The organism is Rathayibacter sp. AY2B5 (assembly GCF_002931645.1).
GTDB lineage: Bacteria > Actinomycetota > Actinomycetes > Actinomycetales > Microbacteriaceae > Rathayibacter.
Genome location: NZ_PSUE01000013.1, coordinates 1 through 56,973, shown reverse-complemented (window position 1 = coordinate 56,973; position 56,973 = coordinate 1). Strand labels below are relative to the sequence as shown.

Here is a 56,973-nt window from a genome sequence, read left to right as displayed (position 1 = left end):
GCCGTCGTGCGCCCGGGCCCCGAGACAAGGAGAACGACTCATGGCAGTCGTCACCATGCGCCAGCTGCTCGACAGCGGCGTCCACTTCGGGCACCAGACCCGTCGCTGGAACCCGAAGATGAAGCGCTTCATCCTGACCGAGCGCTCGGGCAGCTACATCATCGACCTCCAGCAGTCGCTTGCCTACATCGACAAGACCTACGACTTCGTCAAGGAGACGGTCGCCCACGGCGGCACCATCCTCTTCGTCGGCACCAAGAAGCAGGCGCAGAACGCGATCTCGGAGCAGGCGACCCGCGTCGGCCAGCCCTACGTGAACCAGCGCTGGCTCGGCGGCCTCCTGACCAACTTCCAGACGGTCTCGAAGCGCCTCGCCCGCATGAAGGAGCTGGAGGAGCTCGACTTCGACGACACGTCGAAGAGCGGCTTCACCAAGAAGGAGCTCCTCATCAAGAAGCGCGAGCTCGACAAGCTGCACAAGTCGCTCGGCGGCATCCGCAACCTCTCGAAGACGCCGTCGGCCCTCTGGGTCGTCGACACCAAGAAGGAGCACCTCGCGATCGACGAGGCCAAGAAGCTGGGCATCCCGGTCATCGGCATCCTCGACACGAACTGCGACCCGGACGAGGTCCAGTACCCGATCCCGGGCAACGACGACGCGATCCGCTCGGTGAGCCTGCTCACCCGCATCGTCGCCGACGCCGCGGCCGAGGGCCTCATCCAGCGCCACCAGAAGCCCGAGGCCGAGGGCAACGTCTCCGCCGTCGAGCCGCTGGCCGAGTGGGAGCAGGAGCTGCTCTCCACCGGTGCGCCCGCCGCCGACGTGCAGGAGCCGAACGAGCAGGCCGGCGCGGAGACCGAGAAGGTCGCCGACGCCGAGGCCGAGACCGCCGACGAGGCCGTCGTCGAGGCCGAGACCCCCGCCGCGGAGGAGGCCCCCGAGGCCGACGCCGTCGCGACCTCGACTGACGAGACCGCCACCGCCTGACACCCCGTTCCGTGACGGGGGTCGGACGCCGCACCTGCGGTCGTCCGGCCCCCGCTCGGTCGGTGCACGTTCACCACGAGTAAGAACCGCCGTCACCTCGGCGTGCTGGGCTCCTCCCGTGAGCCCGCCGCGAGTGACGGCGCCACAAGGTTTCCGAACCAAGAGGAGTTCCGAGAACATGGCAAATTTCAGCCTCGCTGACGTCAAGACGCTGCGCGAGCAGCTCGGTACCGGCATGGTCGACACGAAGAACGCGCTCGTCGAGGCCGACGGCGACCTGGACAAGGCGGTCGAGATCCTCCGCCTCAAGGGCGCCAAGGGCAACGCGAAGCGCGCCGACCGCTCGACGAGCGAGGGCCTCGTCGCCGCCGCCGAGAAGGACGGCGTCGCCACGATGATCGAGCTCGCGTGCGAGACCGACTTCGTCGCCAAGGGCACGAAGTTCATCGCCCTCGCCGACGCCGTGCTCGCCGCGGTCGTCGCCGCCGGCTCCACCACGGTCGAGGAGGCCCTCGCGGCCCCCGCCGACGGCAAGACCGTCGCCGACCTGATCAACGACGAGGCCGCGATCCTCGGCGAGAAGGTGGAGCTGCGCCGCGTGGCCTCCGTCTCGGGCGAGCACTTCGCGATCTACCTCCACAAGACGAACAAGGACCTGCCCCCGCAGGTCGGCGTGGTCGTCGGCTACGCGGGCGAGGACGCCGAGACCGCGCGCTCCGTCGCCCAGCACATCTCGTTCGCGAACCCGTCCTACCTCTCGCGCGAGGACGTGCCGCAGTCCGAGGTCGACAACGAGCGCCGCATCGTCGAGGAGATCTCGCGCGGCGAGGGCAAGCCCGAGGCCGCCCTGCCGAAGATCATCGAGGGACGCGTGAACGCGTACTTCAAGCAGGTCGCGCTGCTCGACCAGGACTACGCGAAGGACAACAAGCTGTCCGTCAGCAAGGTCCTGAGCGACGCGGGCCTGACCGTGTCGGGCTTCGCCCGTTTCAAGGTCGGCGCCTAACAGCACTGCAGGAGGGAGTCCGGGTCGTTCAGTCGACCCGGGCTCCCTTCGCTCTGCCCGGGGCGGCCCCGGGCGTGGTCGCGGGGCCCGCTCCGCGCGGGATAGGTTTGTACGGGTCTACGGGAGGAAACGTCCATGACGGAGACGGATGCGATGACGACGGGCAAGCGCCGCAGGGTGCTTCTGAAGCTGTCGGGGGAGGCGTTCGGAGCCGGCACGCTCGGCGTGAACCCTGACGTGATCAGCGCCCTGGCGCGCGAGATCGCCGATGCCGCGACCGAGGTGGAGATCTCGGTGGTCGTCGGCGGCGGCAACTTCTTCCGCGGAGCCGAGCTCTCGCAGCGCGGCATGGACCGCGGCCGGGCCGACTACATGGGCATGCTGGGCACGGTGATGAACGCCCTCGCCCTCCAGGACTTCCTCGAGCAGGCGGGCGCCGAGACGCGCGTGCAGTCAGCGATCGCGATGACGCAGGTCGCGGAGCCCTACATCCCCCGCCGGGCGATCCGGCACATGGAGAAGGGCCGCGTCGTCATCTTCGGCGCCGGCGCCGGACTCCCGTACTTCTCGACCGACACGGTCGCCGCGCAGCGCGCGCTCGAGACGCACGCCGACGTGGTCCTCGTCGCCAAGAACGGCGTGGACGGCGTGTACGACGCCGACCCGCGGACGAACCCCGACGCGAAGAAGCTCGACGCGCTGACCTACCAGGAGGCGCTCCAGCGGGGCCTCAAGGTGGTCGACTCCACCGCGTTCAGCCTCTGCATGGACAACGGCATGCCGATGCAGGTCTTCGGCATGGAGCCCTCGGGCAACGTCGCGAAGGCCATCCGCGGCGCCGAGCTCGGCACGCTCGTCTCGAACTAGACTGACCACTTCCCTCTCTTAAGGAGCTCCCTGTGATCTCGGATGTACTGGCCGACGCGAAGACCAAGATGGGCAAGGCCGTCGAGGTCGCCAAGGAGGACTTCTCCACGGTCCGCACCGGACGCGCGAACCCCGGCATGTTCCAGAAGGTGCTGGTGAGCTACTACGGCACCCCGACGCCGCTGTCGCAGCTCGCCTCGATGCAGAACCAGGAGGCCCGCACGCTCGTCCTGACGCCCTACGACAAGGGCTCGCTCCGCGACATCGAGCAGGCCATCCGGGACATGCCGAACCTCGGCGCGAACCCGACCAACGACGGCACGATCATCCGGGTGACCCTGCCGGAGCTCACCGCCGAGCGCCGCAAGGAGTTCGTCAAGATCGTCCGCACCAAGGCCGAGGACGCCAAGATCGCGGTGCGCAACATCCGCCGCAAGGGCAAGGACGACCTCGACGCGCTGAAGGGCGACGTCGGCGACGACGAGCTCTCCCGCGGCGAGAAGGAGCTCGAGGCGCTCACGAAGCAGCACGTCGACGCGATCGACGAGGCGCTCAAGCGCAAGGAATCCGAACTGCTCGAGGTGTAGCGGTGCCCGAGATCCCCGAAGGACCCGAGGGCGGCGAGAAGAGACCGTCTCCGCACGTCCCGGGTGCCCGGGGATCCCGGATGGTCACCCGCGACGCGCTGCGTGCGCGCGCCCAGCAGGGCCGGGCCGACGTCGAGCGCCAGCTCGAGGCGACCCGTGCCCAGCTCGAGGCGACGAACGACCGTCTCACCGCGCGGTCGGGCCGGAACCTCGTGTCGGCGACCGCGATCGGACTCCTCGGCGGCGGCGCGATGGTCGTCAGCCTCCTCCTGGTCAAGGAGCTCTTCATGGTGCTCGCGGGGGTGGTGGTGCTGCTCGCGGCGCTGGAGCTCTCGAACGCCCTGCGCCACGCCGGTCGCGACATCCCGCGCATCCCGACCGGGATCGTGGCGGTCGTCGCCGTGCCGGCCGCCTACTACGGCGGCCTCGGCGCCGCGTGGGCCACGGTCCTCGGCGGATCCGTCCTCGTCGGCCTCTGGCGGCTGGGGGAGCAGCTCTTCCGGCGCACCGCCTCCAGCCGGAGGGACCTCGCCCTCGACATCGGCCTCGGCGCGTTCGTCCAGGGCTATACGACCTTCCTCGGCGCCTTCGCGATCCGTCTCGTCGCCGAGCCCGGCGGCCAGCTCTGGGCGTTCGCGTTCCTGGTGCTCGTGATCGTCGTCGACACCGGCGCCTACGTGAGCGGACTCACCTGGGGCAAGCACCCGATGGCACCGCGGATCAGCCCGAAGAAGACCTGGGAGGGGTTCGCCGGTGCGGCCGTCGCGGGGATCGTCGTCGGCGTCCTGCTCGCCCTGCTGATGCTCGGCCAGCCCTGGTGGGTCGGTGCGGTGTTCGGGGCCGTGGTGCTGCTCACCGCGACGCTCGGCGACCTCGCCGAGTCGCTGATCAAGCGCGACATCGGCATCAAGGACATGAGCTCCTGGCTGCCCGGCCACGGAGGAGTCCTCGACCGGCTGGACTCGATCCTGCCGTCGGCCGCAGCAGCCTACGTGCTGTACTTCCTCTTCGCCCACTGAGCGCACGCCTCACCGGGGCGTGCCGATTCCGCTCCCGGCGCGCGGCTTGGCATGATGTCGGGATGACCGCTCCCTTCCCCCGAGCCCGCGAGTCCCGTCCCGGCTACGACACGGCCGAGGTCGACTCCTTCCTCGCGTCGGCGCGCGAGGCCTACTCGCAGCTCTCCGGGGGACCGGCGGACCTCCGCGCCGCCGACCTGCGCCACACCGCGTTCACCCTGCGCAAGGGCGGCTACTCCGCGCCCCACGTCGATGCGGCGCTCGAGCGCCTCGAGGACGCCTTCGCCCTGCGGGAGCGCCAGTACGCGATCGCGGCCCGGGGCGAGGAGGCGTGGCTCGCGGACGCGCGGTCGACCGCCCAGGAGATCGTGAACCGGCTGGCCCGCGCTCCCCGCGAGCGGTTCACCCGGGCCGGCGCTCTCACGACGGGCTACAACATCCGCCAGGTCGACGCCTTCGCCGACCGGATCTCCGGGTACTTCCGTGACGGATCGGTGCTGACCGTGGACGACGTGCGGACCGTCTCCTTCGCCCCGCAGCGCGGCGGGTACGCCGAGGCGCAGGTCGACCTGCTGCTCGACACGGTCGTCGATGTGATGCTGGCGGTCCGCTGACCGGAGCCGGATCTGCTGGCCGATCAGGTCATCGTCCGTTATGCTTTCGTAATCGTGGCTCAGCATCCTCAGACCTCCGTCGCCCACACGCCCGCGAACCGCACCAGCGGTCGCCCGGCGGTCCCGCACCAGACCCCGGTGCGGCGCTCCTGGGCTCGGATCCCGGTGACGGTGCTGGCCTTCACGGCGTCGATCGCGTTCGCCATGGTGAACGTCGTCGATCCGTCCAGCGGCGCGGTCGCCTCCCCCTACTACCAGGCCCCGGCGCGCTTCAACGGCGACTCCGCGCAGCGGCTCGTCGTCGCGGACGCCGTCGAGCGGACCGTCCAGCGCGACTCGTTCGGCGCCGAGGCGAAGCCGACGCCCACTCCGACCCCGACGCCCACTCCGACCGAGACTCAGACCGCTTCCGCGACCGTCGACGAGGAGGAGTCGGGCTCCGCCGAGGCCGAGACCGCCGCTCCCGTCCAGCGCGCCGCCGCTCCGGATCCCGGATCCGCGAAGGCGATCGCGTACGACATGATCGTGCAGCGCGGCTGGGCCGACAGCGAGTACGACTGCCTCGTCCTCCTCTGGAACCGCGAGTCCGGCTGGAACGTCTACGCCGAGAACAAGTCCAGCGGTGCCTACGGCATCCCGCAGGCACTCCCCGGCAGCAAGATGGCGTCGGCCGGCTCCGACTGGGCGACCAACGCGAGCACCCAGATCACCTGGGGCCTCGGCTACATCTCCGGCCGCTACGGCTCGCCCTGCGGTGCCTGGGCCCACTCCGAATCGGTCGGCTGGTACTGATCGTTCCCCTCCGCTCGGCACCGCGTCCGGCGGGCTGAGGCTCTCGCTACCCTGGTGCCGTGGATTACGCGCTGCTCGGGGTCGTCGGGATCATCACGGTCGTCACCGTCGCGCGGTTCTCGAGCCGCCTCGGGATCGCCGCACCGCTGCTCCTGGTCGTCATCGGTATCGGCGCGTCCTACCTCCCCGGGGTCCCGGACATCGAGGTCGAGCCTGAGCTGATCCTCGCGGGCGTGCTGCCGCCGCTGCTGTACTCGGCCGCGATCCAGGTGCCCCTCACCGACTTCCGGCGGAACCTGCGCTCGATCTTCGGGCTCTCGGTGCTGCTGGTCGTCGTGACCGCCCTCGTGGTCGGCGGCTTCCTCTACCTCGTGTTCCCCGATCTGAGCCTGCCCGCGGCGATCGCTCTGGGCGCCGTCGTGAGCCCGACCGACGCGGTGGCCGCGACCTCGATCGGCAAGAAGCTCGGACTCCCGCCCCGCCTGGTGACGGTGCTCGAGGGCGAGAGCCTCGTGAACGACGCGTCGGCGCTGGTGCTGCTGCGCGCCGCGACGGCTGCGGCGGCCGTGGTCGGCGCCTCCGTCACGACCGACGCGATCGACGTGGGCGAGGTGGGGGTCCTCTTCGTCTACTCCGTCCTGATGGCGATCGTCCTCGGACTGGTGATGGGCGTGCTCACCGTCTTCGTGCGCTCGAAGCTGCGGGACCCGGTGCTCGACACTGCCGTGTCCTTCGCCGTGCCGTTCCTGGCCTACATCCCGGCCGAGGAGCTGGGCGCGTCCGGGGTGCTCGCCGTCGTGGTCACCGGGATCTACACGGGGCACAACAGCGCGCGCTTCCTCTCGCCGCAGTCGCGGATCAGCGAGCGGGTGAACTGGCGGACGGCGCAGTTCCTGCTCGAGAACGGCGTCTTCCTGCTCATGGGCGCCGAGATCAAGGCGATCGTCTCCGGGGTCGTGGACCCGGGCGAGTTCGGAGTGGGCACCGCGGTGCTGCTGGGTCTGGCCACCGTGGTCATCCTGATCGTGCTGCGGGCCCTCTTCGTGTGGCCGCTGCTCCTGTGGCTGCGCAGCTCCGGTCGGCGGGCGGAGCGGATCAACCGGCGGCTGGCGGTGGGCCTCATGCGACTGCGCAACAGCGCCACCAGCGACGAGCGCTTCCGGCGGCGGCAGGTGAGAGCGGAGCGGCTCTACCTCCGGCGCGAGACCGATCTGGCCGCGACCACGAGCGAGGCGTTCGGCTGGCGCGGAGGAGTCGTCCTGTCCTGGTCCGGGATGCGCGGCGTGGTCACGCTCGCCGCGGCCCAGTCGCTGCCGGACGAGACTCCCTACCGCTCCCAGCTGATCCTGATCGCCTTCACCGTCGCCGTCGTGACGCTGCTCCTGCAGGGTGCGACGCTCCCCGCGCTGATCCGGCTCACCGGCATCCAGGGCACCGACGGAGAAGCCAACCGCCGCGAGCTCGCGACGCTGCTCGACGAGGTCGCGGCCACGGGCATCCAGGCCCTCCCCGAGGCGGTGGCGGAGCTGCCCGACGGCGAGGCGGGCGAGCGCGTCCTCGAGCGCGTGCGCCGCGACACTCTGACCCGCTCGCAGGTGGCGTGGGAGCAGGTCGGCCGCGCGGAGGATGCGCCCCTCGGCCCGCACGCGCAGTACCTGCGGCTGCGCCGAGCGGTCCTGCTCGCCGAGCGGGAGGCACTGCTGGACGCCCGGGGGCGCGGGGTCTACTCCTCGCGGACGCTGCGGCGGGCGCAGCTGATGCTCGACGCCGAGGAGACCCGGCTCGAGATGGACGACAGCTCCCACTGACGGGAGGGGCCCGGCGGCGGCCTCCTAGACTGGGGAGATGCCGCGCAGCAACAGACCCCGGGGCGGCCGCCGTGACGACGACGACGAGCAGCGCGACCTCTCGCAGATGCTCGCCGGCTTCCGGCGCACCGAGTCGCACGCCGGCCGGGAGTGGAACGTCCAGCCCGTCTCCGCAGCGCGGGCCGTGAAGAACTACCTCTGCCCGGGCTGCGGGCTCACCATCGACATCGGCCAGCCGCACCTGGTCACCTGGCGGGCCGACGGCGCGCTCGGCGACGCGGCCGACCTGGCCGGCCGCCGCCACTGGCACACGCACTGCTGGAGAATCCGAGGAGCACGATGACCCACGAGATCCGCGGAGGCGTCGTCCTCCCCGCCCGCCGCGAGGACGTCGAGCTGCACACCTCCGACGGCCTGACCCTGGTGGGGGAGCTCGCGCTGCCCCTGGAGCACGAGCCGGTCGCGACCCTGGTCACCCTGCATCCGCTGCCCACCCACGGCGGCTTCATGGACTCGCACATCCTGCGGAAGGCCGCCGCCCGGCTGCCCGCGCTCGCCGACCTGGCGGTCCTCCGCTTCAACACCCGCGGCACCGCGTCGCCGCGCGGCACGAGCGAGGGCGCGTTCGGACACGGCATCGAGGAGCGCGCCGACGTCGCCGCAGCCCTGGCCCTCGTCGCGGACCGCGGACTGCCGCACCCCTGGCTGGTCGGCTGGTCCTTCGGCACCGAGCTCGCGCTGAAGTGGGGGAGGGAGCACCCCGTCGAGGGAGCGATCCTGCTCTCGCCGCCGCTGCACCGCACGAGCGCGGAGGAGGTCGCCGCCTGGGGCGAGGACGGCCGCCCGCTCGTGGCGCTCGTCCCGGAGTTCGACGACTACCTGCGGCCGGAGGCGGCCGCCGAGCGCTTCGCGAGCGTGCCGCAGCTGGACCTCGTCGCCGTGGAGGGCGGGAAGCACCTCTGGGTCGGCGAGGCGCAGACCCGCCGGGTCCTCGACGAGATCGTGCGCGTGGTCGCGCCCGCCTCGTCCCCGCTGCCGACGGAGTGGGCGGGCGAGCTCGGCTGAGCCCGCCCGCGCGGCGGCCGCCTAGCGGCCGGACGAGCCGCCGTCGGAGCCGCTGCCGTCAGGGCCGCTGCCGTCGGAGCCGTCGCCGTCGCTGTCGTCCGCGAGTCCGTCGATGTGGCCGATGAGCCCGCGCAGTCCCGACACGTAGCCGGCGATCGCGTCGCGCTCGGTGCGGATCTCGTCGAGGCGCCGCTCGGCGGTGTCCATCAGCTCGCGGCTGCGGCGCTCCGCGTCCGCGACGAGCTTCTGCGCCTGGTCGCGCGCGTCGTCGAGGAGGGCGTCGGAGTCGTCCTGGGCCTTCCGGCGCAGTCGCGTCGTGTCGTCGAGGGCGTCGCTGCGGAGGGCGTCCGCCTCGAGGCGCTTGTCGTTCGCGCGTCGGATGGCGTCGGCGAGCTGCAGGTTCGACTCGTCGAGGTAGCGCTGGGTCTGCGCGACGGCCTCCTGGTGGCGGAGCAGGTCGTCGCGGTCGGCCTCCTCGCGGCGCGCGGCGAGCTCGACCACCAGGTCGATCCGGGCCTGCTCGACCTCGCGCGAGAGCGCAGCGGCCTCGTCGGCGGACGCGGCGCGCAGGCCCGCCAGCTCGGCGTCGAGCACGGCGACGGCCTCGGCGCGCTCCTGGGTGAGCCGGGTGCGCTGGTCGGCGATCTCGCGCGCGCCCTCGGCGCGGACTGCGGCGACCTCGGCGTCGAGCGCGGCGCGGGTCGAGAGCACCTCGGCCTCGACCGCCGCGCGCGCCTGGGCGACCTCGGCCTCGACGGCCGCCCGGAGCCGGTCCACCTCGGAGGCGACCTCGGCCCGCAGGAGCTCGTTGGCCTGGGCGAGGCGGGCGGCCTCGGCGCGGGCGACCTCGATCTCGCGGGCGGCGACGGCGCGCATCTCCGCGGCCTCGCGCTCGGCCTCGGAGCGGATCGCGGCGGCCTCGCGCTTCGCGGTGGCGCGGGTCTCGGCGGCCTCGGTCGCCACGGTGCCGCGGATCGCGGCGGCCTCGCGGACGGCGTCCTGGGTCATCACGTCGCGGTCGTCGGCGGCCTTGCCGAGCGTCGCCGCGGCCTGCGCCTCGGACTCGTCGCGGGTCCGGTCCGCACGGCGGCGCGCCTCGGTCACCAGGCGCTCGGCCTCGTCGCGCGCCTCCTGGAGGATGCGGTCGCCGTCGTCGCGGGTGGAGCGGCGGAGGGCGGAGGCGTCGTTCTCGGCCTGGGCGATGATCCGCTCGGACTGCTCCTCGGCCACGCGCAGGGTGTGCTCGAGCTTGGCGCCCAGGCCGGCGTAGGTGGGAGTGCCGACCTGCTGCAGCTCCTTCTCGAGGCCCTCGATCCGGGAGGACAGGCGCTTCACCTCGCGGCCGCTCTCGGCCGCCTGGGTGTTCGAGTGGATGAGCTCGCGGCGCAGGCCCTGGACGGCCTTGTCGACCTCGTCCCGGTCGTAGCCACGGAACACCTGGGTGAATTCGGCCTCGTCGTTCGCCACGTCGTCTCCTTCAGAGCAGGACCGCGGTGGGGCTCGCGGCACTGGGAAAGTGTATTCAGCAGGGAGGCCGCGGCCGGGGCGACACCCGCACCGCGCGCCGCTCGGGCCGCACTCTCGGCTTCTCCCGGGCATCGGAGCGAGGGCATCGGCTATCGTGGACTGTCTTTGTCTGTTGCCGTCGCGCCCCGGTCCGGCTGCGTACCCCGAGCCGGCCCCGGCCGTCACCCCGATCCGGCAACGCAGGAGGAGTTCTTTCGTGCGGTTCGTCTTCGCCATCATCGCCACCGTCATCGCTGCCGCGATGATCGTGCTCGGCATCGGTCAGCGGACGGTCTGGGCTCCTCCGGAGTCCCTCACGGCCGAGACCGCGCTCGACTCCTCCGCTCCCTACGCGGTGATCGACGGCAGCACCCTGGGCGCCAACCCGGGACGCCAGACGATCACGGTCGAGGGCAGCGGCGACCTCGTCGTCGCCTACGCCCGGACCTCCGACGTGCTGGGCTGGGTGGGCGGCTCGAGCTACGACGCCATCGGCTACGAGCGCGCCGACGACACCCTCACCTCCGCGGAGGAGACGGGCGAGCGCGTCCAGCTCTCCTCCGACGTCGAGACCGCCGACGCGGCGGTCGTCGATCCGCGCGGCTCCGACCTCTGGCTCGAGGAGTTCGAGGGGAGCGGCAGCGTGACCCTGGCGCTCGACGTGCCGGAGGACGTCTCCATCCTCATCGCGAGCGACGGCACCGCGCCGGCAGCCGACTCCGTGCGCGTCAGCTGGCCCGTGGACACCGCGACGCCCCTCGCCGGCCCGCTGCTGCTGGGAGGAGCCGTGTTCCTCCTCCTCGGGCTCGTCCTCTACATCTGGGCCTTCGTCCACCTGCGCCGCCAGCACGGCCCGCGCCGGAAGGGACCGCAGGGCCGGATCCCCCGCGGTGCCCGCCGTCCCCGGCCGCGTGCCGGGATCCAGGCCTCCACGGCGTCGCCGGCGCCCTCGCGCCGCCGCGCGGCCCTGGTGCTGCCCGTCGTCCTCGGGACGACGGTCCTCCTCTCCGGCTGCAGCTCCGACTACTGGCCGGATCTCGCCGCGGGCGCGAGCGAGGCGCCGACCGCGTCCGCCACGGCGACCGCGGGGGCAGAGCCGGTCTCGGCCGAGCCGACCCCCGTGGTCACCACGCAGCAGGCGGAGGCCGTCGTCGCCGAGGTCGCCGATGTCGCGTCGCGCGCCGACGCCGCCCGGGACGCCGGGATCCTCGCCGAGCGCTTCCAGGGCGAGGCGCTCACCGAGCGCACCACCAACTACGACGTCGTCGCCAAGGGCGGGACGATCGACCCGCCGCAGACGATCCCGGCCTCCCCGGTGAGCCTGGTGCTCCCGCAGGACACGGAGTCGTGGCCGCGCCTGGTGACCGCCGTCGTGCAGAACTCGACGGACACCACCCAGGCCCCGATCGCGCTGATGATGAGCCAGGCGAGCCCGCGCGTCGACTACAAGGTCGACTACGCCATCTCGCTCGAGGCCAACGCGCGCATCCCCGACGTCGCGCCCGTCACCGTCGGCACGTCGATCGTGGCGCCCGACTCGCGCCTGATGAAGCTCGCCCCGCAGTCGGTCGGCTCCGCGTACGCGGACGTGCTCGCCAACGGCGACTCGAGCCAGTACGCCGAGCTCTTCGCGGCCGACGGCGACACCCTCCGGGGGCAGGTCGGCGTCGACAAGAAGAACGCCGACCGCGAGGCGCTGCCGGACACCGCCTCGATCGAGTTCTCGAACGCCGCCGGCACGTCGCCGACGATCGCGCTCGCGACGAACGACTCGGGGGCCCTCGTCGCGGCGAGCATCGCCGAGACGTCGACCGTCCGCCCCACTGCCGAGGGCTCGACCGTCTCGACCTCCGGCGCCTCGCAGACCCTGCTGGGCACGGACAAGTCGACGACCGGCATCGAGACCACCTACGGATACCAACTGCTGTTCTACGTACCGCCCGTCGGATCGGAGGAGAAGATCGTGATGCTCGGATGGAGCCAGGGACTCGTCTCGGTGGTGCAGCTGCCGTGAGCACCGTCCCGCCCCTGCCTGGAAACCTCCGCGGCGCCGTCGACCTCTCGTCGCTGGTGAACCGCCGCACCCCGCCCGCCGCCTCCGCCGGCGCCCCGGCCGCGCCCGCCGCTCCCGGAGGCGCGCCCGGCGCGAATCCTCTGCTGCTGACCGCCGGCGACGCCGAGTTCGACCAGGTGGTCCAGCTCTCCTCTCGCGTGCCGGTGATCGTCGACCTGCGCGGCTCCTGGTCGGACCAGAGCCAGAGCATGACCGCGCTGCTCGAGAAGGTCGTCGTTTCGTACGCCGGCGCGTTCGTGCTCGTCGGGGTCGACGTGGAGTCGAGCCCGCAGCTGGCGCAGGCGTTCCAGGTGCAGTCCGTGCCGACGGTCGCCGCGATCATCGGCGGCCGCCCGGTGCCCCTGTTCAGCGGCCTCGTCGCCGAGGAGCAGCTGCGCGACCTGCTCGAGCAGGTCCTCCAGCTCGCCGCTCAGAACGGTGTGACGGGCACGGTGCCGGTGGAGGGAGCCGCTCCCGCCGAGGGCGCGGAGCCCGAGACGGAGCCGCTGCCGCCGCACCACCAGGAGGCCTACGACGCGATCGACCGGGGCGACTACGCCGCGGCGATCACCGAGTACGAGACCGCCATCGCGCAGAACCCGCGCGACGACCTCGCGGTCGCCGGTCTCGCTCAGGTGCGGCTACTGGCCCGCCTCCAGGGCCGCACGCTCGACGACATCCGCTCGACCGCCGCGGCGGAGCCGTCGAACCTCGACGCGCAGCTCGCCGTCGCCGACCTCGACGTCTCGGGTGGCCACGTCGAGGACGCCTTCGACCGGCTGCTCTCGATGTTCCCGCGCCTCGACGCCGACGGGAAGGCCGCCGTCCGCGCGCGCCTCCTGGAGCTCTTCGAGATCGTCGGTCAGACCGACCCGCGCGTCAACAAGGCTCGGGCCCGGCTCACCGGCCTGCTCTACTGACGCCGGCCGGAACGCCGAGAGGCCGCCCGCTCGCGACGATCGTCGCGGCGGGCGGCCTCTTCCGTGCGGGGACCGATCAGTCGGCGGGTCGCAGGTAGAGCACGGCCAGCGGGGGCAGGACCAGCTCGGCGGAAGCCGGGCGGCCGGCCCACGGCTCCTCGCGAGCCTCGACCGCTCCGAAGTTCCCGACTCCGCTGCCGCCGTAGATCTCGGCGTCCGTGTTGACGAGCTCCTCCCAGCGGCCGGCCGTGGGCAGGCTCACGCGGTAGCCGTGCACGGGCGAGCCCGAGAAGTTGGCGATGACGGCGATCGGGCGACCCTCGCTGTCCTTGCGCAGGAACGAGACGACGTTGGCCGCCGCCGCGCCGCCGTCGATCCACTCGAAGCCCGACTGCTCGTGGTCGAGCTCCCAGAGCGACGGCGAGTCGCGGTACACGCGGTTCAGCTGACCGACGAGGCTCCAGAGACCGCGGTGGCTCGGCTGATCGAGGATCCACCAGTCCAGGCCCCGCTCCTCGCTCCACTCGGAGTACTGGCCGAACTCCTGGCCCATGAAGAGCAGCTGCTTACCGGGGTGGGCCCACATGAAGGCGAGGTAGGCGCGCACGTTCGCGAGCTGCTGCCAGTGGTCGCCCGGCATCTTCTGGATCAGCGAGCCCTTGCCGTGCACGACCTCGTCGTGGCTGATCGGCAGGACGAACTTCTCGCTGAAGGCGTAGACGAACGAGAAGGTGATCTCGCCCAGGTGGTACTGGCGCCAGAGCGGGTCGTTCGCCATGTAGTCGAGCGAGTCGTGCATCCAGCCCATGTTCCACTTGAGCCCGAAGCCGAGGCCGCCGGAGCTGGTGGGCTGGGTGACGCCGGGCCAGCTCGTCGACTCCTCGGCGATCATCATGATGCCGGGGTGCAGCTTGTAGGCCGTGGCGTTGACCTCCTGGAGGAAGCTGATCGCCTCGAGGTGCTCGCGTCCGCCGTACTGGTTCGGCAGCCACTCGCCCTCCTTGCGGGAGTAGTCGAGGTAGAGCATCGAGGCGACGGCGTCCACTCGCAGGGCGTCGACGTGGAACTCCTCGAGCCAGAACAGGGCGTTCGCGACGAGGAAGTTGCGCACCTGGGCGTGCCCGAAGTCGAAGACGTAGGTGCCCCAGTCCATCTGCTCGCCGCGGCGCCAGTCCGGGTGCTCGTAGAGCGGCTCGCCGTCGAAGCGGGCGAGGGCGAAGTCGTCCTTGGGGAAGTGCCCGGGCACCCAGTCGACGATGACGCCGATGCCGGCCTGGTGCAGACGGTCGATCAGGTACTTGAGGTCGTCGGCCGTGCCGAAGCGGCTCGAGGCGGCGTAGTAGCCGGTGACCTGGTAGCCCCAGGAGCCGCCGAACGGGTGCTCGGCGAGCGGCATGAACTCCACGTGAGTGAAGCCGAGCTCGGTGACGTACTCGATCAGCGGGTCCGCGAGGTCGCGGTAGCCCAGTCCCGGACGCCAGGAGCCGAGGTGCATCTCGTAGACGCTGAGCGGCTGCGTGTGCGGATCGACCGAGGCTCGCTTCTCCATCCAGCCGGAGTCGCCCCACTGGTGGTGCGAGACGGGGACCTTGGACGCCGTCGCGGGCGGCACCTCCGCGGCGCGGGCCATCGGGTCGGCCTTGCGGACCCAGTGGCCGTCACGCGAGAGCAGGTCGAACTTGTAGGAGGCTCCGGGCTCGACGCCCGGGACGAAGATCTCCCAGACCCCGGTCGTCCCGAGGTTGCGGAGGGAGTGGCCCTCGCCGTTCCAGTCGTTGAAGTCGCCGACGACCCGAGCGGCCTGGGCGTGCGGAGCCCAGACGGCGAAGCTCGTGCCCCAGACCCCCTCGTGCTCGCGGTGACGGGCGCCGAGCGCCTCCCAGAGGCGCTCGTGGCGGCCCTCGCCGATGAGGTAGAGGTCGAAGTCACCGACCGTCTTCGAGAAGCGGTAGGGGTCCTCCGCGGTCCACTCGCCGCCGCCGCCGTAGCGGGCCTCGACGGTGTACGCCTGCGGACCGAGGACGTGGAAGCCCTGCCAGATCCCGTCGCTGAGGTGGCTGAGCTCGACGCGGGCGCCGGTGGCGAGCACCACGGCGACCTTCTCGGCGAGCGGGCGGCGCACGCGGACGACCGTCACCGGGTCGGAGACGCCGGGGGCCGCGACGAGGTGCTGGCCCAGGACGTCGTGGGGGAGCGCGTTGCTGCCGGTGGCGAGCTGCTGCAGCACCCACTCGGGGATGTCGGGCAGCGCGATCGCAGCGGTGCCGTCGACGGGGCCCGAAGCGGATGCGGGGTCCGCGGTCGTCTCGACGGGAGCGGCGCTGTCCGCTGCGACGGAATCAGCGGCGTCCGTGTCGTCGGGCAGGTCGCCCTCGGCCCCGCTGCCGACCGGAGCGGACTCCGCGTCGTCGGCGTCGCGCTCGACGGTCACGGCGTCGTCGCCCGCGACCGGCTGAGGCGCCTCCGGGACCGTCTCGACCGCGTAGCTGCGCGCGTTCTCGCCGTCCGCTCCGGGGTGCTGTCGTGCGTCGGACGCCGCGTCGGCGACGTGCGCGCCGTGGCCGGAGGTGGGCGCCGAGCTGGTGCCCGTCGTGGGGACCGTCTCGGCGTGCGCGCCGAGGCCCGCCTCCTCGGCCGGGCTCGTGCCCTCGGGGGTGGTTCCGCTCATCGCTCGTCCGCCTTCACGCTCAGGATGTGCACGGGCTCGACGAACGAGTCGAGCCGCACGTAGTCGTCGCTGCCCCAGGTCCAGACGGCGCCGGTGATCAGGTCCTCGACCTCGAAGGTCGCGCTCCAGTCGAGCCCGATCGCGGGCAGGTCGAGGTGGACCGTGGTCTCGCGGGCCGAGTGCGGGTCGGTGTTGACGACGACGATGATCGTGTCGTCGGTCCCGGTGCCCGTGAACGCGGCCTGCAGGTGCTTGGAGTAGACGAGGATCGCGTCGTCGTCGCTGCCGTGCACGTGCAGGTTCCGCAGCTGCCCGAGCGCGGGGTGCGAGCGCCGGATCTCGTTGAGGCGCGTGATGTACGGCGCCAGCGAGCGGCCCGACTCCTCGGCGCCGGCCCAGTCGCGCGTCTTGTACTCGTACTTCTCGTTGTCGATGTTCTCCTCGGCGCCGGGGCGAGCGACGTTCTCGACCAGTTCGTAGCCGGCGTAGACCCCCCACAGCGGCGACGCGGTCGCGGCCAGGGCCGCCCGCACCTTGTACGCCGAGCGGCCGCCGTACTGGAGGTACTCGGTGAGGATGTCCGGAGTGTTCACGAAGAGGTTCGGCCGCATGTAGTCGGCCGTCTCGTGGGAGATGCTCGTGAAGAACTCGCCGAGCTCCTCCTTGGTGTTGCGCCAGGTGAAGTACGAGTACGACTGCTGGAAGCCGACCTTGCCGAGCGCGCGCATGATCGCGGGGCGGGTGAACGCCTCCGCGAGGAAGACGACCTCGGGGTGCTCGGCGTTGACCTCGTGGATGATCCACTCCCAGAAGTCGAGCGGCTTCGTGTGGGGGTTGTCGACGCGGAAGATCCGCACGCCCAGGTCGATCCAGTGCCGCAGGACCCGCAGCGACTCCTGACGGATGCCCTCGGGGTCGTTGTCGAAGTTGATCGGGTAGATGTCCTGGTACTTCTTCGGCGGGTTCTCGGCGTAGGCGATCGAGCCGTCGGGGAGCGTCGTGAACCACTCGGGGTGGCTGGTGACCCAGGGATGGTCGGGCGAGGCCTGCAGGGCGAAGTCGAGGGCGAGCTCGAGGCCCGCGGCCTCGACCGCGGCGTGGAAGGCGCGGAAGTCGTCCTCGGTGCCGAGGTCCGGGTGGATCGCGTCGTGGCCGCCCTCGGCCGAGCCGATCGCCCACGGCGAGCCGGGGTCGTTCTCGCCGGCGTCGAGCGTGTTGTTCGGGCCCTTGCGGAAGGAGCGGCCGATGGGGTGGATCGGCGGCAGGTAGAGCACGTCGAAGCCCATCGCGGCCACAGCGGGGAGGCGGTCGATCGCGGTGCGGAAGGATCCGCTGGTCACGGTCCCGTCCTCGTGGCGCACGGCGCCCTCGGATCGGGGGAAGAACTCGTACCAGGCGCCGACGCCGGCGCGGGTGCGCTCGACGTGGACGGTGCGCGGCTCCGAGACGCTGGTGAGGCTCATCACCGGGCGGGCGTCGAGCGCGCCGTGGACGGCGGGATCGGTCGCCGCGGCGAGGCGCTCCTCGGCGCTCAGCGTGGTGTCGCCGACGCGGGCGGCGGTGTCGGAGAGCAGGCCGCGCTCGCCCTCGGGCCGCAAGGAGTCGTCGGCGCCGCTGCGCAGCAGGCCCTCGCCGATGGCGAAGGTGACGTCGATGTCCAGGCCGGCCGGGATCTTGACCTCGGCCGTGTGGAGCCAGGTCGCCCAGTCGTCGGCGTAGGCGCGGATGCGGTAGCTCCAATCGCCCTCCTCGTCGAGGGCCACGAGGCGCCCGTAGCGGTCGGTGCCGGTCGCGAGGAGCGACATGCGGTGCTCCGACTCGGCCCCGGACGGCGAGCGCAGCAGGAGGTCGACGCCGATGAGGTCGTGCCCCTCGCGGAAGGCCGTGGCGGCGAAGGGGACGACCTCGCCGACGAACGCCTTCGCGGGCCAGCGGTCGTCCTCGAGCCGCGGCTGCGGGTCGATGATCGGCAGTCGCTCGGCCCGGACGCGGTAGCCGCTCCCGGTCGTCGCGGTCGCCGTCGACGCGTCGGGTGCGTCCGCGGTCACCGGGGCGGCCGGAGCACTGTCGGCCGCGGGGGGAGCAGGAGTCGCCTCGGGAGCGGCGGCGGGCGCCGGAGCGGCCGTCTCGGGAGGCGCCGACGCCTCCTGGGGTGCGCGTCCGCGACCCGCTCGCCGTGCGTCCTTGCCGTTCTGAGCCTTGCCGAAAGGTATCTGAGCCACGTCACGACAGTAGCGACCGGCGGCGGCTCGCACACGACGGTTGCGCCCGCGCTCGGGCCTGTGCAAACGGACCCGGGGAGCGCGTGCCGGAGGGTCGCGGCGGGTCCGCGTCCCGCCGATCCGCGGTGGTCGGGGTCCGCTAGGGTGACCGAGCGCGACCGCCCCGGTGCTCCGCGACCGGGCGCTCCGGGGTCCGCAGAGAGTCGAGGGGTGCCGTGAAGGCGATCCGCCGCTTCATCGTCCGCTCCGTCCTCCCGCCCGAGCTCTCGGCTCTGGGCGATCTGGCGGGCAATCTGCGCTGGGCCTGGCACGAGCCCGCCCGGCGCTTGTTCGAGCGGGTCGATGCGGAGCTGTGGCGGAGCGGGGGAGCGGACCCCACCGCCCTGCTCGGAGCGGTGAGCCCCGAGCGCCTCGCCGAGCTGGCGGGGGACCAGGGCTTCGTCGACGAGGCGTGGCGCCTCCGCGACGAGCTGGAGCGCTACCGCACCGAGCCGCGGTGGTACCAGTCGCTGCCGGAGTCCGCCCCGCGCTCGATCGCCTACTTCTCGCCGGAGTTCGGGATCGCGGCGGCGCTGCCCCAGTACTCCGGCGGACTCGGCATCCTCGCCGGCGACCACCTGAAGGCCTCCTCGGACCTGGGCGTGCCGCTCACCGGCGTGGGCCTCTTCTACCGGTCGGGCTACTTCTCGCAGAAGCTCTCCGCCGACGGCTGGCAGCTCGAGTCCTACCCCTCGCTCGATCCCGACGGGCTGCCGCTGCGCGTCGTCCGTCTCGCCGACGGCTCGCCCGCCCGCATCGTGCTGGCGCTCCCCGAGGGACGCGCGCTCTACGCCCGGGTCTGGCGCGCGGAGGTCGGCCGGGTGACCCTCCTCCTGCTCGACACCGACATCCCCGAGAACGAGGACTCGCTCCGTTCCGTCACCGACCGCCTCTACGGCGGCGGGGGCGAGCACCGCCTGCTGCAGGAGCTGCTGCTGGGCATCGGCGGGGTCCGCGCGCTCGAGCTCTGGGCCGAGGTCTCGGGCGGCGTCCTCCCGGAGGTGTTCCACACCAACGAGGGGCACGCCGGCTTCCAGGGGCTCGAGCGCATCTCCGGCCTGATCGGCGCGGGCCTGGACTTCGACCAGGCTCTCCAGGTGGTGCGGGCGAGCACGGTCTTCACCACGCACACTCCGGTGCCGGCGGGCATCGACCGCTTCGACCGCGGGATGATCGAGGAGTACTTCTCCACGGAGCTGCTCCCGGGCGTGCAGGTCGAGGACGTGCTCGCGCTGGGCGCCGAGCCGGGGGACTCCGGGACGGCGTTCAACATGGCGTACATGGGCCTGCGGCTCGCGCAGCGCTCCAACGGCGTCTCGACGTTGCACGGCGAGGTCAGCCGCTCGATGTTCTCGAGCCTCTGGCCCGGCTTCGAGACGGCGGAGGTGCCGATCGGCTCGGTGACGAACGGCGTCCACGCGGCCACCTGGACCGATCCGATCCTCCGGCGGCTCGCGGAGGAGCGGCTCGGCACCGACGACACGACGCGGGCCGACTGGGCCTCGGGCGCGCTCGGCGACACCGAGCTGTGGGCCGCGCGCCGGGCGATGCGGGAGCAGCTGGTGCGGGACGCCCGCCGCCGGGCCGCCCGCTCCTGGCGCGAGCAGAACCCGGGCGGCCTCCCGCCGGCCTGGCTGGACGAGCTGCTGGACCCGGACGTGCTCACCATCGGCTTCGCGCGGCGGGTGCCGACCTACAAGCGGCTGACCCTGATGCTCCACGACCCCGAGCGTCTGCGCGCGCTGCTCACCCACCCGCAGCACCCGATCCAGATCGTCATCGCGGGCAAGTCGCACCCGGCCGACGAGGAGGGGAAGCGCCTGATCCAGCGGCTCGTCCGCTTCGCGCAGGAGCCGGACGTGCGCCGCAGGATCGTCTTCCTGCCGGACTACGACATCGCGATGGCGCAGCTGCTCTACCCGGGCACCGACGTCTGGCTCAACAATCCGCTGCGCCCGCTCGAGGCGTGCGGCACCTCCGGGATGAAGGCGGCGCTCAACGGCTCGCTCAACCTCTCGATCCTCGACGGCTGGTGGAACGAGTACTTCGACGGCGAGAACGGCTGGGCGATCCCCTCCTCCGACCGCGCGCTCGACCCGGAGGCCCGCGACACGCTCGAGGCCGAGGCGCTCTACGAGCTGCTCGAGACCGAGGTCGTGCCGCGCTACTACGAGCGCGATCACGACGGAGTGCCCCGTCGGTGGGTGCGGTCGATCCGGCACACCCTCGCGACCCTCTCGCCCGAGGTCTCCGCCGAGCGGATGGTGCGCCAGTACGTCGAGGCGCTCTACTCGCCGGCCGCCGAGGCAGGGCGCGCGGTCGCCGCCGACCACTTCGAGCCGGCCAAGGAGCTGGCGAGCTGGAAGCGGCGGGTCCGCGCCGGCTGGCCCGGGGTCGCGGTCGCGTCCGTCGAGTCCGGCGGGATCGACGCGGTGCCCCAGCGCGGGGACCGGCTCGCCGTGCGGGCGGGCGTGCGCCTGGGGGAGCTCTCGCCGGCGGACGTCTCGGTCGAGGTCGTCTACGGGACGACGTCCGCTGACGGCTCGCTCACCGAGGTCCGCCACCACGAGCTCGAGGTGGTCGAGGAGTCGGGTGCCGTGGTGCCCGCCGACGCGGTCGGGCGCGTGCCCTACGCCGGAGTGGTCACCCTCGACCGCAGCGGCTCCTTCGGCTACACCGTCCGCGTCGTGCCGCGGCATCCCCTCCTGGCCCGCTCCGCCGAGCTGGGCCTGGCCGCCGCCGCCGGCTGACCCCGCCCGGTCCCTCTCCGCGGGATGCCGCTCCGGTGCGCCTTCCTCGGCGCCTCGCGGACCGGAGTGGGATCTCGCGGGAGGAGGACGGCGCACGGAGCGAAACGGCGCCCGGAGGAGGACGGCGGGGGAGCAGGGGTCAGCGCGCGATGTCGGCGAGGAGGGCGGCCGTCGCGGCGACGAGGTCGGCGGGGGCGAGCTCGATGTCGAAGCCCCGGCGCCCGCCCGAGACGAGCACCGTGTCGTGGAGCTCGACGGTCTCGTCGATCACGGTGCGGTGCCGCGTCCTCTGCCCGAGCGGCGAGATGCCGCCGAGCACGTAGCCGGTCCGGCGCTGGGCCAGCACGGGGTCGGCCATCGCCGCCCGCCTGCCTCCGACCGCGGCCGCGAGCTCCTTCAGCCCGAGCGAGCCGGTGACGGGCACGACGCCCACCACGAGCTCGCCGTCGACGTCGACCATCAGGGTCTTGAACACGCGCTCCGGCTCGACGCCGAGCGCCTCGGCCGCCTCGAGCCCGTAGCGCGTCGTGGCCGGGTCGTGCCGGTACTGGCGGGGAGTGAAGGGGACGCCCGCCGCCGTCAGCGCGACGGTCGCCGGGGTCCCCGGCCCGCTCCTCGCCATCAGGCGTCCTGCTCGGCCGCCGGCCCGTGCGCGGCGAAGAGCTGCATCGAGGTGCCGGCCACGCGGATGACCTGCCCCGGCTCGAACGACTCGCCGTGCTCCAGCGGCTCCGGCTCCTCGCTGTTCCACAGGCGCGTGTAGCCGGTGACCCCCTCGCCGTCGGCGAGCACCACCGTGGTGTCCTGCTCGACGCCGTGCACCACCAGCAGGACACGGTCCGGCTCGCCCTCGACCGGCGTCGAGGCCGCGAGGTACTGCAGCGTCCGGTTGGCGGCGGAGGTCCAGTCGTGCTCGCTCATCCCGCGCCCGTGGGCGTCGAACCACGTCATGGTCGTGGCGCCCGGCTCGCTCGCGTCGCCGCTGCCGTAGCGGGAGGGACGCAGCGCCGGGTGCTCGCGCCGCAGGCGCAGCAGGGTGCGCGTGTGTGCGCGGAGCGCGAGCTGCCAGTCGGCCAGGCCCTCCCAGCGCACCCAGGTCAGGTCCGAGTCCTGGCAGTAGGCGTTGTTGTTGCCGCGCTGGCTGCGCCCGGTCTCGTCGCCCGCCGTGATCATCGGCACGCCGGCCGACAGCAGCAGGGTGCCGAGGAGGTTCCGTATCGCCTTGCGCCGCGCCAGCGTGATCCGCTCGTCGGTGGTGGGGCCCTCGAAGCCGTGGTTGAAGGAGCGGTTGGTGTCGGCTCCGTCGCGGTTCGACTCGCCGTTGCCGATGTTGTGCTTGACGTTGTACGAGACGAGGTCCGCCAGCGTGAAGCCGTCGTGCGCGGTGACGAAGTTGACCGACGCGAGGGGGCCCCGCTCCGCCGAGAAGGTGTTGGAGGAGCCCGAGAGCCGGGTCGCGAAGCCGCCGATGCCGACGGGGGCCGTGCCGGCGCGGCGGGCGTAGTCGATGTCCGAGAGCCAGAAGTTGCGGGCGCGGTCGCGGTAGCGGTCGTTCCACTCCGACCACCCGGCCGGGAAGTTCCCGGTCTGCCAGCCGCCCATTCCCACGTCCCAGGGCTCGGCGATCATCTTCACGCCGGCCAGCGCCGGATCCTCGACCGCGGCCCGCAGCAGCGGGTGGTCGCTCCGGAAGTGCGCGATCTCGTCCCGGCCGAGGGTCGCGGCCAGGTCGAGCCGGAAGCCGTCGATCCCGACCTCGCCCGACCAGTAGCGCATCGAGTCCAACGCGAGGCGCTGCGCCGCGGGCCGGCCGAAGTCGATCGTGTTCCCGCAGCCGGTGACGTCCACGTAGTGGCCCTCGGGCGTCTGGCGGTACCAGCCGGCGTCGTCGATCCCGCGCAGGCTCGACATCGGCCCGCCCGGCCCCTCCTCGGCGGTGTGGTTGTAGACCACGTCCAGGATCACCTCGAGGCCGGCCTCGTGCAGGAGCTTCACCATCCCCTTGAACTCGCGGAGCACCGCGGTCGGTCCGCCGCGCTGCGCGGTGGAGGAGGCGTACGAGGCGTGCGGGGCGAAGAAGTTCAGCGTGTTGTAGCCCCAGTAGTTGGTCAGCCCTTGCCGCAGCAGGCGCTGCTCCGACACGAACGCGTGCACGGGCAGCAGCTCGACCGCCGTCACGCCCAGATCGAGCAGCGCCGAGACCGTCGACTCGTGCGCCAGGCCGGCGTAGGTGCCGCGCAGCTCCACGGGCAGCGCCGGGTTCAGCCGGGTCAGCCCCTTCACATGCGCCTCGTAGATCACGGTGCGGTCCATCGGGGTGCCGGGCCGGGAGGAGGAGCCCCAGTCGAACGCGTCGTCCACGACGACCGAGCGCCACTCGTTCTCCGCCACCCGGTGCAGGCCGCGGGAGTACGGCTCCAGCAGGGCCCGGCGGGGGTCGAAGCGGTGCCGGGGGCCCGTCGGCCCGTCGACGCGCAGGGCGTAGCGGCGGCCGGGGGCCAGCAGATCGGAGCGCGCGGACCAGACCGCGGCGTCGTCGCGCGCCAGCGGGACCGTGCGGGTCACCCAGGTCGGATCCTTCTCGTCGTACAGCAGCAGATCGACGGCGCTCGCGCTCTCGGACCAGACCCGCAGCTCACCGCCCTGATCGTCCACGGTCACGCCGAGCCGGGCCAGGGGATCGTGAGAGGTCATGCGACTTACAGTAGTGACGGGCACCGGCTCCCTCCGTGCCCCCGACGCGGGACGAAGGGCTGCTGTGATCTACCTCGACCACGCCGCGACCACCCCGCTGCGGGCCTCGGCGCTCGCCGCGTTCGCGGAGGCGTCCGCCCACGCCGGCAACCCCTCCTCCGTCCACGGCTCCGGCCAGGAGGCGCGCCGCCGGCTGGAGGACGCCCGGTCGGCGCTCGCGGGGGTGCTCGGCTGCGAGCCGATCGAGGTGATCCTCACCGCCGGCGGCACCGAGGCGGTCAACCTCGGGATCAAGGGCCTCTACTGGCAGCGCCGGAGCGAGGATCCGGCCCGCGTCCGGGTCCTGGTCGCCGAGGGGGAGCACCACGCGACGCTCGACTCGGCCGCCTGGCTCGCCGAGCACGAGGGCGCCGTCCTCGAGTGGCTGCCTCTCGACGACGAGGGCACCCTGCGGCCGGAGGCGCTCGCCGCGGCGCTGGAGGAGGACCCCGGATCGGTCGCCCTGGTCACGGTGCTCTGGGTCAACAACGAGATCGGGACGATCAACCCGATCGCCGAGCTGGCGGCCGCGTGCGCCCGCGCCGGCGTCCCCCTCCACGTCGACGCGGTCGCCGCCCTCGGACACGTGCCGCTGCGGATCGCCGAGGTCCGCCGCGCCTCCGGCTCCGGGCGCGGCGCGGGACTGGCCGCCGTCAGCGTCTCGGGTCACAAGGTCGGCGGGCCGATCGCGACCGGTGCGCTCGTCCTCGCCCGCGACGCCCGCGTGGTCCCGGTGCTGCACGGAGGCGGACAGCAGCGGGGCGTCCGCTCCGGCACCCAGGACGTGCCCGGCGCCGCGGCCTTCGCCGCCGCCGCGGTCGAGGCGGACGCCGAGCTGTCGGCGGAGGCGCGGCGCCTGGCAGCCCTGCGGGACCGGCTCGTCGCGGGCGTCCTCGCCGCCGTGCCGGGGGCGACCCTGACCGGGCCCGCCCTCGACTCCGGACGCCGGGTCGCCAACAACGCGCACCTCGCCTTCCCCGGTGCGCAGGGCGACTCCCTCCTCTTCCTCCTCGACACCTCGGGCGTCTCCGTCTCGACCGGGTCCGCCTGCACGGCGGGGATCCCGGAGCCCTCGCACGTGGTCCTCGCGCTCGGCCGGAGCGAGGACGAGGCCCGCGGGGTGCTCCGGATGACGCTCGGCCACACCTCGACCGACGCGGACATCGACGCCCTCCTGGCCGCGCTGCCCAGCGCCTACGCCCGCGCCGCCCGAGCCGGACTGTCGAACCGCGCGGTGCTGCCCGCCTGAACCCCTGCCGGCCGCGCCCGCGGGAAACGTAGACTCGCACGGTGAAGGTTCTGGCGGCGATAAGTGGTGGAGTGGACTCGGCCGTGGCCGCGGCCCGCGCGGTGGAGGCGGGGCACGACGTGGTGGGCGTGCACCTCGCCCTGAGCAGGATGCCCGGCACGCTGCGCACGGGCAGCCGGGGGTGCTGCACGATCGAGGACTCGATGGACGCGCAGCGCGCCGCGAACGTCCTCGGCATCCCGTACTACGTGTGGGACTTCTCCGAGCGGTTCAAGCTGGACGTCGTCGACGACTTCGTCGCCGAGTACTCGGCGGGCCGCACCCCGAACCCCTGCATGCGCTGCAACGAGCGGATCAAGTTCGCCGCCCTGCTCGAGAAGGCTCTCGACCTCGGCTTCGACGCCGTCTGCACCGGCCACTACGCCTCCCTCCGCACCGCCGCCGACGGCTCCCCGGAGCTCCACCGCGCGAGCGACGAGGCGAAGGACCAGTCCTACGTCCTCGGCGTGCTGACGGAGCAGCAGCTGCGGCACTCGATGTTCCCGCTCGGCTCCACGCCGTCCAAGGCGCTCGTGCGCGCGGAGGCGGCGGAGCGGGGCCTCAGCGTCGCGAGCAAGCCCGACAGCTACGACATCTGCTTCATCCCCGACGGCGACACCCGCGGCTGGCTCGCCGAGCGCGTCGCCCCCGAGACCGGAGCGGTCGTCGATCGGGACGGCGCGGTGGTCGGCTCCCACGAGGGGGCGCACGGGTACACGGTGGGCCAGCGCCGGGGCCTGCACCTCGGCGTCCCCGCGCCCGACGGCCGGCCGCGCTTCGTCCTGGAGGTGCGGCCGGTGAGCAACGAGGTCGTGGTCGGTCCGCGCGAGGCGCTGCGCATCGGCGAGATCGCCGGCGAGCGGTTCACCTGGGCGGGGGCCGCTCCCGAGGACGCGGACGCGCCCTTCCGCTGCGACGTCCAGATCCGCGCCCACGCCGACCCGGTCCCCGCCTCCGCGGTGGTGTCGCACGTCGATGGCAGGGTGGAGCTCGTGATCACTCCGGACTCGCCGCTCGACGGCGTCGCCCCCGGCCAGACGGCCGTCGTCTACCTCGGCACCCGCGTGCTGGGCCAGTGCACGATCGACCGCACGGTCGCGGCCGACGCCGCGGTGCTCCGGTGAGCGCCGTCGAGCCCGCCGCCCGCGTCGAGGAGCTGCGGGCGCGGATCCGGTCGGCGAGCGACGACTACTACGCGGCCGATTCCTCGCCGCTGTCCGACGCCGAGTACGACGCCCTGGTGCGCGAGCTCGCCGCGCTCGAGGCCGAGCACCCCGAGCTCGCCGCCGAGGACTCGCCGACGCGGACCGTCGGCGGGATCGTCGGAGCGGGCCTCGCCCCGATCGACCACGCCGAGCGGATGCTCTCCCTCGACAACGTGTTCTCGGCCGAGGAGCTGCGCGAGTGGTGCGAGAAGACGGTGGCGTCGGCCGACCGCCCCGTCGCCTGGCTCACGGAGCTCAAGATCGACGGGCTCGCGATCTCCCTCCACTACGAGAACGGCCGCCTCGTCACGGCGGCGACCCGAGGCGACGGCCGCACCGGCGAGGACGTCACCGTCAACGCCCTCCGCGTCGCGGGCATCCCCGAGCGCCTCTCCGGCGAGGGCCACCCGGCACTCGTCGAGGTCCGCGGCGAGGTCTTCATCCTCGTGGCCGCCTTCGCCGAGCTGAACGCCCTCCAGGAGACGCTGCGCGACGAGGCGGTCGAGGAGGCGCGGACCCGCTGGTCGACCCGCCCGGCCGCCACCCGAGGCGTCTTCGAGGAGGAGAAGGCGCGCACGAGCGCGCTGCGGCGCTTCCCGACCTTCGCCAACCCGCGGAACGCGGCGAGCGGCGGCCTCCGCCAGCAGCTCGACAAGAAGTCGGGTCTCGACCTGCGCGCCGGCGAGGCGCGCGTCGGCTCCCTCGCGCTCTACGTGCACGGCATCGGCGCCTGGCCGGACCCGCCTGTCGCGTCCCAGTCCGAGGTCTACGGGCTCCTCTCCTCCTGGGGACTGCCGGTCAGCGGCCACAACCGCGTCTCGGCCTCGGTGGAGGAGGTGCTCGCCTTCGTCGACCGCTACGGCCGCGAGCGGCACTCGGTCGAGCACGAGATCGACGGCGTGGTCGTGAAGGTGGACGAGCTCGAGCTGCACGACGAGCTCGGCGCCACCAGCCGGGCGCCGCGCTGGGCGATCGCCTACAAGTACCCGCCCGAGGAGGTCCACACGAAGCTCCTCGACATCGTCGTGAGCGTCGGGCGCACCGGCCGCGCGACGCCGTTCGCCCAGATGACCAAGGTGAAGGTCGCGGGGTCCGAGGTGCGCCAGGCCACGCTGCACAACGCCGACGTGGTCAAGGCCAAGGGCGTGCTCATCGGCGACACGGTCGTGCTGCGGAAGGCCGGGGACGTCATCCCCGAGGTGCTCGGCCCGGTGGTGGAGCTCCGCGACGGCTCCGAGCGCGAGTTCGTGATGCCGACGCAGTGCCCCGAGTGCGGCACCACGCTCGCTCCGGCCAAGGAGGGCGACGTCGACCTGCGCTGCCCCAACGCGGAGTCCTGCCCCGCGCAGGTCCGCGGGCGCGTCGAGCACATCGGCAGCCGCGGCGCGCTCGACATCGAGGCGCTCGGCGAGGTCAGCGCCGCCGCCCTGACCCAGCCCCTGGTGCCCGCCGAGCCGCCGCTGCGGACCGAGGCCGGCCTGTTCGAGCTCACGGTGGCCGATCTCTTCCCGATCGAGGTCGTCGTCCGCGACTCCGAGACGGGTCTGCAGAAGCTCGACGCGAAGGGCGATCCGAAGGTCGTCACGCCCTTCAAGCGCAAGCGGCAGCTCGCCAAGGACGGCGCCTTCGACCCGGAGGCGGGAGCCTTCGCGGGGGACGCGGCCTCCGTGCCCTCCACCAACGCCCTCCGGCTGATCGAGAACATCGAGCGGGCGAAGACCAAGGAGCTGTGGCGTCTGCTGGTCTCGCTCAGCATCCGGCACGTCGGCCCGGTCGCCGCGCGCGCGCTGGCGGGCTACTTCGGCTCGCTCGACGCGATCCGCGGGGCGAGCCGCGACGAGCTCGCCGCGGTCGACGGGGTGGGCGGGATCATCGCCGACGCCCTGATCGCCTGGTTCGAGGTCGACTGGCACGTCGAGATCGTCGACCGCTGGGCCGCGGCCGGAGTGCGCTTCGCCACGCCCGGCCACCCCGGTCCCGGTGCCGCGGACGCCGCCGGCGGGGTGCTCGCGGGTCTCACGGTCGTGGCGACCGGCAGCCTGGAGGGGTACTCCCGCGAGGGGGCGCAGGAGGCCATCCTCGCGGCCGGCGGCAAGGCCGGCTCGAGCGTCTCCAAGAAGACCGACTACGTCGCCGCCGGTCCCGGCGCCGGCAGCAAGCTCGGCAAGGCCGAGGCCCTGGGGCTCCGGATCATCACCGCGGCCGAGTTCCACCTCCTGGTGACGGAGGGACCGGACGCGATCGCGCTGCCGGAGGAGGCGTCCGCCGACGCTCCGGAGGAGGCCGCCGCCGGCCCGGACGGGGACGTCGCCGGCGCATCGCGCTCCGACGCCTCGCCGGAGGACGACGCCGTGCCGGACACCGACGCCGTCCCGGACGCGGCCGCCCCGAGCACGGAGGAGCCGACCGGGCCCGATGCCTGACGCGGGCGGCGGGGAGCGGCGTGCGTTCCTGCGCCGCTCCCTCGCCGACGCAGCGTCGCTCGCGCTCGACGCCGCGGTTAGGCCCACCGCCGCCGAGCGCCGGACCGCCGAGGTGCTGGGCCGGATCGACCACCTGGTCGTGCTCTCCTTCGCCGGCCGCAGCCGCGACCAGGTCCTCGGCGCGCTCGACGATCCGGACGGTCCGGTGTTCACCGGTGATACGGACGCCGTGATGACCGCGCCCGGCCCGGACGATCCTCCGGGCGCGCGCTTCGCCCCCGAGATGCTGCCGGTGCACGCGCTCCTCGCCACGGCCTTCGCCCGGGCCGACGACTGGCGCGCCGACGGCCGCGATCCGCTGCCGGCGGCCCTGCGCGCGGCCCGGGAGACCGGCACCGGCTGGGCTCTCGCGGTCGACGAGCGGCAGGGCGTCTCGACCACGCTCCTCGCCGATCCGGAGTGGCCCCACCGCGACCCGGGCGCCGCCGGCTCCCGCGGCGGGCGCCTCCTTCCCATCGACGCGCTGGCCGCCGAGGCCGCAGCCGGCACCCTGCCTCCGCTCGTCCTGGTCGAGCCGCGGTCCCTCGTCGATCCGGCCGACTTCGCCGACGCCGCAGCCGCCGGCACCGATCGATCCGCTGATGCGCGCCTCGCGGAGCAGCTGCTGCACGTCGTGTTCGACGCCGTCCGCGACGGGGAGCGGGCGGGGCGGCGGATGCTGCTCCTCGCCACCGCGCGGGGGAGCGCAGGGCGGCCCGGCACGGTGCCGGCGCTCGTGCTCGCCTCGGCCGTCCCCTCGGGTGCACGGATCGGCGTGCCGCTCGGTCCGGAGACTCCCGCGCAGCTCGTCCGCGCCCGGGCGGGCGTGCGCCGAGCGCTCGTCGATCCGCAGGTCCGAGAGCTGGCCGCACTCCTCAGCGGTCCCGACCGCCCCCTCGCGCGCTGGCCCCGCACGGCGCCGGCTTTCGCGCCGCCCGCGCCGGTCGGGCGGCGCCTCCGCGACGCGGCCCGCCGCGCGCACGTCGACCCCGAGCCGGAGGCCGGACTGCTCGCCCGCGTTCGAGCCGCCGTCCCGGGCGCGTCGCTACACTCCGAGCAGGCGCAGGCGGCGCAGGAGAGGCGGCGGAGATGACCAGCGAGCGGACTCCCTCGGAGCACGACGACGGAGCTCCCCGCTCCCGCTCGCGCCGCCGCTTCCTGGCCGGCACCGCCGCCGCCGGAGTCGGAGCCGGAGCCCTCGCCGGCGGCGCGATCGGCGCGGCCGTCGCCTCCGGCCCCCGCCGCGAGGAGGAGCCGCGACTGCCCGCCCGCACGGAGCCGGGATTCGACCACGTCGTCGTGATCATGTTCGAGAACCGCTCCTTCGACAACGTCCTCGGCCGCCTCTACGGACCGGACGACCTGCCCGCGGGCGAGAGCTTCGAGGGCCTCCTCCCCGAGGAGCGGACCAACACCAGCGCCGGGGGACTGACCGTCGGCACGCACGTCTACGAGGGCGCCACCGACTCCGTGATGCGCCAGCCCGACCCGGACCCGGGCGAGGAGTACCCGCACGTCAACACTCAGCTCTTCGGCACGGTGGATCCGCCCGAGAACGCCGGCCGCACCGTCGGCGCCATGACCGCGCCCTTCAACGCGCCCGCCGACGCCTCCGCCCCGACGATGAGCGGCTTCCTCGAGGACTACGTCCAGCACCTGAGGGTGATGAAGAAGGGGCAGGAGCCCACGGCGGAGGAGGCGCGGACGATCATGGGCGGCTTCTCGCCGGAGATGCTGCCCGTCTTCTCCACCCTCGCCCGCGAGTTCGCCGTCTTCGACCAGTGGTTCTGCGCCGTCCCCTCCCAGACCTTCTGCAACCGGTCCTTCCTGCACGCGTCGACCTCGCACGGCTTCGTCACCAACAAGCAGAGCGGCGGCTACGAGAAGTGGCTCGCGGACGACCTGGCCGACGCGCCGACGGTGTTCAACCGCCTCGAGGAGGCGGGGAGGACCTGGCGCGTCTACTTCGACGCGCTGCAGGTGGTCTCGTACACCGGGTTCCTGCACGCGCCGGTGCTCGAGAAGTACTGGAAGACCCACTTCTCGACGATGGACCGGTTCTACGCCGACGTGGAGAACGGCGAGCTGCCCGACTACGCCTTCCTCGAGCCGCGGCTCGTCTTCGACCACAACGACATGCACCCGCCGACCGGGGTCCTGCACGAGGACGAGGTCGACGGCACGCCCGTCTACGACAGCGCGCTGTCCGACGTCCGCGCCGGCGAGCTGCTGCTGCACCAGGTGTACTCGGCGATCCGGGAGAGCGCGAGCACGACCGGCTCGAACGCGGTGAACACGCTGCTGCTGGCGACCTTCGACGAGCACGGCGGCCTCTACGACCACGTCCCCCCGCCGTCGGCGACTCCGCCGGGCGACGGCCGCGAGGGCGAGATGGGCTTCGCCTTCGACCGGCTCGGCTGCCGCGTGCCGGCGATCGCCGTCTCGGCGTACACGAGGGCCGGCACGATCGTGCACGACGAGCTGCACCACGGCGCCGTGATCCGGACCCTCAGCGCCCTGCACGGCCTCGAGCCGCTGACCGCTCGCGACGCCTCCGCCCCGGACCTCTTCGGGGTGCTGACGCTTGACGAGCCGCGGCAGATCGGCGACTGGCCGACCACGGTGCCGCAGTACCTGCCCCCGAACCCCGAGGCGGCACCGGCGCATCCGGCGCACGTGAACCGCGACAAGCCGCTGAGCCCGCCCGCCGTCGGCCTGATGGGCCTGCTGCTGGCCCGGTACGGCGAGCCCGGCGAGGACCTGCCGACCACCTACGAGGGGGCGTACAACGCACTCCTGAAGCACGGCTCCAGCCTCTTCAGCGGCTCCTGACGGGCGGGCGGCGCGGGCGGAGGCGGTGCGGGCGCGCCGAGTAGACTGACGGCCGGAAATCCCCCCGAACCACCAGACGGAGACGCATGTCCGAGATCACGGCCGACACGGTCGCCCATCTGGCCCAGCTGGCCAGGATCGACCTCACTTCCGACGAGATCGGGAGCCTCACCAGGGAGCTCGGCCAGATCGTCGACTCCGTGCGCGCGGTCCAGGCCGTCGCCACGCCCGAGGTGCCGGCGACCAGCCACCCGATCCCGCTCGAGAACGTCTTCCGGCCCGACGTGGTCGGCGAGACCCTCACGCTCGAGCAGGCGCTCTCCGGCGCGCCCGAGCACGACGGCAGCCGCTTCCAGGTCTCCGCGATCCTGGGGGAGGAGCAGTGAGCGCGCACGGCGACGAGCTCGTCCGCCTCAGCGCGTCCGCCCTCTCCGAGAAGCTGGCCGACGGCTCGGTCTCCTCGGTCGAGGCCACCCGCGCCCACCTCGAGCGCATCGACGCGGTCGACGGAGCGGTCCACGCCTTCCTCCACGTCGCGCGCGAGGGCGCGGTCGCGTCCGCCGAGGCGATCGACCGCCGGCGGGCCGACGGCGAGTCGCTGCACCCCCTCGCCGGAGTGCCTCTCGCGGTCAAGGACGTCATCGTCACCAACGACATGCCGACCACGAGCGGCTCCCGCATCCTCGAGGGCTGGCGCCCGCCCTACGACGCGACCGTCATGCGCAAGGTGCGCGAGGCCGGGCTGGTCCCGATCGGCAAGACCAACATGGACGAGTTCGCGATGGGCTCGACCACCGAGCGCAGCGCCTACGGCCCCACCCACAACCCGTGGGACCTCGACCGCATCCCCGGCGGCTCCGGCGGCGGGTCCGCCGCGGCCGTCGCGAGCTACGAGGCGCCCCTGGCCCTCGGCTCCGACACCGGGGGATCGATCCGCCAGCCCGCGCACGTGACCGGCACCGTCGGCGTGAAGCCGACCTACGGCGGCGTGTCCCGCTACGGAGCGATCGCGCTCGCCTCGAGCCTCGACCAGATCGGCCCCGTCTCCCGGACGGTCCTCGACTCCGCGCTGCTGCACGACGTCATCGCGGGCCACGACCCGCGCGACTCGACGTCGCTGCGCGACTCCTGGCCCTCCTTCGCCGACGCGGTGCGCCGCGCCGACGTGACGGGCCTCCGGATCGGCGTGGTCAAGGAGCTCGACGGCGGCGAGGGCTTCCAGCCCGGCGTGCTGGCGCGCTTCCACGAGGCGCTCGAGATCCTGCAGGGCGCCGGAGCCGAGGTCGTCGAGGTGAGCCTCCCGAGCGTCGAGCACGCGGTCGCCGCCTACTACCTGATCCTCCCCGCGGAGGCCTCCAGCAACCTCGCCAAGTTCGACTCGGTCCGGTTCGGCCTCCGGGTCACGCCGGAGGGCGGCGGCACGGTCGAGCAGGTCATGTCCGCGACCCGCGAGCAGGGCTTCGGCCCCGAGGTCAAGCGCCGGATCATCCTCGGCACCTACGCGCTCTCGGCCGGCTACTACGACGCCTACTACGGCAGCGCGCAGAAGGTCCGGACCCTGGTGCAGCGGGACTTCGACGCGGCCTTCGCGGACGTCGACGTGATCGCCTCGCCGACGGCACCGACGACCGCCTACCGCCTCGGCGAGAAGCTCGACGACCCGCTGGCGATGTACCGCGGCGACGTCGCGACCATCCCGGCGAACCTGGCCGGCATCCCCGGCATCTCCGTCCCCGCCGGCCTCGCCGACGAGGACGGGCTGCCCGTCGGCATCCAGTTCCTCGCTCCCGCCCGGGAGGACGTGCGCCTCTACACCGTGGGCGCCGCGCTCGAGGCGCTGCTCGAGGAGAAGTGGGGCCGCCCGCTCCTCGCGCAGGCCCCCGACCTGACCCACTCCGTGCTCTCCGCGACCGAGGAAGGTGCCGTCTGATGGCCTCCGCGCACACGTCCGCTCCCGAGCTGATGGACTACGACGAGGTCTTCGAGACCTTCGAGCCGGTGCTCGGCTTCGAGGTGCACGTCGAGCTCAACACGAAGACCAAGATGTTCTCGGACGCGCCGAACGAGTTCGGGTCCGAGCCCAACACGAACGTGACCCCGGTCGACCTCGGCCTCCCGGGCTCGCTGCCGGTCGTGAACGAGCAGGCCGTCCGCTACTCGATCAGCCTCGGCCTCGCCCTGGGCTGCTCGATCGCCCCGTCCAGCCGCTTCGCGCGCAAGAACTACTTCTATCCGGACCTGGCGAAGAACTACCAGATCTCGCAGTTCGACGAGCCGATCGCCTTCGAGGGCTCGGTCGAGATCGAGCTGGCCGACGGCTCGCTCGTGCAGATCCCGATCGAGCGCGCGCACATGGAGGAGGACGCCGGCAAGCTCACGCACGTCGGCGGCGCCACCGGCCGCATCCAGGGCGCCGAGTACTCGCTCGTGGACTACAACCGCGCGGGGGTCCCGCTCGTGGAGATCGTCACGAAGCCCATCTACGGCGCGGGGAAGAGCGCGCCCGAGTACGCGAAGGCCTACGTCGCGATGATCCGCGACATCGTGCTGGCGCTCGGCATCTCGGACGCCAAGATGGAGCGCGGCAACCTGCGCTGCGACGCGAACGTCTCGCTCCGCCCGATCGGCCAGGAGAAGCTCGGAACCCGCACCGAGACCAAGAACGTCAACTCGCTCCGCTCGGTCGAGCGCGCCGTCCGCTACGAGATCCAGCGCCAGGCGGCGATCCTCGCCGCGGGCGGCACGATCACGCAGGAGACGCGCCACTGGCACGAGGACACCGGCCGCACCTCCGCGGGCCGGCCCAAGAGCGACGCCGACGACTACCGCTACTTCCCGGAGCCCGACCTGCTCCCGGTCGTGCCGAGCCCCGAGCTGATCGAGGAGCTGCGCGCCGCGCTCCCCGAGAAGCCCGCCGACCGCCGTCGCCGCCTCAAGCAGGAGTGGGGCTTCACCGACCTCGAGTTCCAGGACGTCGCCAACAGCGGCCTGCTGGTCGAGATCACCGAGACCGTCTCCGCGGGAGCCGCTCCGCAGGCGGCCCGCAAGTGGTGGACCGGGGAGATCGCGCGCCTCGCGAACGCGGCGGGCGAGGACCCGGCCTCCCTGGTCACTCCGGCGCAGGTCGCCGAGCTCGCCGGTCTGATCGAGAGCGGCACGCTGACCGACCGCCTCGCCCGCGAGGTCCTCCAGGGCGTCATCGCCGGGGAGGGCACCCCGCAGGAGGTCGTCGACGCCCGTGGACTCGCGGTCGTCTCGGACGACGGAGCGCTCATCGAGGCGATCGACGCGGCACTGGCCTCGCAGCCCGACGTGCTCGCGAAGATCCGCGACGGCAAGGTGCAGGCCGCCGGTGCCGTGATCGGTGCCGTGATGAAGGCCATGAAGGGGCAGGCCGACGCCGCCCGCGTCCGCGAGCTCGTCCTGGAGCGCGCGGCCGGCTGAGCCGGTGCGCGGGGAGGTGCGGTCATGAGCGGTGGAACCGGCGACGCGCCCCTTCCCGCGCGGCTCGAGCTGCCGGCAGGCGCCCTCCTGCGTCCTCTCGTCTCCAGCGACGCGGACCTCCTGCACGCGGTGATCGGCGAGCAGCGACCGTGGCTCGCGGCTCTCCTCCGCGGGGACGATCCGGCCGCCCTGCCGTCGGCGTCCCTCGGCGACGACGTGCGCGGTCTCCTGCGCCTCGAGGAGGAGTCGCGTGCGGGCAGAGCGCACGCGTTCCTGCTCGTCGGCCCGGACCGCACCGAGGCGCTGGGCGCTCTGAGCGTCCGGCCCGGCGGCGGCGACTCCGCCGAGGCCTCCTGGTGGGTCGTCCCCGCCGTCCGGGGCTCGCGGCTCGAGGAGGAGCTCGACGCCTACGCGCGCCGCTGGCTCCAGCAGCACTGGCCCTTCGACACAATCACCACGCCCGACAACCACCCCGACGATCCCGCCTCCCTGGCCGGGGCGAACATCGTGGCGCTCGTGCCCGTCGCGCCGGAGCGCACGGCCCTCCCCGACGCCGACGCCGCCTCGGCGGCGCTCCTCTGGGCGGAGTACCGCTCCACGCATCCGGGAGTCGACGAAGCGCTCCCGCCGGTCGAGTCGTTCGGCGACAGCACGGCGATGGCGGACGAGCTGCTGGGCCTCGTGCGGCGCGGAGTGAAGACGGCCACGGCGTCCCTCGCCGAGGAGGGGGCGCCCGTCGCGGGCGACCACTGGATCGTCTGCGACGGCGCGGGAGCGGCGCGTGTCGTCCTCGTGACGGACGAGGTGCGGACCGGTCCGCTCGACTCCGTCGACGACGCGTTCGCCTGGGCCGAGGGCGAGGGGGACCGCACGCGCGCCTCCTGGCTCGACGGCCACCGCCGCTACTTCGCCCGCGTCTCACCGGGCGGCCTCGGCGACGTGGTCTTCGAGCGCTTCCACGTGGTCTGGCCGGAGGCCGACGCCGAGCGCGCGGCCGCCTTCGCCCGCTCGGTCGGAGCGTTCCGGCCCGAGGAGCTCGACGGGACTCCCGTGCAGGACTAGGGGGTTTCCCGGATGCCCCGCTCAGGCGCCCTGCGCCAGAGTGGAGTCATGGCTACTCTCGTGCGCCCCCGTCGGGGCAGGATCATCGCCGGCGTCTGTGCCGGTCTCGCCCGCCGATTCGGCTGGAGCCCCTTCGTGGTGCGTCTCCTGTTCGTGCTCTCGTGCCTCCTCCCGGGGCCGCAGATCATCGCCTACCTCGTGATGTGGGTGGTCATCCCGAAGCAGAAGTGACCGAGGCCCCCGCTCCGAGCAGCCTCTGAGAGAACGCTCAGCACTCGGAGCGACGAGGGGCCTACGGTGGCGGTGTGCGTCCGTCGGGCGCCGAGGAGGAGATCATGGGATTCCTGGACCGACTGCTGGGCCGCGACGAGCAGCCCGAGAGCGCACGCCGCTCGACGTACGCGCCGCCGCAGGCCGCGGACCGCAGGCCCGAGTACGGCTCCCCTCCGGCGACGTCTCCGCGCACCGACGATGAGCGTGCCATCGAGCGCTACCGCTACCTCCTCCGCACCGCGCCGCCCGAGGCGATCGAGCAGGTGCACCGCGAGGCCTTCGAGCAGCTGACCCCGGAGCAGCGCCAGCAGGTCTTCCGAGAGCTCAGCGAGGGGGCCCCTGTCGGCGACGCGCCGAAGGACGACGATCCCCGCACGCTCGCCCAGTCCGCCACGAGGAGCGAGCTGCGCCAGCCCGGATTCATGGAGCGGCGCTTCTCCGGCGGCGGAGGCATGGGCTTCGGCGGCGTCCTCGCCTCCTCGATGCTCGGCACGATCGCCGGGTTCGCGATCGGCTCGGCCATCGCGGGCGCGTTCCTCCCCGACGCGGGAGGCGACTACGCCGGCGGTGACGGCGGGGGAGACGCCTCGGCCGACGGCGGAGCGGATGCGGGAGGTGCGGACGCCTCCGGTGCGGACGCCGGAGACGGCGGCGGCTGGGGCGACTCCGGCAGCGGCGACTTCGGTGGCGGAGGCGACTTCGGCGGGGGCGGCGACTTCGGAGGCGGCGACTTCGGCTTCTAGCCTCGTTGCAGAGGGCCCCCGATCACGGACAGTGGTCGGGGGCCCTCGCTCGTTCCGGGCTAGTCCTCGTCGGTCAGCATCGCCTTAACCTGGCGGCGGAGGACCTTGCCGATCATGCTCCGCGGCAGCTCGTCGACGACGGTGATCCGCTTGGGCACCTTGTAGGGGGTCAGCGCCTCCCGGACGGCCTTGCGGGCGGCTGCGACGTCGAGCTGCGCGCCCGGCTCCAGGACGACCGCCGCCGCCACGGACTCGCCGCTGCGCGGATCGGGCAGGCCGACCACCGCCACCTCCTTGATCTCGGGCAGGCGGAGCAGCACCTCCTCCACCTCGGACGGCGAGACGTTGAAGCCGCCCGTGATCACGAGCTCCTTGATCCGGTCGACGATGCGCACGAAGCCGTCCTCGTCGATCGTCGCGATGTCGCCGGTGCGGAACCAGCCGTCGCCGGTGAAGGTCGCCGCCGTCTCGTCGGGCTTGCGGTGGTAGCCCCGGAACACCTGCGGACCGCGCACGACCAGCTCGCCCTGCTCGCCGGTCGCCACCTCCGTGTCGGGATCCTCGGGGTCGACGATCCGCACGTCGGTGCCGGGCAGCGGAAGCCCGACCGTCCCGGCGCGTCGCGTCGGACCGACCGGGTTGGCCATCAGGACCGGAGAGGTCTCCGAGAGGCCGTAGCCCTCGACGAGCGTGCCTCCGGTCAGCGCCTCGAACGACTCGACCAGCGCCGGGTCGAGCGGCATCGCGCCGGAGATGGCGATCTCGATGCCGCGGAGGGAGACGCCCCGCTGCTGCGCGCTGCGCGCCAGGCGCTCCGCGATCGGCGGAACGGCCGGGAGGAAGGTGGCGGGGTGCTTCTTGACGACCTTCAGCACCAGCTCCGGGTCGAACTTCGGGAACAGCACCAGGCGCGCGCCCATGCTCATCGCGAAGGTGAGGCAGAGCGTCAGCCCGTAGGCGTGGAACATGGGGAGCACCGCGTAGACCACGCAGTCGCCGCGGCGGACCGTCGGCACCCAGGCGCGCGACTGGGCGGCGTTCGCCGTCAGGTTCGCGTGGGTCAGCTCGGCGCCCTTGGGCGTGCCGGTCGTGCCGCTCGTGTACTGGATGACCGCGAGGTCCTCCGCGACCGGGCGCGGGTGCGCCGGGTCGATCCGCCGGCGCAGCAGCGTCTCCCAGTCGATCGCGCCGCGGACCGGCCCGGTCAGCGCGGCGCGCGACTCCCGGGCCTTCTTCAGCGGCAGGCGGAGGGCTGCGCGCATCGAGGCGGGCATCGCGCGGGTGAGGTCGACGGCGACGACGGTCTCGACGCCGAGATCGGCCGGGAGGTCCTGCACCGTCGGCACGACGCGGTTCCAGGCGATCGCGACACGAGCGCCGTGGTCCTCGAACTGGTGGCGCAGCTCGCGCGGGGTGTAGAGCGGGTTGTGCTCGACCACCACGGCGCCGAGCCGGAGGACGGCGTAGAAGGCGACGACGTGCTGCGGGCAGTTCGGGAGGACGAGGGCGACAGGATCGCCCGCGCGGACGCCCAGGCGGCGGAGGCCCTCTGCGGCCCGCTCCACCTCGTCGGCGAGCTGGGAGTAGCTGGTCGAACGGCCGAAGAACTCGAGCGCGACCTGGTGGGGATACCGCTCGGCCGACTCGGTGACGATGTCGACGAGCGAGCCGGTCGGGAGCTCGAGCTCCGTCGGCACGCCGGGCGCGTAGCTGCGGATCCAGGGGCGGGGCGGGTGGGTGCTCACCCGCCCCACTCTAGGAGGAGGTGCCGGGGCTCAGGCTCCCTGAGCCACCGCGTCCTCGATCGGGGTGGGACCGGAGACGATCTCCCACGTCTTCGCGATGGAGGTCGGCTGCGCCAGGGCGGCGATCACCGTGGCGGCGACGTCCGCTCGGGGGATGCTCCCCTTCTCGACGGAGGTGCCGAGCGTGATCGTGCCGGTGCCCTCGTCGTCCGTCAGCCCGCCCGGGCGGAGGATCGTGTAGTCGAGGCCGGAGTCGCGCAGTGCCGCGTCGGCGTCGCGCTTGGCCTCGACGTAGGCCTTCCAGCCCTCCTCCGTGTCCTCGGGGAGCGGCTCGTCCACACCGATCGCGCTGACCTGCACGAAGTGCTGGACCCCGACGATCGCGGCGGCCTTCTGGCTGAGGACGGACGCCCCCAGGTCGACGGTGCGCTTGCGCTCCGGGCCCGAGTCGGGTCCGGCTCCGGCGGTGAAGACCATGCCGTCGACGTGGCCCAGCGCCTCGGCGAAGGCCTCGGGCGTCGTGTCCTCGAGGTCGTGCACGAGCGGCTCGCCGCCCAGCCGGACGATGTCCTCGGCGTGATCGGGGTTGCGGATCACTCCGACCGACTCGTGGCCGGCGTCGTAGAGCAGGTGCAGGATCTGCTGCCCCACCTTGCCGTGGGCTCCGATGACGGCGATGCGTGTCATGGACGTTCCTCTCCTCGTCGGGGCGGGTCGCCCCGTGTTCGTGGTCCCCTCCATCCTGCCGCGGCGTCCCTGGACGCCCCCAGGCCTTGACGGCGTCCGGGCGCCGGGCCGTCAGGCGGCGAGGCGGTCGTCGCGTCCAGTGATGGCGAGCAGGCGGCTCTGGAGGGAGGCGGCGTCGTCGACCGGCACGGGCGCGGCGTAGAGGCCGCTCGCGCGCAGGGTCTCCTCCTGGGGTGCGAAGAGCTCCCAGACGGCTGCGACGAGCTCCTCGTCCAGCCGCTCGTCGCTGCCGGTCGCGCGGGCGAGGTCCCAGGCGTGGACGGTCACATCGGCCGTCTGCTCCTGCAGCAGCTCGACGGCGCTGACGGTGTCGCGCCCCAGCTGCACGGTCGCCGCCGGGTCGACGGTGCGGACAGCGACGCGCAGGCGGTCGGTCACGCGGCGCCACTCGCTCCTCAGATCGGTGGCGACGGACTCGAGTCGCAGCGCCGACTCGTCGCCGCCCGAGAGGAGCGTGTGCGCGCGCTGCTGCTCGCGGACGACGTGCAGCACGAGCGCGCGCGTGTCCCACTCGGTGTCGGGCGTGGGGGCCGACCAGTCCTCGACGGCGCTCAGCCGGAGCTCGAAGGCGCGGTGGGCGCGGTCCTGCAGATCGAGCCAGCGGCTCATCTCGGCGCCAGGGCCGGTCTCGGTGGCGGTGGGGGAGTCGGGCTGCTCGTGCGTCATGGTCTCTCCGGAGCGTCGTGGTGCTCGGGTCAACCGCGAGTGGTCGGCGCTCATTCCCGGCCGGCCCAGGCGCAGCGGCCGGGAAGGCGATGTCGGTGGTGGGTGCGATCATGTCCGGAGGTGTGGTCGAGCAGGACGGAGCGGCGTGAGCAGGCAGGACGGCACCGCGTGAGCGAGCAGGACGGCACCGCGTGAGCAAGCAGGACGGCACGGGGCGGCAGGTCACGACCGAGCCCTTCGACGACCCGCGCGCGAGCATCATGCACATCGACATGGACGCGTTCTTCGCCTCCGTCGAGCTGCTCGACCGGCCGGATCTGCGCGGGAGGCCGGTCATCGTGGGGCACCACGGAGCGCGCTCCGTCGTCACAGCGGCGACCTACGAGGCGCGCCGCTACGGCGTCAACTCGGCGATGCCCATGGCGGTCGCCCTCCGCCGCTGCCCGCAGGCCGTGGTCCTCGAGCCGCACATGGAGCGCTACCGCGAGGCCTCTCGCCGCGTCATGGCGATCTTCGACTCCTTCACGCCGCTGGTCGAGCGCCTGAGCATCGACGAGGCGTTCCTCGACGTCGCGGGTGCCCGCCGCATCTCGGGCTCGCCGTTCGCGATCGGCACCGAGATCCGCCGCCGGGTGCACGCCGAGCTCGGGCTGACCTGCTCGGTCGGGATCGCCAGCACCAAGTTCGTCGCCAAGCTCGCCTCCGGCCGCTCCAAGCCCGACGGTCTGCTGGTCGTCCCCGCCGACGGCGTCCGCGAGTTCCTCGATCCGCTGCCCGTGAGCGCGCTGTGGGGAGTCGGCGCGAGCACGGAGGAGGCGCTCGTCCGCCGCGGTCTGCGCACCGTCGCCGACGTCGCGACCACCCCGCTGCCGTCGCTGGTGTCCGCCCTCGGCGAGGCGACCGGGAGGCGCCTGCACGCCCTGGCGAACGGGGTGGATCCGCGGCCGGTCGACACCCGCCAGATCGAGAAGAGCGCCGGACACGAGATCACGTTCGCCGATGACGTGGCCGACCCCGAGCTCGTCCGTCGTGAGCTGCTGCGGCTCTGCGACAAGGTCGCCGTGCGGATGCGCCGCTCGGGAGTGCGCTGCCGCACCGTCGCGGTGAAGGTGCGCTTCGGCGACTTCAGCACCCTCACCCGCTCCCGCACGCTCGTCGAGGCGACGGACGTGGCCCGGGTCCTCTACGAGGCCTCCTCCGCGCTCCTCGAGGCGGCCAACCCGATGCGGCGGCCCGTGCGGCTGATCGGCGTGCGCGGCGAGCAGCTGGTCGAGGGCGACGACGTCGCGTTCTCCCTGTGGAGCGACTCCGACGACTGGCGCGACGTGGAGCTCGCGGTCGACGGCGTGGCCGCCCGCTTCGGCTCCGGGGCCGTGCGTCCCGCCTCGCTCCTGTCCCGGTCGGCTCCCGAGTCGGCCAAGGGGATCGACCTCAGCGACACGCTCGCTACGCGGAACCGATCGTCAGACTGATCGGGCGGTGGTCGGAGCCGTTCGGCGGCAGGACCGCGACGGTCGCGGCGGTGACGCCGTCGGCGAGCGCGTGGTCGAGCGAGACGAGCGGCAGCAGGGACGGCCAGGTCGCCGGGAAGCCGACTCCGCCCGTGCGGACGAGGCCCGCCTCCGCCAGCACCGGAGCGAACAGGTGGTCGTCCGTCGGCGTGTTGAAATCGCCGATGACCAGCGTCCGCTCCGACTCGTCGTCTCGGAGAGCGGTGGCGAGGTTCGAGAGCATGGTGTCCCGCTCCTCGTGGTCGCCCGGCCGGAACGAGGCCAGGTGCACCACGAACAGGCGAGCGCTGCCGACCGGTGTGTCGACGTCGACGGCGAGCGCGCGCTCCCAGCCGAGACCGAGGTCGAGCGGCTCCTCGTCGGTCAGCTCGGTCCGGCTCCAGACGCCGACGGTGCTCGAGACGGACGAGTACGGGTACTCGTCGGCCAGCTCGGCGTCGACCGCGTCCACGGCGTCTCCGTCGAGCTCCTGCAGCGCGATCACGTCGGGGCCGCGGGCGGCGAGCGAGGCGGCGAGCTCACCGGCGTCGCTGCTCGTCTCGATGTTCTGGCTGACGACGGTGAACGAGCCGGAGCGCACGGCCGGCGCCGGAAGCGCGACCGGCAGCACCAGCACGCCGTAGACCATCGCCAGCACGGTGACCGCGGCCGCCGTCCGGCGCGACCGGAGGGCCGCCGCGGCCGCGATGAGGAGCAGCACGAGCAGCCCCGTCCAGGGGATCCCGACCTCGAGGACCGACAGCCAGCCGATCGGATCGGGCAGCGCGCGGTGGAAGGCGAGGAAGGCGGCGAGCACGAGGCTCGCGACCGCCACCGCGGCCGAGCGCACGGGGCGGCGGCGGCGGGTGCGGGCGGACATCCGTCGATCATGGCAGCAGGTCCCCGGAGGTCCATGGACGAGTCCTGTGCGCCCCGGCGGGCCGCTTGTCGCCGCGGAGAGCCGCGGAGTACCGTCGCACCATGCCCAACATCGCAGTCTCCCTGGCCGACACCGTCACCACCGCGGGTACCGCGACGATCTACGGCGAGCCCGTCACCGTCGACGGCGTCTCGCTCGTCCCCGTCGCCCTCCGCTGGTTCGGTTTCGGCGGAGGCAGCGGCTCCGAGGACGGCCAGGAGGGCGGCGGCGGAGGCGGCGGCGCCACGGTCATCCCGATCGGCGCCTACATCAAGGACGACCTCGGCCTGCGGTTCCAGCCGAACGTGATCTCGGTCCTCGCCGTCGGCATCCCCTTCGTGTGGGTGACCGGCAAGGCCCTCGCGCGCATCATCCGCGCCCTCAAGAAGTAGCCGGAGCGGCCCCGCGTCAGCTGGCGCGCTGCTGGCGCGCGGGGTACCACTTCTTCTTCGTCCGGCCGAAGCCGACGATCAGCCGCTCGGCGTCGTCCGGCCGGCGGGGGTCGTAGATCACCGCGGCGGGCTCGCCGGCCATCCACGCGTCCCCCCGCTTCAGCGGGTACTTCTGCGCGCGCTTCTCCACACCCTCGGCGGTCCGGTAGACGACCAGGAGCCTGCCCAGATCCCGTGCCGAATCGCGATCGCCGCGTGCCGGATCCGGCCCGACGACGCGCGCCGGCACCCGCGTGCCGTAGCTGAGCAGCTCGCGGCGGATCCGCGCACGGCGCTGCCAGAGCAGGGCCTGCAGCAGGACGATCAGCAGCACGGCCAGGACGACGACCACCGACCACGACATGACGTCTATGATTGCCGATGAACACGGGAGTCCGGTGCACCGGGCTGAGAGGAAGGCAGCAGCCTTCGACCGTCGAACCTGATCTGGGTCATGCCAGCGAAGGAACGTTTCGATCTCCTCTTACCAACCCGTGCCCTCCATTCGCTTCCACGAAAGGGCACGTCAGTGCAGAACACGAACGCGCAGAACACGAACGCGCAGAACACGAACGCGCAGAACACGAACGCGCAGAACACGAACGCGCAGAACCTCACCTCCTCCGCCCCGGCCCGGCGCGATCTGCGCTGGCGGGTCGTCGACATCGTGGTGGCGAGCGTCGTCGCCGTCGCGAGCGGGATCGTCTTCTGGGCCTGGGGCCTGGCGACGAACGTCCTCGGCCTCGCCTTCGAGTTCCTGCCCGGGCTCGGCGGGCTCCTCGGCGGCGGCTGGCTCTTCGCCGGCGTCCTCGGCGGCCTGATCATCCGCAAGCCCGGAGCCGCGCTCTACACCGAGCTGGTCGCCGCGGCCGTGTCGGCTCTGATCGGCACCCAGTGGGGCTTCACCGTGCTGATCTCCGGACTCGTGCAGGGACTCGGCGCGGAGATCGTCCTGGCGCTCTTCCTCTACCGCAGCGGCCGTCCGCTCGTCGCGATGCTGGCCGGTGCCGGTGCGGGGCTCGCCCTCGCGATCAACGACCTGCTGTCGTACTACGCCGTCAACGACGCGCTCTTCAAGACCGTCTACGTCGCCTCCTCGATCGTCTCGGGCGCGCTCCTGGCCGGGCTGCTGTCCTGGTTCGCGGTGCGGGGGCTCGCGGCCTCGGGAGCGCTGGACCGCTTCGCCTCCGGGCGCGAGGGCCGGACGGTCGAGGGAGCCGGCGCGGGCGCTCGATGAGCGGCGCCTCCGTCCGGGCGCGGGGCTGGAGCTGGCGGCACGCGGGACGCTCCCGCGACGCCCTCTCCGGCCTCGATCTCGCGCTGGAGCCGGGGGAGCGCGTGCTGCTCCTCGGCCCCTCCGGCGCGGGAAAGAGCACGCTGCTGCACGCCCTGGCCGGCGTCCTCGGCGGGGAGGAGGACGGCTCCGCGGCCGGCGAGCTCGAGATCGACGGAGCGGCGCCGCTCACCCGGCGCGGTGTCGCTGGGCTCGTGCTGCAGGATCCGGACACTCAGGCGGTCCTGGCGCGGGTCGGCGACGACGTCGCGTTCGCCTGCGAGAACCTCGGCGTGCCGCGCGAGGAGATCCCCGCGCGGGTGCGGGAGGCACTCGGCGACGTCGGGCTCGACGTGCCGTTGGACCACTCCACCTCGGCGCTCTCGGGCGGGCAGAAGCAGAGGCTCGCCCTGGCGGGTGTGCTCGCCATGCGTCCGCGGCTCCTGCTCCTCGACGAGCCCACCGCCAACCTCGATCCGGACGGTGTACGCGAGGTGCGGGCGGCGGTGGAGCGCACGGCCGCCCGCACGGGGGCGACGCTGATCGTCGTCGAGCACCGGGTCGACGTGTGGGTCGGCCTCGTCGACCGGGTCGTGGTGCTCGGGCGGGACGGCGCGGTCGTCGCCGACGGCGCTCCAGTCGAGATCCTCGATCGAACGCACGACGTGCTCCGCGCCTCCGGCGTCTGGCTGCCCGGTGACACCCCCGCCCGGCGCGGGGCGAGCGTGCTGCCCTCGCCCGCCGCCCTGAGCGCGCACGACCTCGCCATCGGCCGGCCCGTCCTCGGGCGCCGCCGCTCGACCATCGTGGCCTCGGGGCTCGAGCTCGCCGTCGACTCCGCGCGGGCCACGGCCGTGCTGGGACCCAACGGCGCGGGGAAGTCGACCCTCGCGCTCACGCTGGCCGGTCTCCTGCCGCCGGTCGCGGGGCGGGTGACCGCCTCCGAGTCGCTCCGCGCCGGTGCGGGCCCGGAGCCGATCCGCTGGACCTCGGCTCAGCTCGCCGGACGGATCGCGATGGTGTTCCAGGAGCCGGAGCACCAGTTCCTCACCGCTCGCGTGCGCGCCGAGCTCGCGCTGGGCGCCCGCGACGAGACGGAGCGGCATCGGGCGGAGGAGCTCCTGGAGCGCCTCGGCCTCGCGCACCTCGCCGACGCCAATCCGTTCACCCTCTCCGGAGGCGAGAAGCGGCGCCTGGCCGTCGCGTCCGCCCTCACCCGGTCGCCGTCCGTGCTCGTCCTCGACGAGCCGACGTTCGGGCAGGACCGCCTGACCTGGGAGGTGCTCGTCGACCTCCTCGCCGAGCAGCGCGACGCGGGCACGGCGGTGCTCGCCGTCACCCACGACGAGGCGCTGGTCGCCGCCCTCGCCGACTCGGTCGTCACCCTCGGCGCCCGCGAGGCGGTGTCGGGATGACGCTCCTCGACTCCGTTCCCGCGCGCAGCCGGATCGCCCGGGCCAACCCGGTCGCCAAGCTCCTCGCCAGCCTGGTCATCGCGTTCGCGCTCCTCCTCACGGTCGATGCGGTCTCCGCGGCGACGGCGCTGGCGCTCGAGCTGCTGGTTCTGCCCTTCGCGGGGCTCCGGGCGGGTGAGCTCGTGCGGCGGACGGCTCCCGTCTGGATCGCGGCTCCGCTCGCCGGCCTCTCGACAGTCCTCTACGGGCGTGACAGCGGCGCCGTCTACGCGGAGTTCCTCATCGTCTCGGTCACAGAGGGATCCGTCGCCCTCGGGCTGGCCATCGCGCTGCGCGTCCTGGCGATCGGACTGCCGAGCGTGGTCCTCATCGCCACCACCGACCCGACGGACCTGGCGGACGGCCTCGCGCAGATCCTGCGACTGCCCTCGCGCTTCGTGCTCGGCGCTCTCGCCGGCATGCGGCTCGTCGGTCTGCTCGTCGACGACTGGCGCACCCTGTCGATGGCCCGCCGGGCCCGCGGGGTCGCCGACGGCCGCGGGCCCGTCGAGGCGCTCCGCAGCCTCGCGGCCCGCACGTTCTCGCTGCTCGTGCTGGCCATCCGGCGGGGGAGCAGGCTCGCGACGGCGATGGAGGCGAAGGGCTTCGGCTCCGGCGTCCCGCGCACCTGGGCGCGGCAGTCGCGCCTCGGAGCCGGCGACCTCCTGCTGCTCGCGGGCGGAGTGCTGATCGCTGCCGTCGCCGTGACCGCCGCCGTCGTCACCGGCTCCTGGAGCTTCGTCCTGCATGGCTGAGCGGATCCTGCCGCTGACGGATCGGACGGCGGGCGACCTCGCCCGCTCGCTGATCGCGCGTCGCCGTCGGACGGTGCTGCTGGACGGACCGAGCGGCTCCGGCAAGTCGACGTTCGCGCGCGCGCTGGTCGAGCAGCTCCGTCTCGCGCCGGCGGCACCGTCGGTCGCGCTCGTGCGGATGGACGACCTCTACCCCGGCTGGACGGGCCTGGACCGGGCGTCGCGGGAGACGGCCGGGACGCTCGTCCGCCCCCACGGCCTCGGCCTCGCGGCGCACTGGCGGCCCTGGAACTGGGCCGCGGGGACGACGGCCGGGCGCCGCGTCGTCCGCGAGCCGCTTCTCGTGCTCGAGGGCTGCGGATCGGCCGGCGCCGCCGCGCGCCGCCACGCCGATCTGGTGGTCTGGCTCGAGGCCGACGATGAGGTGCGGCGCGTGCGCGCGCTCGAGCGCGACGGCGAGCTCTTCGCTCCGCACTGGGACGCCTGGGACCGCGACTTCCGCTCCTACTGCGCTCGGGAGCGGCCCCGGGAGAACGCCGACCTCGTGCTGGACACGGGCGGCGGGGGAGCGGTGCGCGGCTGAGGGGTCCCCTCCGAGCGGGGCGACGCGCGGATGCCGGTGGGGGGCTCTCCCTCGGCGGCGATCAGGCCCAGCCGAGCTCGTGCAGCCGGTCGTCGTCGATGCCGTAGAAGTGCGCGATCTCGTGGACGAGGGTGACGTGGATCTCGTCGCGCAGCGCGTCCAGATCGTCGCACGCGGCGAGGTGCGGCTCGCGGAACAGCACGATGCGGTCGGGCATCTCGCCGAAGCCGTAGCGCTCGCGCTCGGTGAGGGCGACGCCGTCGTAGTAGCCGAGCAGATCCAGGGTCCCGTCCTCGGGCCGGTCCTCCACGACGAACACGACGTTGTCGAGCCCGTCGACCATATCGTCCGGGAGCGCGTCGAGCTCGGAGATCACCAGGGCTTCGAAGGCGTCCTCGTCCAGCTCGAGCATCCGGGACCTCTCTGCGTCGGCGATCGCTGCCGGTCGCCGGATGTGCGAAGAGGCCCGGAGTCGGAACTCCGGGCCTCTTCCGCTGCATGCACAGCCACTGGGGTGAGTAACGGGGCTCGAACCCGCGACCTCCTAGACCACAACCAGGCGCTCTGCCAACTGAGCTATACCCACCAGGAGCGTGTTCCGGCGGGGTGACCCGCCGAAGCAACTGTACGAGAGTACTACATCCGCGAGGCGAACTCGTCCACGACGGCGGCCGACACGGCCTGCACCTCGGCGGTGCTCGGCCCCGGCTGCTCCACGAACACGGCACGGCGGTAGTACTGCAGCTCGCGGATGCTCTCGAGGATGTCGGCGAGGGCGCGGTGTCCGCCGTGCTTCTTGGGCGCGTTGAAGTAGATGCGCGGGAACCAGCGCCGTGCCAGCTCCTTGATCGTGCTGACATCGACGTTGCGGTAGTGCAGGTGGCCGTCGAGGCGCGGCATGAACTTCGCGAGGAAGGCGCGGTCGGTGCCGATCGAGTTGCCGGCGAGGGGGGCCTGCTGCTCGGCCGGGACGTGCTTCAGCACGTACTCCAGCACCTCGTACTCGGCCTCCGCGACGCTGACGCCGGAGGGGATCTCGACCAGCAGGCCGGAGGTCTCGTGCATCGACCGGACGAAGTCGCCCATGTTCTCGAGCGCGGTCGCATCGGGCCGGATGACGAGGGAGAGCCCCTCGTCGAGCGGGTTCAGCTCGAAGTCGGTGACGACGACGGCGATCTCGACGAGCTCGTCGACGGAGAGGTCGAGCCCCGTCATCTCGCAGTCGATCCAGACAAGACGGTCGGGGGCGCTACTCATGCGGGGCAGTCTATCGGCGGCCGCCGACACCCGGTCCGGCCGTCCCGCTCCTCCTACACTGGACCCTCGTGATCACGCTCGCCTGCTGCCTCCTGATCGTCAACGCCGTGTGGAACGCGATCGTCTGGCCGCCCTTCCTCCGCCGCGTCCGCAAGGACCCGCGGGCGCGCGACGCGGACGGCCGCGCGACGACCTTCCTCCGCGTGCACACGGTGCTCATCGGCGTGTCGCTCGCCCTCGCCGTGGTCTCCCTGGTCGTGGGAGTGCTGGGACTCGTCCGGGGCGCCTAGGCCCCGGCGGGCGCGGCCTCTGCGCTTCGGTATCGTGGTCGGAGTCCGCCCCCGTAGCTCAGCGGATAGAGCAGGAGCCTTCTAATCTCTTGGTCGCAGGTTCGATTCCTGCCGGGGGCACTCCTACCGGGGATCGGGCGGCCATCAGAAGAGGTCGAGGGCGACCAGCCATCGTTTACTCATCGCAAACGCCTCCGCACCCGGGCGCGAGCCCGCTCGTCGCGGTTCCGGCGCAGGCGGTAGACGAGTTCGGGATCGTGGCGCAGCGCAGCCTCGTCTTCGAGTAGCCGACTGAGGCGCTGGTAGAAGCGCGCGGGGCTGCCGAAGCGGGAGCGGATCGCGACGTCGCTGGCGGCGCCGCCGGGCTGGGCGCGGACGAAGTCGAGGAGCTCGGCGTCAGTCACGCGCGACGTCCGCCGCGGCCGCGCTTCAGATCGCCGTGCTGGCCGGGCACCTCGTGGCTGTAGAGGTAGCGACCCGTGTCCGGGTTCACCATGACCTGGCCGTCGCGCCAGGCGAGCAGCCACGGCGCCTCCTCGCCCGCGTTTCGCCAGGCGCGGACGAACGGGTCGCCGTCTTCATCAGGTCTGGCGGGGTGGTTCGGGTCGTAGCGGGTCACCGATCTAGCCTGCGGTCGACCACCGACACTCTGCGCGGCACCGTCAGGTGATCCGTCGCCCGCCTCGCCACGTCTCGCAGTGGTATCGATCGGGGGAGGCTCCTTCCGAGGCTGCCTCCGTGACCGACGACTCCGCGTCCTCGCGTGTGCTGTAGATCCCGACCACGGAAGGGCCCTCGGCCCACAGTCGAGTGACCAGGACGAGATGGTGCTCTGCTTCGCTCATCCCTCGAGGATGGCCCCCCGGTCATGGCTGTCGGAGGACGAGGCGCGATCCGCGGTCGGGGTGGCACGCAGCTCAGACGGCGCGAGCGACTGCCGACGCTGCTACATGCGCGCGAGCAGCTCGGCCTTCTTCGCCGCGAACTCGTCCTCGGTGAGCACGCCGGCGTCGCGCAGGCCCGCGAGCTTCTGCAGCTGATCGGCGAGGTCCGGAGCAGCGGGCGCCGCGGTCCCTTGGTGGGCGGCGTGGATGGCCTCGTTGACGGCCTCGGCGAACTGCTTCGCCTCGTCGTTCTGCTTCGCGTAGAAGGTCACCGCGTTCTCGTCCTGCTGGATGGTCTGCGTCTTCCCGGCGAACTTCTTCTGCGCGTCGCCCGGCACCGTGAGCTGGATGTAGCCGACGGTGAGTCCGCTCTTCTTGTACTGGATCGAGGAGACGACGGCGATCGGCAGCTGCTTCTCGGTGCCGCGGGCGCCGGAGAAGACGGCCGCGCCGAGGCCCTTCCGCGTGATGCTGATGCTGCGGCCGTCGAACGACATCGCGCCGTTGCTGCCCTTGAAGCTGATGTCTGCCATGTGGTCCCCCTGTGTCGGTCGGTGTGCCGCGATCCTAGCGGCGGTCGCCCTCGTGGGACCCCGGTCGGACGGCGGGCACGACGAAACGCCCCCACCCTGCCGCCGAGGCGAAGGGTGGGGGCATCTCTATACGAAGCGCGCCCTACTCCGTCGAGTGGAGGGCGCTTCGTCGTGCGCGGGTCAGTACTGCGAGAACTGCAGGTTCGCGATCTTCACGGTCCCGCCCTGCGCGAGCGCCGTCAGGTTGAACCGCAGCGTCAGGAACCGAGCCCAGCCGGGCGGCCGGTTGAACATCGCCGTAGGGATGGTCTTGTGGGACCAGCCGGCGACGGCCGGCGCGGTGAGAGGCGAGTCCCACAGCTGGGTGCCGACGAGGCTTCCGTTACCGGGGTGCGGGTATGCGGAGTAGTACGCGGAGAGCAGCCCTGTCGTCGCGGTGAGGTAGTCGAAGTCCAGCAGGAGCCGGTTCCCGCGGGTCAGAGGAATCCGCAGATGCTGGTAGGCGGTGGTCCCTGCTGCGTTGTTGCTGGTGAGCGTGACCGACCGGGATGCGCCGACCTGCTCCGAGTTCGCGCGGTCCATCGCAAACGACACGGTCGCGTCGTACAGCCACTCGTCCAGCGGGTAGGAGGTGCCCGCGTTGAGCGCCGCGGACGTCGCCGTGGCCTGCGTAGCGGTGAGCAGGAAGAACGGATCGCGCAGGTCCCCCTCGGGCCGGTTGTGCAGGCGGAGCTTGTCGGCGTCGTAGGAGTCGGTGCGCTCGGCGAGGAAGTTGAAGCGACCGGGACCGTCGGCCCACAGCTTCTGCTCCGTCGAGGAGCCGGTGATCTTCCCCCCGTGGACGGTGACCTGCGCCTTCGCGGCGAGCCAGTACAGATTCGGGGTGCCGACCAGGTCGAATCCCGTCGCGATGCCCGAGCCGGTCCACGCGACCGCGGTCCCGCCCCGGGTGGTCGCGAACGAGAACCCGGCCGCGCTCACGGCGACCATGTAGTAAACGGTGGCCGTGTCGACGCCGCCGAGGGCACCGGTGAGTCCGGTGAACTTGAACGAGTCCCCGACGCGCCACCGCTCGAGGCTGTTCCCGGCCCACGTGGCCGTGGTGCTGCCCGCCGGGAACACCGCAGTCGTATCGGTGGCATTCCCGTCGCGGATGAGCTGACGGCCGCCGTAGCGGTGCAGGGAGCCGCCGCCGGTGACCTCCCACGCCCCGGGGAAGCGAGCCGCGTTGTGCTCGTAGTGGCAGGAGGACTCGTCCACATGCCCCGTCGCGATGCGGCCGATGCGCTCGTTGAACGAGAACGAAACCGCGTGGAAGTGCAGCGCCTGGTCGGAGCGCAGGTCGTAGCCGAGCCCGTTCCCGTGGATGTTCCCGCCGAGGTACGCGTACCTTTCGCCGGAGTCGGGGTTGGCCTGGTCAATGTTGTTGTGGAGCAGCCCCACGGTGCACAGCCCGACCGTCGCAGCGATGTGGTCAATCATGTACGAGTAGGGGCCGTACTCGATGCCGACCGACGCACGCATGACCACCGGATGATCGAGGACGATGCGCGCCGGCTTCCCCTGACCGCGGCCCGTTGCAGCCGGCGGCCGGCCGATGAACATCCCCTTCGTCACGCCGTCGCTGTCGACGATCAGCCCCGAAATCTCGAGCGCGCTCTGCCGCACCGGGGAGCCGGTGGTCTCCGCGGGCTCCGAGGAGTTCACGGCGAACACATACTTCGTCGGGTCGTTGATCGCGTTCGTGATCGTCGCGCCGACGGCACCGGTGCGCGTGGAGGCGGCGAGCTCCCAGATTCCTCGGAGCCCCATCTTGTGGATGTCGAGATTGAACGCCGCGATCTGGCCAGCAGCAACCGTGCCGCGGAACCGGCCGCCCTGCGCGTACAGGTAGGCGCGGCGCCCGGTGAGGTTGAAGTACGACGCAGCAGCAGCGCACGCCCTGTCCCACGCCGGCCGGTCGTCGGCGATGCCGTCGCCGACCGCGCCGAACGAGTAGACGTCGAACACCTGCTCGCCGGCGCCGACGGGACGAGCGGCCGTGCGCGACTTCAAGTCGTCCGGCACATCCCCGAGGAGCAGCTGCCCCGCGCCGTCGAGGCCGGCGACGCCGTTTGGCTCTCCGATCATCTCCGGCGGGATTCCGCTGGCGCTGGCTGCAGCGATGCGCCGCTCGAGCGCCTTCGCGGTCTCGGTCGTGTCGTCTTCGATGAGCAGGCGCGCGGAAAGGTCCGTCATCACGCTGATCTTGCCGACGGGCACCATGTAACCAGTCACTGGGCCGCTCCCTTCGTGTAGTAGATCCCGGATCGGAGGTCGATGTAGCCGGCGTAGTTCTTGTCTGGCAGGCCGAGGCCGACCGCGATCACCCCGGGCGGTGGCTCGGTGTCGAGGAGGTCGCCGACCGCTCCGCCGCCCTCGGGGACGCGGAGCTTGCCGGGGATGAGCTCGTAGGCGGCGGCCTGGCCCGCGACGAGGTAGCCGAGCTCGATCGTGAACCAGGTCTCCGGGCTGATGGTCGTGGTCGTGAAGATGTCGGCGGAGAACACTCCGCCGGGCTGGACCTCGACCTCGATCGGCGCCTGGGAGAGCAGGCGGCCGCCGGCGACGCCGGGGCCGGAGGGGACGAAGCGCAGCCGTATGGCGCGATCGTTCAGGGGCTCGCGTGCGAGGTCGGTGAGTGTCCCGTAGACGGTGGCCATCGCGAGCTCCTTCGAGTAGACGGGGTGGGGGGTGGGCGTCCCCGGGTCCGGGGTCGGGTCGGTGCCCGGCTCGGGGTCCGTGCCGGGGTCCGGGTCCGGGTCGGTGCTTGGGTCCGGGTCCGTGCCGGGATCCGGCGTCGGGTCGGGCGGAGGCGTGGTCGGGTCCGCGAGGTAGGAGGTCGGCTGGTAGAGGGCGAGGCCCTCGAGCGCAGCCTCCTTGATCGCGGTGTGCCCGGAGAGGTCCGGGTGCAGCCCGTCGCCGAGCACCTGGTCCTCGCGCGGCGGGTACCAGCGATCGAGGACGTCGCCGGGGATGCCGCCGAAGGTGCCGTCTCGACCGAACTCGTCGAACGCGTCTTCCTGCAGCTGGCGGAACGCCTCGGTCGCACCAGCCGGCGGCCGCGGCGACGGGTAGAGCAGCAGGCCGCGGGCGGTGGTCTTCGCCGGCGGGAGCATCAGCACGAACGGCATGTCCTGCACGCGCTTCTGCCACACCATCAGCTGGTCGACGATCAGCGGGTCCCCGGCGGAGCCGGTGTGCGTGATGACGACCGTGTGCTCGGTGTCCTCGAGGTCGCGGAAGTGGATCGGGAGGACGCTGTTCTTCGCCTTGTCCGTGCCCGTGATCCCCTGGCGCTTCGTGCTCCGCGAGACCGGCGCGCTCCCGTCGAGCGACCACGTGAACTCGGAGCCCGCGAACGCGGTCGCCGCGACGAGGTTGGTGTAGCCGAGCATGAACAGCGTCGCGCCCGTGCCCGTGAAGCGGATCGTCTGCGTCGACCCGCGCACGGTCGACTTCCGCGTCTTGCCGGAGTACTGGTTCTCGCTCTGGCCCCAGGTGCCGGTCTCGTTGAGCCCCGGCATCACCCGCGACTTGTGCCGGTAGATGCCGAGCAGCGCGGACGTCTGGTTCTTGAATCCGCGCCGGCCGACCTCCGTCGCCCACGCTCGAGGGAAGTCGTTCCCGCCGGCGCTCTGCGTCACGAGCGACGTCGAGCCCGGCTGGAATGCACCAGCGCCCGGCGTGAGGTTGTCGAGCACGACGTCAAGGCGGATGCGGCCGCCGTTGCCCTGGTTGTTCACCGTGCAGCCGAGCGCCGTCGCGACCTGGCGAATCCACAGCTGCCCCACGGTGTAGTCCGGGGTGTTGATCGCGTCGTCCGCGACGACGATGAGCTCAGACGAGCCGTCGGCCCAGATGACCGGCTTCACCTTGCGCCACTTGTCGAGGTTCGAGATCGGTGCAGCGCCGGTGGCCTCGACACTGTATGCCTCGGTGCCGACCAGGTAGTAGCCGGGCGCGCTGCTCTGGGAGACGCTCGACGCGAGGCGCAGCGGCGGGGTGACGGGCGAGGTGTCGTCGTCGCGGTAGAAGAAGTCGCCCGTCTCCTCGTCCATCAGCAGCTGGCCGGGCGGGCCCGCCGGGAGCTCCCCGGCGGGCCCGCTGATCACGGTGGGTTCGGACACTGGGGGCCCCTTCGTCTCAGAGAGTGCGGGCGGTGGTGACGAGCGGGCCGTTGGCGCCGGACCGCTTGAGGACCGACGTCGAGCCGCTGATGTGGCCCATCCGGACGTTCGAAATGACGCCCGCGCTGATGGGGATGTCGTTCGCCACCTCGACGCCGACCTTTTCGCCCGAGATGGCCGAGCCGATGACGCTGGCCGTGACGCCGCTGACGTCGTAGACGCCGTCGGGCTCCGCGTTCGAGGCGGCCGAGAGGTACTTCCCGATCGCGACGACCGAGAAGTTGTCGACGCCGGAGCTGTTGACGATCTGCAGGTCGACGTTCTCGACCACCGCGGACCCGGATGCGGCGGCCATCACGCCGACGAGGGTGAGCGGGACGGTCGCGACGCAGTCCTCGAAGACGAGCTGCAGGTCGTCGATGTGAAGCTGCGTGGTGCCGGAGGTCAGGTGCGACAGGCGCGGCGCGAGCTGCGCCATCACGAGGGTCAGCGGGTCGTTCGATCCGTTCGAGTTGTAGATGTTCATCCCGCGGAAGACGACGCGCATCCGGCGGATGTTCACCTTCCGGGCCGGGTAGGAGAAGACGAAGCCGATCCGGCCGAGGCGGTTGAAGATCGGCAGGTTACCGCGCTTCTTGGCGCCGTTCGCGTCCCAGAAGGCGCCGTCGACCTCGATGAGCGCGTCGTCGACGTTGAGCACGGCGAGCGGGTACGGGACCGCCGAGGTCTCCTGGTCGGCGCCGGTCCCGGTGTCGTTCTCGTTCTCGAGGATCGTCTCGACGGGCACGGCGCGGATGTACTCGCGGTTCGAGAGGCTGCCGACGAGCGCGTCGCCGGTGACCTTCTGGTGGAGGCGGTTGACGGTGAGGGTCGTCCCGTAGGGGTTCAGTGGCTTCTGGGAGAAGACCTGCAGGACGGAGTCGAGGACCGGGTTCTCGGAGTAGATGTCGTCGAGGTAGGTGTGAGTGAAGCCGCCGATCTCGTAGGAGTCGTCGCCGATGGCGATCGACTTCGAGCGGGTGATGCGGACGGTCCCGCCGATGCAGTCGCCCCCCGGGTAGAGGTGCGTCTGGGTGAAGTAGGGGGTGTTCGTGCGGTGGCCGGCGAGCGTGTCGCAGCGGAGCTCGTCGAGCTCGACGGCGTCCATGTAGTAGGAGAAGGCGGATCGGCGGTTGACGACGAGCAGGACGCCGCGAGTCGGTCCGGGCACGTCGCAGTTCTTCACGCGCACGTTGCGGACGAAGTTGAACCCGCCGGCCGTGTCGCCGCTGCCGCCGCAGGTGTAGGCGGCGAGTCGGCCGGCCTCGGTGGACAGGTCCCAGCCCTTCCAGTAGTCGGCCGAGTTGTCCGCGAGGGTGTTGGAGGCCGAGACGGGGACGACGGTGGTGCGGTCGGAGTAGCCGCCGACGATGCCTGCCTTCGCCTCGTGCAGCGTCGTCTGGCGGAAGAGGAAGTTGATGAAGGCCTTGTTGTTGTCGTCGAGGTCGTCGAGCCCTGCGGGGACGACGTAGCCGTAGGTGGTGACGTTCTGCACGTCGAGCTCGTCGATGCTGATGTAAGGCTGCTCGACGCCCTTGCCGTGGCGGTTGCCGATGAGGACACCGGTCACGCCCTTCGCGAGGTTGTTGTCGATGGCGAAGTCGCGGAAGGCGTAGTTCTGGAAGACCATGGGCTCGATCGGGCGCTGCGCGAGGTACCGGGTCGTCTCGGTGAGGTAGAAGTACTTCCCCGTCGAGGTCCAGGAGACGCCGGTGTCGGTGTCGATGTAGAAGAGGCTGCGAGCGCCGGCGTCGGAGAGGCGGAAGATCGACGTCGCGCCCTCGCCCTGGAAGGTGATGCGGCCGGCCATGTTGACGCGGAGGCCGAACCCGTTCTTGGAGGTGATCTTCGACTGCGGGGACGCGGAGGAGCGCCGGTTCACGGGCAGGCGGGTCGACGGCGCGACGTCGGGGAGCGTCGCGACGCCGGGCGGGACGATGATGACGACGTGCATGGCGGCGTTGTCCATCGTCAGCTGGTGCGCGGCGTCGAGGGCGCTCTGGAAGGCGGCGCGGTTGCTCGTCACGCCGGTCCACGTCTGGCCGGCGGCGAGGAACGTGCGCGGGTCGATGACGCGGACGTCGGCGGGCTGGCCGGCGGCCGACTGCAGGTCCGGGCCGGGCACCCATCCCGCGCCGCCCCACTTGAGGACCTGCCCGACCTCGGCGCCGGACTGGCTGAGGTCGGCGAGCGCCACCTCTCCCCCGGGCGTCCCGCCGGCGGCGGGGTCCTTCCACGCGGTCTGATAGTCCGTGCCGGACGTCTTGGTCAGGATCTGGCCGGCGGATCCGCCCTTGGGGACGCCGGGGCCGGCGGGGCCGCGAAGGTTGCCGAGCGAGCGGGTGATGGTTGCCACGGAGTGCTCCTAGAGGGGTCGAGGGGGAACGCGAAGACCCCCGCCAGATGGGCGGGGGTCGGGAGGGTGCGCGAGAGCTAGGCGCGGTGGCGGCCGACGGCCTGCACCGCGGAGGTGGCGCCGGTCGGCTTCCAGAGCCCGTAGTGCAGACCCACTGCGATCAGGAAGGTCGCGAGGCCCGAGAAGACGCCGGCGGCGAGGTCGTAGCTGACGCCGGCGTTCAGCGCCGCGAGGAGCTCCCCGCCGAGGCCTGACGCGAACGCGAGCGCGGCGAGGAGGACCGCCTTGACCGCGGCCGAGGTGGCGCGGGTGGTGACGAGGCCGACGAAGAGGGGCAGGATGACGGACACCAGCAGGCTGAGCAGCTGGATCCAGGTGGGGGCGAACGTGATCACGATGACTCCTAGTCGTCGGGGTATCCGGGGAAGGGGGGCGG

General features: G+C 72.6%; 50 protein-coding genes, 2 tRNA genes and 1 riboswitch. Of the genes, 32 read left to right on the top strand and 20 right to left on the bottom strand.

The window, feature by feature from the left end; translation table 11 throughout:
• Nucleotides 1-40 precede the first annotated feature (40 nt).
• The 10 genes from rpsB (at nt 41) to C5C30_RS10010 (ending at nt 8,746) form a co-directional block, all read left to right on the top strand.
• Nucleotides 41-988, top strand: a complete 948-nt coding sequence (rpsB, locus tag C5C30_RS10055) for a 30S ribosomal protein S2 (RefSeq protein ID WP_104333651.1) — start codon at nt 41-43, stop codon at nt 986-988.
• A gap of 178 nt (nt 989-1,166) precedes the next feature.
• Nucleotides 1,167-1,994, top strand: a complete 828-nt coding sequence (tsf, locus tag C5C30_RS10050) for a translation elongation factor Ts (protein WP_104223895.1) — start codon at nt 1,167-1,169, stop codon at nt 1,992-1,994.
• Between the two features lie 153 nt (nt 1,995-2,147).
• Nucleotides 2,148-2,861 (top strand): UMP kinase, encoded by a 714-nt coding sequence (pyrH, locus tag C5C30_RS10045; protein WP_374952923.1) that lies wholly within the window; start codon nt 2,148-2,150, stop codon nt 2,859-2,861.
• 32 nt (nt 2,862-2,893) lie between these two features.
• Nucleotides 2,894-3,448: a ribosome recycling factor gene (gene frr / locus C5C30_RS10040; protein ID WP_104333650.1), complete on the top strand. Its 555-nt coding sequence runs from the start codon at nt 2,894-2,896 to the stop codon at nt 3,446-3,448.
• A gap of 80 nt (nt 3,449-3,528) precedes the next feature.
• Nucleotides 3,529-4,467: a phosphatidate cytidylyltransferase gene (locus C5C30_RS10035; RefSeq protein WP_104232500.1), complete on the top strand. Its 939-nt coding sequence runs from the start codon at nt 3,529-3,531 to the stop codon at nt 4,465-4,467.
• Nucleotides 4,468-4,529: 62 nt separating this feature from the next.
• Nucleotides 4,530-5,081 (top strand): DivIVA domain-containing protein, encoded by a 552-nt coding sequence (locus C5C30_RS10030; RefSeq protein ID WP_104226865.1) that lies wholly within the window; start codon nt 4,530-4,532, stop codon nt 5,079-5,081.
• 54 nt (nt 5,082-5,135) lie between these two features.
• A complete protein-coding gene (locus C5C30_RS10025) occupies nt 5,136-5,873 on the top strand; it encodes a lytic transglycosylase domain-containing protein (RefSeq protein WP_244229431.1) in 738 nt (245 codons plus the stop codon).
• Nucleotides 5,874-5,932: 59 nt separating this feature from the next.
• Entirely contained in the window at nt 5,933-7,681 is a 1,749-nt protein-coding gene (locus C5C30_RS10020; RefSeq protein ID WP_104333649.1) for a sodium:proton antiporter, read from the top strand.
• Between the two features lie 37 nt (nt 7,682-7,718).
• Nucleotides 7,719-8,024, top strand: coding sequence for a hypothetical protein (locus C5C30_RS10015; protein WP_181027199.1), 306 nt, complete (start codon nt 7,719-7,721; stop codon nt 8,022-8,024).
• Nucleotides 8,021-8,746 carry an alpha/beta hydrolase gene (locus C5C30_RS10010; protein ID WP_104260591.1) on the top strand — a complete coding sequence of 242 codons (726 nt, stop codon included), beginning with the start codon at nt 8,021-8,023 and terminating at the stop codon, nt 8,744-8,746. The genes C5C30_RS10015 and C5C30_RS10010 overlap by 4 nt, the downstream gene beginning before the upstream one ends.
• A gap of 21 nt (nt 8,747-8,767) precedes the next feature.
• Here C5C30_RS10010 and C5C30_RS10005 read toward each other — a convergent pair whose 3' ends face one another.
• Nucleotides 8,768-10,213, bottom strand: a complete 1,446-nt coding sequence (locus C5C30_RS10005; protein WP_104262833.1) for a DivIVA domain-containing protein — start codon at nt 10,211-10,213, stop codon at nt 8,768-8,770.
• 256 nt (nt 10,214-10,469) lie between these two features.
• Here C5C30_RS10005 and C5C30_RS10000 point away from each other — a divergent pair, with 256 nt between their 5' ends.
• Together C5C30_RS10000 and C5C30_RS09995 are read left to right on the top strand one after the other, a co-directional pair.
• Nucleotides 10,470-12,266 (top strand): hypothetical protein, encoded by a 1,797-nt coding sequence (locus C5C30_RS10000; RefSeq protein ID WP_104292184.1) that lies wholly within the window; start codon nt 10,470-10,472, stop codon nt 12,264-12,266.
• Nucleotides 12,263-13,225 (top strand): tetratricopeptide repeat protein, encoded by a 963-nt coding sequence (locus C5C30_RS09995; RefSeq protein ID WP_104260593.1) that lies wholly within the window; start codon nt 12,263-12,265, stop codon nt 13,223-13,225. The genes C5C30_RS10000 and C5C30_RS09995 overlap by 4 nt, the downstream gene beginning before the upstream one ends.
• Nucleotides 13,226-13,301: 76 nt before the next feature.
• On the opposite strand, the gene glgB is transcribed toward C5C30_RS09995, so the two are convergent.
• On the bottom strand, nt 13,302-15,893 hold the full coding sequence (glgB, locus tag C5C30_RS09990; RefSeq protein ID WP_104333648.1) for a 1,4-alpha-glucan branching protein GlgB: 2,592 nt from the start codon (nt 15,891-15,893) through the stop codon (nt 13,302-13,304).
• On the bottom strand, nt 15,890-17,860 hold the full coding sequence (locus C5C30_RS09985) for an alpha-1,4-glucan--maltose-1-phosphate maltosyltransferase (protein WP_258065892.1): 1,971 nt from the start codon (nt 17,858-17,860) through the stop codon (nt 15,890-15,892). Before C5C30_RS09985 ends, glgB begins: the two co-directional genes overlap by 4 nt.
• Nucleotides 17,861-18,330: 470 nt before the next feature.
• On the opposite strand from C5C30_RS09985, the gene glgP reads away from it, so the two are divergent.
• Nucleotides 18,331-20,904, top strand: a complete 2,574-nt coding sequence (gene glgP, locus C5C30_RS09980) for an alpha-glucan family phosphorylase (protein WP_104333647.1) — start codon at nt 18,331-18,333, stop codon at nt 20,902-20,904.
• 139 nt (nt 20,905-21,043) lie between these two features.
• Here glgP and ybaK read toward each other — a convergent pair whose 3' ends face one another.
• Both ybaK and glgX read right to left on the bottom strand, forming a co-directional pair.
• Complete coding sequence (gene ybaK, locus C5C30_RS09975) at nt 21,044-21,526, bottom strand: Cys-tRNA(Pro) deacylase (protein ID WP_104226855.1); 483 nt, start codon at nt 21,524-21,526, stop codon at nt 21,044-21,046.
• Complete coding sequence (gene glgX, locus C5C30_RS09970) at nt 21,526-23,598, bottom strand: glycogen debranching protein GlgX (RefSeq protein ID WP_104333646.1); 2,073 nt, start codon at nt 23,596-23,598, stop codon at nt 21,526-21,528. Before glgX ends, ybaK begins: the two co-directional genes overlap by 1 nt.
• Between glgX and C5C30_RS09965 the strand changes: the two genes are divergently transcribed.
• From C5C30_RS09965 to C5C30_RS09915, 11 genes are all read left to right on the top strand, one after another.
• Nucleotides 23,597-24,886 carry a cysteine desulfurase family protein gene (locus C5C30_RS09965; protein WP_104333645.1) on the top strand — a complete coding sequence of 430 codons (1,290 nt, stop codon included), beginning with the start codon at nt 23,597-23,599 and terminating at the stop codon, nt 24,884-24,886. The genes glgX and C5C30_RS09965 overlap by 2 nt on opposite strands.
• A gap of 41 nt (nt 24,887-24,927) precedes the next feature.
• Nucleotides 24,928-26,049: a tRNA 2-thiouridine(34) synthase MnmA gene (gene mnmA, locus C5C30_RS09960; protein ID WP_181131545.1), complete on the top strand. Its 1,122-nt coding sequence runs from the start codon at nt 24,928-24,930 to the stop codon at nt 26,047-26,049.
• A complete protein-coding gene (gene ligA, locus C5C30_RS09955) occupies nt 26,046-28,553 on the top strand; it encodes an NAD-dependent DNA ligase LigA (RefSeq protein ID WP_104333644.1) in 2,508 nt (835 codons plus the stop codon). The genes mnmA and ligA overlap by 4 nt, the downstream gene beginning before the upstream one ends.
• Complete coding sequence (locus C5C30_RS09950; RefSeq protein WP_104333643.1) at nt 28,546-29,685, top strand: hypothetical protein; 1,140 nt, start codon at nt 28,546-28,548, stop codon at nt 29,683-29,685. The genes ligA and C5C30_RS09950 overlap by 8 nt, the downstream gene beginning before the upstream one ends.
• On the top strand, nt 29,682-31,424 hold the full coding sequence (locus tag C5C30_RS09945; protein ID WP_104333642.1) for an alkaline phosphatase family protein: 1,743 nt from the start codon (nt 29,682-29,684) through the stop codon (nt 31,422-31,424). Before C5C30_RS09950 ends, C5C30_RS09945 begins: the two co-directional genes overlap by 4 nt.
• A gap of 86 nt (nt 31,425-31,510) precedes the next feature.
• Entirely contained in the window at nt 31,511-31,810 is a 300-nt protein-coding gene (gene gatC / locus C5C30_RS09940; protein WP_104226848.1) for an Asp-tRNA(Asn)/Glu-tRNA(Gln) amidotransferase subunit GatC, read from the top strand.
• Nucleotides 31,807-33,354 carry an Asp-tRNA(Asn)/Glu-tRNA(Gln) amidotransferase subunit GatA gene (gene gatA / locus C5C30_RS09935; protein WP_104247609.1) on the top strand — a complete coding sequence of 516 codons (1,548 nt, stop codon included), beginning with the start codon at nt 31,807-31,809 and terminating at the stop codon, nt 33,352-33,354. Before gatC ends, gatA begins: the two co-directional genes overlap by 4 nt.
• Nucleotides 33,354-34,868 (top strand): Asp-tRNA(Asn)/Glu-tRNA(Gln) amidotransferase subunit GatB, encoded by a 1,515-nt coding sequence (gene gatB, locus C5C30_RS09930; protein WP_104288337.1) that lies wholly within the window; start codon nt 33,354-33,356, stop codon nt 34,866-34,868. The genes gatA and gatB overlap by 1 nt, the downstream gene beginning before the upstream one ends.
• Nucleotides 34,869-34,892: 24 nt before the next feature.
• Entirely contained in the window at nt 34,893-35,930 is a 1,038-nt protein-coding gene (locus C5C30_RS09925) for an ASCH domain-containing protein (protein WP_104333641.1), read from the top strand.
• A 48-nt stretch (nt 35,931-35,978) separates the two neighbouring features.
• Entirely contained in the window at nt 35,979-36,161 is a 183-nt protein-coding gene (locus tag C5C30_RS09920; protein ID WP_104223873.1) for a PspC domain-containing protein, read from the top strand.
• Nucleotides 36,162-36,265: 104 nt separating this feature from the next.
• Nucleotides 36,266-36,946 carry a hypothetical protein gene (locus C5C30_RS09915; protein ID WP_104327722.1) on the top strand — a complete coding sequence of 227 codons (681 nt, stop codon included), beginning with the start codon at nt 36,266-36,268 and terminating at the stop codon, nt 36,944-36,946.
• Between the two features lie 59 nt (nt 36,947-37,005).
• Here C5C30_RS09915 and C5C30_RS09910 read toward each other — a convergent pair whose 3' ends face one another.
• The 3 genes from C5C30_RS09910 to C5C30_RS09900 all read right to left on the bottom strand — a co-directional run bounded on the left by C5C30_RS09910 (nt 37,006) and on the right by C5C30_RS09900 (nt 40,104).
• Entirely contained in the window at nt 37,006-38,691 is a 1,686-nt protein-coding gene (locus C5C30_RS09910; RefSeq protein ID WP_104261291.1) for a long-chain-fatty-acid--CoA ligase, read from the bottom strand.
• Between the two features lie 30 nt (nt 38,692-38,721).
• Nucleotides 38,722-39,378 carry an SDR family oxidoreductase gene (locus tag C5C30_RS09905; RefSeq protein ID WP_104223727.1) on the bottom strand — a complete coding sequence of 219 codons (657 nt, stop codon included), beginning with the start codon at nt 39,376-39,378 and terminating at the stop codon, nt 38,722-38,724.
• A 111-nt stretch (nt 39,379-39,489) separates the two neighbouring features.
• Nucleotides 39,490-40,104: a TIGR03086 family metal-binding protein gene (locus C5C30_RS09900; RefSeq protein WP_258059445.1), complete on the bottom strand. Its 615-nt coding sequence runs from the start codon at nt 40,102-40,104 to the stop codon at nt 39,490-39,492.
• 191 nt (nt 40,105-40,295) lie between these two features.
• Between C5C30_RS09900 and dinB the strand changes: the two genes are divergently transcribed.
• Nucleotides 40,296-41,576: a DNA polymerase IV gene (dinB, locus tag C5C30_RS09895; protein ID WP_104333640.1), complete on the top strand. Its 1,281-nt coding sequence runs from the start codon at nt 40,296-40,298 to the stop codon at nt 41,574-41,576.
• Here the strand turns inward: dinB and C5C30_RS09890 are convergent.
• Nucleotides 41,551-42,474, bottom strand: a complete 924-nt coding sequence (locus tag C5C30_RS09890; RefSeq protein ID WP_104333639.1) for an endonuclease/exonuclease/phosphatase family protein — start codon at nt 42,472-42,474, stop codon at nt 41,551-41,553. The genes dinB and C5C30_RS09890 overlap by 26 nt on opposite strands.
• 101 nt (nt 42,475-42,575) lie before the next feature.
• On the opposite strand from C5C30_RS09890, the gene C5C30_RS09885 reads away from it, so the two are divergent.
• Complete coding sequence (locus tag C5C30_RS09885; protein ID WP_104223724.1) at nt 42,576-42,905, top strand: hypothetical protein; 330 nt, start codon at nt 42,576-42,578, stop codon at nt 42,903-42,905.
• Nucleotides 42,906-42,921: 16 nt separating this feature from the next.
• Here the strand turns inward: C5C30_RS09885 and C5C30_RS09880 are convergent, their stop codons facing one another.
• Complete coding sequence (locus tag C5C30_RS09880) at nt 42,922-43,308, bottom strand: DUF3592 domain-containing protein (protein WP_104223723.1); 387 nt, start codon at nt 43,306-43,308, stop codon at nt 42,922-42,924.
• A gap of 14 nt (nt 43,309-43,322) precedes the next feature.
• A riboswitch (TPP riboswitch) is annotated at nt 43,323-43,430 on the top strand.
• Nucleotides 43,431-43,473: 43 nt separating this feature from the next.
• Here C5C30_RS09880 and C5C30_RS09875 point away from each other — a divergent pair.
• Genes C5C30_RS09875 through C5C30_RS09860 form a run of 4 tightly spaced genes read left to right on the top strand, consistent with a single transcriptional unit; the run spans nt 43,474 to nt 47,009 of the window.
• The gene (locus C5C30_RS09875) at nt 43,474-44,181 is read left to right on the top strand and encodes an ECF transporter S component (protein WP_374953804.1); all 708 of its coding nucleotides are present in this window, start codon (nt 43,474-43,476) and stop codon (nt 44,179-44,181) included.
• Nucleotides 44,178-45,632: an ABC transporter ATP-binding protein gene (locus tag C5C30_RS09870; protein WP_104288236.1), complete on the top strand. Its 1,455-nt coding sequence runs from the start codon at nt 44,178-44,180 to the stop codon at nt 45,630-45,632. Before C5C30_RS09875 ends, C5C30_RS09870 begins: the two co-directional genes overlap by 4 nt.
• Complete coding sequence (locus C5C30_RS09865; RefSeq protein ID WP_104223720.1) at nt 45,629-46,426, top strand: energy-coupling factor transporter transmembrane protein EcfT; 798 nt, start codon at nt 45,629-45,631, stop codon at nt 46,424-46,426. Before C5C30_RS09870 ends, C5C30_RS09865 begins: the two co-directional genes overlap by 4 nt.
• Nucleotides 46,419-47,009, top strand: a complete 591-nt coding sequence (locus C5C30_RS09860; RefSeq protein ID WP_219813876.1) for an ATP-binding protein — start codon at nt 46,419-46,421, stop codon at nt 47,007-47,009. Before C5C30_RS09865 ends, C5C30_RS09860 begins: the two co-directional genes overlap by 8 nt.
• A 61-nt stretch (nt 47,010-47,070) precedes the next feature.
• On the opposite strand, the gene C5C30_RS09855 is transcribed toward C5C30_RS09860, so the two are convergent.
• The 3 genes from C5C30_RS09855 to orn all read right to left on the bottom strand — a co-directional run bounded on the left by C5C30_RS09855 (nt 47,071) and on the right by orn (nt 48,266).
• Nucleotides 47,071-47,421 (bottom strand): metallopeptidase family protein, encoded by a 351-nt coding sequence (locus C5C30_RS09855; RefSeq protein WP_104223719.1) that lies wholly within the window; start codon nt 47,419-47,421, stop codon nt 47,071-47,073.
• A gap of 98 nt (nt 47,422-47,519) precedes the next feature.
• Nucleotides 47,520-47,595: transfer RNA gene (locus C5C30_RS09850), tRNA-His, on the bottom strand.
• Between the two features lie 50 nt (nt 47,596-47,645).
• Nucleotides 47,646-48,266 (bottom strand): oligoribonuclease, encoded by a 621-nt coding sequence (gene orn, locus C5C30_RS09845; RefSeq protein WP_104223718.1) that lies wholly within the window; start codon nt 48,264-48,266, stop codon nt 47,646-47,648.
• A gap of 68 nt (nt 48,267-48,334) precedes the next feature.
• Here orn and C5C30_RS09840 point away from each other — a divergent pair, with 68 nt between their 5' ends.
• Together C5C30_RS09840 and C5C30_RS09835 are read left to right on the top strand one after the other, a co-directional pair.
• On the top strand, nt 48,335-48,556 hold the full coding sequence (locus C5C30_RS09840; RefSeq protein WP_104223717.1) for an SCO4848 family membrane protein: 222 nt from the start codon (nt 48,335-48,337) through the stop codon (nt 48,554-48,556).
• A 47-nt stretch (nt 48,557-48,603) separates the two neighbouring features.
• Nucleotides 48,604-48,676: transfer RNA gene (locus C5C30_RS09835), tRNA-Arg, on the top strand.
• Nucleotides 48,677-48,735: 59 nt separating this feature from the next.
• Here the strand turns inward: C5C30_RS09835 and C5C30_RS09830 are convergent.
• The 7 genes from C5C30_RS09830 to C5C30_RS09800 form a co-directional block, all read right to left on the bottom strand.
• On the bottom strand, nt 48,736-48,960 hold the full coding sequence (locus C5C30_RS09830; RefSeq protein WP_104333638.1) for a DUF3263 domain-containing protein: 225 nt from the start codon (nt 48,958-48,960) through the stop codon (nt 48,736-48,738).
• Nucleotides 48,957-49,175, bottom strand: a complete 219-nt coding sequence (locus C5C30_RS09825; RefSeq protein ID WP_104333637.1) for a hypothetical protein — start codon at nt 49,173-49,175, stop codon at nt 48,957-48,959. The genes C5C30_RS09830 and C5C30_RS09825 overlap by 4 nt, the downstream gene beginning before the upstream one ends.
• Before the next feature lie 327 nt (nt 49,176-49,502).
• Complete coding sequence (locus tag C5C30_RS18040) at nt 49,503-49,973, bottom strand: DUF4429 domain-containing protein (RefSeq protein ID WP_104333636.1); 471 nt, start codon at nt 49,971-49,973, stop codon at nt 49,503-49,505.
• 180 nt (nt 49,974-50,153) lie between these two features.
• A complete protein-coding gene (locus C5C30_RS09815) occupies nt 50,154-52,250 on the bottom strand; it encodes a hypothetical protein (protein WP_146081509.1) in 2,097 nt (698 codons plus the stop codon).
• Nucleotides 52,247-54,142, bottom strand: coding sequence for a hypothetical protein (locus C5C30_RS17680; RefSeq protein WP_181131541.1), 1,896 nt, complete (start codon nt 54,140-54,142; stop codon nt 52,247-52,249). Before C5C30_RS17680 ends, C5C30_RS09815 begins: the two co-directional genes overlap by 4 nt.
• A 16-nt stretch (nt 54,143-54,158) precedes the next feature.
• Entirely contained in the window at nt 54,159-56,537 is a 2,379-nt protein-coding gene (locus C5C30_RS09805; protein WP_104333634.1) for a hypothetical protein, read from the bottom strand.
• A gap of 77 nt (nt 56,538-56,614) precedes the next feature.
• On the bottom strand, nt 56,615-56,932 hold the full coding sequence (locus C5C30_RS09800; protein ID WP_104317347.1) for a hypothetical protein: 318 nt from the start codon (nt 56,930-56,932) through the stop codon (nt 56,615-56,617).
• Nucleotides 56,933-56,973 lie beyond the last annotated feature (41 nt).

Excerpts from the sequence above, each read along its gene's own strand:
- C5C30_RS09865 (WP_104223720.1), top strand. The coding sequence starts at position 45,629 with ATGACGCTCCTCGACTCCGTTCCCGCGCGCAGCCGGATCGCCCGGGCC.
- C5C30_RS10015 (WP_181027199.1), top strand. The coding sequence starts at position 7,719 with ATGCCGCGCAGCAACAGACCCCGGGGCGGCCGCCGTGACGACGACGAC.
- C5C30_RS09950 (WP_104333643.1), top strand. The coding sequence starts at position 28,546 with ATGCCTGACGCGGGCGGCGGGGAGCGGCGTGCGTTCCTGCGCCGCTCC.
- C5C30_RS09860 (WP_219813876.1), top strand. The coding sequence starts at position 46,419 with ATGGCTGAGCGGATCCTGCCGCTGACGGATCGGACGGCGGGCGACCTC.
- ybaK (WP_104226855.1), bottom strand. The coding sequence starts at position 21,526 with ATGGCGAGGAGCGGGCCGGGGACCCCGGCGACCGTCGCGCTGACGGCG.
- C5C30_RS10030 (WP_104226865.1), top strand. The coding sequence starts at position 4,530 with ATGACCGCTCCCTTCCCCCGAGCCCGCGAGTCCCGTCCCGGCTACGAC.
- glgX (WP_104333646.1), bottom strand. The coding sequence starts at position 23,598 with ATGACCTCTCACGATCCCCTGGCCCGGCTCGGCGTGACCGTGGACGAT.
- C5C30_RS09900 (WP_258059445.1), bottom strand. The coding sequence starts at position 40,104 with ATGACGCACGAGCAGCCCGACTCCCCCACCGCCACCGAGACCGGCCCT.
- C5C30_RS09965 (WP_104333645.1), top strand. The coding sequence starts at position 23,597 with ATGCGACTTACAGTAGTGACGGGCACCGGCTCCCTCCGTGCCCCCGAC.
- C5C30_RS09905 (WP_104223727.1), bottom strand. The coding sequence starts at position 39,378 with ATGACACGCATCGCCGTCATCGGAGCCCACGGCAAGGTGGGGCAGCAG.
- orn (WP_104223718.1), bottom strand. The coding sequence starts at position 48,266 with ATGAGTAGCGCCCCCGACCGTCTTGTCTGGATCGACTGCGAGATGACG.
- pyrH (WP_374952923.1), top strand. The coding sequence starts at position 2,148 with ATGACGACGGGCAAGCGCCGCAGGGTGCTTCTGAAGCTGTCGGGGGAG.
- C5C30_RS18040 (WP_104333636.1), bottom strand. The coding sequence starts at position 49,973 with ATGGCAGACATCAGCTTCAAGGGCAGCAACGGCGCGATGTCGTTCGAC.
- glgB (WP_104333648.1), bottom strand. The coding sequence starts at position 15,893 with ATGAGCGGAACCACCCCCGAGGGCACGAGCCCGGCCGAGGAGGCGGGC.
- C5C30_RS09890 (WP_104333639.1), bottom strand. The coding sequence starts at position 42,474 with ATGTCCGCCCGCACCCGCCGCCGCCGCCCCGTGCGCTCGGCCGCGGTG.
- tsf (WP_104223895.1), top strand. The coding sequence starts at position 1,167 with ATGGCAAATTTCAGCCTCGCTGACGTCAAGACGCTGCGCGAGCAGCTC.
- C5C30_RS10035 (WP_104232500.1), top strand. The coding sequence starts at position 3,529 with ATGGTCACCCGCGACGCGCTGCGTGCGCGCGCCCAGCAGGGCCGGGCC.
- gatC (WP_104226848.1), top strand. The coding sequence starts at position 31,511 with ATGTCCGAGATCACGGCCGACACGGTCGCCCATCTGGCCCAGCTGGCC.
- rpsB (WP_104333651.1), top strand. The coding sequence starts at position 41 with ATGGCAGTCGTCACCATGCGCCAGCTGCTCGACAGCGGCGTCCACTTC.
- C5C30_RS09925 (WP_104333641.1), top strand. The coding sequence starts at position 34,893 with ATGAGCGGTGGAACCGGCGACGCGCCCCTTCCCGCGCGGCTCGAGCTG.
- C5C30_RS09880 (WP_104223723.1), bottom strand. The coding sequence starts at position 43,308 with ATGTCGTGGTCGGTGGTCGTCGTCCTGGCCGTGCTGCTGATCGTCCTG.
- C5C30_RS10010 (WP_104260591.1), top strand. The coding sequence starts at position 8,021 with ATGACCCACGAGATCCGCGGAGGCGTCGTCCTCCCCGCCCGCCGCGAG.
- C5C30_RS09945 (WP_104333642.1), top strand. The coding sequence starts at position 29,682 with ATGACCAGCGAGCGGACTCCCTCGGAGCACGACGACGGAGCTCCCCGC.
- C5C30_RS09855 (WP_104223719.1), bottom strand. The coding sequence starts at position 47,421 with ATGCTCGAGCTGGACGAGGACGCCTTCGAAGCCCTGGTGATCTCCGAG.
- gatB (WP_104288337.1), top strand. The coding sequence starts at position 33,354 with ATGGCCTCCGCGCACACGTCCGCTCCCGAGCTGATGGACTACGACGAG.
- C5C30_RS09870 (WP_104288236.1), top strand. The coding sequence starts at position 44,178 with ATGAGCGGCGCCTCCGTCCGGGCGCGGGGCTGGAGCTGGCGGCACGCG.
- C5C30_RS09915 (WP_104327722.1), top strand. The coding sequence starts at position 36,266 with ATGGGATTCCTGGACCGACTGCTGGGCCGCGACGAGCAGCCCGAGAGC.
- C5C30_RS09885 (WP_104223724.1), top strand. The coding sequence starts at position 42,576 with ATGCCCAACATCGCAGTCTCCCTGGCCGACACCGTCACCACCGCGGGT.
- C5C30_RS09920 (WP_104223873.1), top strand. The coding sequence starts at position 35,979 with ATGGCTACTCTCGTGCGCCCCCGTCGGGGCAGGATCATCGCCGGCGTC.